We start from the raw sequence: 57,671 nt of genomic DNA, 5'->3' as shown, positions 1-57,671 counted from the left end.
ATAAATACACAAGTAAATCTTGTAAATGAGGCAATAGGAGTAATTGATAATATAGCATTTCAAACAAATATTCTTTCATTAAATGCAGCAGTAGAAGCGGCAACAGCAGGAGAGGCAGGGAAAGGGTTTGCAGTTGTTGCACAAGAGGTAAGAAATCTAGCAAGTAGAAGTGCAGAAGCCGCAAAAGAGATTAAAGATATTGTTGAACTTGCTACACAAAAAGCAAATGAAGGGAAAGAGATTGCAAATAGTATGATTGATGGGTATAAAGAGCTAAATTCAAATGTTTCTCAAACTATTAATCTAATTACAGATATTCAAAACTCTTCAAAAGAGCAACTATTAGGGATTGAACAGATTAATGATGTTGTAAATAATCTTGATAGACAAACTCAACAAAATGCCCAAATTGCATCTGAAACAAATGAGATTGCAAAGTTGACAGATAGTATTGCAAAAGTAATTGTGGATGATACAAATAGTAAAGAGTTTCATGGGAAAGATAGTGTACGAAGTGCAGAAATAGAAGCTTAATTAAGTGAAAGGTAAAAAGTTTAAGATATCTTTTTACTTTTTATTGACAAATAAAAAATAAATAGTTATAATTCACCAATTTTATAGATGATTAATTTAATCATCTATTTTTTTGTTTAATTTTAACATTCACAAATTTAGTGTATGTTATATGAAAGGGTTTAAATGAGATTAAATTTTGGAATATTAAAAAGATCAAATTCACCAATTCCTGGATTTGGTTTGACTATTGGATATACAGTGTTTTATTTAAGTATTATTGTACTAATACCTATAATTGCACTTTTTACTGAGGCATTTAGTATGGGATTTGATACTTTTATCAAAGCTACAACAGATTCAAGAGTAATAGCAAGTTATAAACTGACTTTTGCAACTTCATTTATAGCTGCAGTTATAAATACAATTTTTGGTTTAATTGTTGCTTGGTGCTTAGTAAGATATACATTCTTTGGTAAGAGAGTTTTTGATGCAATAGTTGATCTACCTTTTGCACTTCCAACTGCTGTTTCAGGTATTGCACTTACAACACTTTACTCATCACAAGGTTGGTTTGGACAATATTTAGAGCCTTTAGGGTTAAAAATAGTTTTTACACCAATAGGAATAACTGTAGCTTTGATATTTATAGGAGTTCCTTTTGTGGTAAGAACAGTACAACCTGCACTTGAAGAGATACAAATAGAGCAAGAAGAAGCAAGTGCAAGTTTGGGTGCAAGTAGATGGCAGACTTTTTATAAAGTAATCCTTCCTACAATCTTTCCAGCAGTTTTAACAGGATTCTCACTTTCATTTGCAAGAGCTTTAGGTGAGTATGGTTCAGTTGTTTTTATTGCTGGAAATATGCCATTCAAAACAGAGATTAGTACACTTCTGATTATTACAAAACTAGAACAATATGATTATGCAGGTGCTACAGCTATTGCTGTTATGATGCTTCTTATCTCTTTTATGATGTTACTACTTATTAATATACTTCAAAGATGGAGCTCAAAAAGAAAAGGAATGGAGGCGATATGAAAACTATAAGTAATACAAAGAAATTACAAAATGAGTCAAGATTAATAAAATATCTTTTGATATTTACTGCTATTGCTTTTTTAATGATAATACTTGTAGTTCCACTAATTACAATTTTTGCGGAAGCATTTAGAAAAGGTTATGAAGCATATTTTTTAAGTTTTAATGATGAATATGTATTAAGTGCATTAAAACTTACATTTATAACAGCAGCAATTGCAGTTCCACTAAATGTTATTTTTGGGATATGTGCATCTTGGGCAGTTGCAAAATACTCATTTTTTGGTAAAAGTTTTTTAATAACTTTAATTGATTTGCCATTTGCTGTAAGTCCTGTAATTTCAGGGTTTGTATATATCTTACTTTTTGGAGCTCAAGGTTGGTTTGGGCACTATTTAATGGAACATGATATTCAAATAATTTTTGCAGTTCCAGGAATTGTATTAGCAACTATATTTGTAACATTTCCATTTGTTGCAAGAGAATTGATACCTTTAATGCAAGAGATGGGAAATGATGAAGAACAAGCTGCCTTACTTTTAGGTGCTAGTGGTTTTCAAACATTTTGGAAAGTTACTTTGCCAAATATAAAATGGGGATTACTTTATGGGGTAATTTTATGTAATGCAAGAGCAATGGGAGAGTTTGGAGCTGTTTCAGTAGTTTCAGGTCACATTCAAGGATTGACAAACACTATGCCACTACAAGTTGAGATTTTATACAACGAATACAACTTTGTTGCAGCTTTTGCTGTTTCAACACTTTTGGCACTTTTGGCACTTTTTACTTTAGTTTTAAAATATATTTTAGAGTGGAAAGTTCAAAGAAAAATTAAAAAATTAGATAATAAGAGTAAAAAATGAAAATAGAAGTAAAAGAGTTAACAAAATATTTTGGAGAGTTTAAGGCATTGGAAAATGTAAATTTAGATATTGTTGAAGGGGAATTATTAGCACTTTTAGGACCTTCTGGAAGTGGTAAAACAACACTTTTAAGAATGATTGCTGGGCTTGAAACAGTTGATAATATTGATAAAGGAGAGATTCTTTTTAATAATATTGATGTTTCAAAGAAAGATATAAAAGATAGAGATATAGGGTTTGTTTTTCAGCACTATGCACTATTTAGGCATATGACAGTATTTGAAAATATTGCTTTTGGTCTTAGAATAAAACCAAAAAAAGAGAGACTTAGTAATAGAGAAATAGAGCAAAAAGTTATAAATCTATTAAAATTAATTCAACTTGATGGTTTTACTTCAAGATTTCCTTGGCAACTTTCAGGTGGACAAAGACAAAGAGTTGCATTAGCAAGAGCTTTAGCTGTTGAACCAAAAGTTTTACTTTTAGATGAACCTTTTGGTGCTCTTGATGCAAAGGTTAGAGCAGATTTAAGAAGATGGTTAAAAGAGCTTCAAGAAGAGCTAGGAATTACAACTATTCTAGTAACTCACGACCAAGAAGAAGCACTTGAAGTTGCAAATAGAGTTGTTGTAATAAATAGAGGAAAAATTGAGCAAATAGGAACTCCAGAAGAGGTTTTTCATAACCCTAAAAATGAGTTTGTAATAAACTTTTTAGGAAATGTAAATCTATTTCATGCAAGAGAGATAGAAAATAGTGCTAATTTAGAAGATACACAAGATAATAAATATCTTATTCGTCCTCACGAATTAGAGGTAGTTAATATAAATGATGATGAGGCAATAATTCATGCAAAAGTAAAATATATACAGTTGGCTGGTTCTTTTGTAAAAGTTGAATTAATATATTTAAATGATGAGAAAAGAGTTATTTTAGTTGAGATGTCTCACTATGAGTTTAGTGATAAGAATATTAAAAAAGGAGATATTGTAGGAGTTCGTACTAGAAAACTTAGAAGTTTTGAATATGGTGCAGGAATTTAATTGATTACAATCAATATAAAATTAACTATAAATAGATAATATCAAAAAAATTCTTTAGGATTTAAAATGTTAATAGATAAAAATAGTTTACCAAAAGTTGATATGGATTTTATGAATGAAACACATTTTGAGGATGTTGATTTTATAAATAAACTTTATGAAAATATTGAAGAGTTTGAAAAGGATAACTCTATTACAAATTTTGAGAGTATAAAACATTCTTATAAAAATTGGTTAGATCATACAGTACAACACTTTGCAACAGAAGAAGAAGAGATGGAAAAAAGAGGTTTTTTTGCTTATCCATTTCATAAAGCTGAGCATGATGCAAATATTGAAGACATGAGAGATGTTTGGAGTAGTTTTGAAGCCTCTAAAAATATATCAGAGCTTAAACACTATATAGAGTATGATGTGGTAAATTGGTTGATAAATCATATAAAATCTATGGATACTGTAACTGCTAGATTTTTTAAAACAGGAGTTATGGGTGGTTGTGGAATGATGTAAAAAGCAATTTTGCTTTTTTACACTTTAAGATTTAAAATGCTTATCTCACTACTAGCACCTAGTCTCATAGGTGGTCCCCAAAATCCCGTTCCTTTATTTACATAAACTTGTGTTGTTTCATTATGTTGGTGAAGTCCTTTTACATAAGGTTGTTCAAGTTTTACTAAGAAATTAAATGGAAAAATTTGACCACCATGAGTATGTCCACATAAAACTAAATCTATATTTTTTGTATCTACTAAATCTTTTAAATATTTTGGTTGATGAGCTAAAAGTACAATAGGACTGTTATCACAATTTTTTAAGGTTTCATCTATATCGGGAATGTATGAACCATATTTAAATCCAAATCTATCATAAACTCCTGCTAGATTAAAACCAAAATCTTTCTCTCCTATATAAACAGTCTCATTCTCTAAAGTTTTTATACCTAAAGAGTTTACATATGAGATTATTGGAGCAACTCCATGAAAATACTCATGATTTCCAACTATAAAATATGTTCCATAAAGAGTTTTTATATTTCTTAACTCATCTAAAGCTGGCTTTGCAAACTCTAGCTTGGTGTCCACTAGGTCACCAGTTATTACTACCACATCAGCATTTAAGATATTTATTTTTTTTACTAAATTTGCTATAAACTTTTTATCTATAAGTCCACCAATATGAACATCACTAATTTGTACTATTTTATATGGTTTTTTAAGATTATCTATCTTTATATCTACAGCCTCAAGCTCTAAATGTCTTGCATTATCCATAGCTTTTAGGTTTGTTGCTAAAATTAAAGATGTAGCACCTATATCAAATGATTTTTTAAAGAATTCTCTTCTTTTTACTGATATTTTTGATTTTTTGAAAAGTTTTTTAAATCCAATTGAGGTGATATCGTGAAAAATGGTGATTATAAATGTTAAAAAAATCACCCCAATTGGTAGGGAAAGGAGAAAATAGAGCCAATTTGGCACTAATGGGAAGTATCTAGCAAGTGGGTACAGTAAAGCACCAAAAAATGTTAGATATAATGCAAAGCCAAAATACTTCCTAGTTTTATGTTTAAAATCTAGCCTATTTACAAACCTTTGTTTTATTATATAGGTCTGAAAGGAGAAGGCTATAAAATAGACCAAAAAGAAAATCATAAAACTCATGAAGGAAGTATAGATATCTAGAGTTAATAGTTTTTTAATAGAGTATTAATAGTTTGTATCTTTTTAACATTAAATCACTAAACTCTTTTTTATCTCATCAACCAAAGCTTTTATCTCCTCTTTTGTATGAGTAAAATGTACACCAACTCTTAGCCACCCTGGACGATTCTTCATAGAAACTTTTTTTAGCCCCAATAAATCATGTCCATAAGGTCCAGCACAAGAGCATCCAGCCCTTGTCTGAAAGCCACTATTTGAGAGTTTTTCACATAATGCATAAGGATTAAAATCTTTTATATTAAAAGATACAATTCCAATATTTTGACTCTTTTTGTTCCCATAAATAAGTAGATTTTCTATACTTTTTAACTCTTCTAAAAGATATAAATATAGCTCTTTCTTTCTATTTTCTATATATTCAAAACCAACTTCATTTCTCAAACTATATGCCAAAGCAGCTCTTATAAATTGAGTTATTGCTGGAGTTCCAGCATCTTCTCTTAGTTCTATTTGCTCTTCATAGATTTGGCTATTTTTATTTACATATTTTACTGTCCCACCACCTGCAAAAGTAGGAGACAAAGAGGTATCCACAAGATATTTTTTTACTACTAAAACTCCGCAAGAACCAACTCCACCTAAAAGTTTATGGGGAGATAAAAATAGAGCATCATAGTATGAAGATGAAATATTCATATATGAACTACAAGTTGCCGCATCAAAACATACAGTTGCTTTATATTTTCGTAAAAGGTTTGAGATTTTTTTATAGCAAGTTATTATTCCACTCACATTTGAAGCAATTGTAAAAGAGCCTATTATTTCACGATTTTTGTTTTTTTCTAGTATCTCTTCTAGATGTTCAAGGTCTATTAAACCATCTTTTTTTAGTTTCACTCTTTTAACTTGTGCCAAACTCTCTCTAAAACTTACTTCGTTTGAGTGGTGTTCGTATGGTCCAACAATTACTAAAGGCATACTTTTATTATTTGTTTTTAGTTTTAATCTCTCTTTTGTTTTTGGTGGAATATAAAGCCCTAAAATCTCTTGAAGTTTTTTTATAGCTCCTGTTGCTCCAGAACCACAAGGTAAAATAGCGAAACTATCATCAAGTTCTAAACTTTTTTGTAAACTTTGTCTTGCATCTTCATAATATTTTGTAGTAATTTTTGCATTACCACTCTCTTTTGAGTGTGTATTTGCATAGGTTTCTAGTACATCAAAAATTCTATTTTCTATCTGTCTAAAACCTAAACCTGAAGCTGTAAAATCAAAATATTTATCTTTATTTTTACTAATTGTGTTATATCTTAGAAAATTTAACTTATCACTATTTTCATTTAAAAATGGTCTAAAAATATCTTTTATCATAATAAAACTCTTTAAATTATAATCTTTTATAAAAGTTATAATTTTATCTTATTTTGATTTAAATTGACTATAAATAGCTCTTTATTGGAATAAATTTAATCTAGGATATAATTTATATATAAAATTAAGAGTTTAGGAAATATTTTGAAAATAGCAGTTATTGGTGGTGGAGCAGCAGGGATTGTTGCTAGTATTATTGCAAAAAGATTAAACAAAAATTTGCAGATAGATATTTTTGATGCAAATAAAAGTTTAGGTAAAAAGATACTTGCAAGTGGAAATGGAAGATGTAATATTTCAAATAGAGAAGTTTCTAGTAAAAATTATTTAGGAGAGAATCCAGATTTTGTGGATTTTGCTCTAAAGGAGTTCTCTTTTAATACTTTTTCAAAGTTTTGTAAAACTTTGGGACTTATGCTTGATATTAAAGAGAATGGAAAAGTATATCCACTCTCAAATGAGGCAAAATCTGTAGTAAATCTTTTTGTTTTGGAGCTCGAAGCTTTGGGTGTGAATATCTTTTGTGAGCATTTTGTAGAGAGTTTAGAGAAGTGTGATGATAAATTTATAATAAAGACAGAGGTGAATAAAGAGCAAAAAATATATAAAGAGTATGATAAAGTTTTAATCTCTAGTGGCTTAGCTGCTGCTCCTCAACTAAATGCAAGTGAAATAGGTCTTAAAATAGCTTCAAACTTTGGGCACACTTATAATCCTACATATCCAAGTCTTGTTGGACTTCAAACACAAAATAGTTACAATGGAAAACTTCAAGGTGTAAAAAAAGAGTGCAGTGTTAGTCTATATATAAATGGAACTTTAGAAGAGGAGATTTTTGGAGATGTTTTGTTTACAAATTATGGAGTTTCAGGTTTTGCTATTTTAGATATTTCTCAAAGAGCAGTTTTGGCTCTTACTCAATTTTTGGATGTAGAACTTAGAATTAATTTTTTTCCAAAAGTTACAGTAAATGATTTATCAAATCAACTACAAAATATATTTAAAACTATAAAAAATCAAAAAGTATTAGACATTTTAACAGGTGTTGTATCAAATAAAATAGCTCCAGTATTATTAGAGGTTTGTAAAATTCCATTTGAGTTAAAAACGGATGATATAAATCAAAAGCAGATAAAAGCTTTATCCCATCAGTTGAGTTCATGGAGATTAAAAGTTGTAGATACACAAGGTTTTTCACATAGTGAAGCAAGTGGAGGAGGGATAAGAACTAGTGAAATAAATAATAAAACTTTTGAAAGTAAAATGGTAAAAAATCTATATTTTGCAGGAGAAGTTTTAGATATTGTTGGGAATAGAGGTGGTTATAATCTTCATTTTGCCTTTGCAAGTGGATACTTAGTTGGAAAAAACTTATTAAAATAGTAATAATAGATATTATCTCTAAAATTTTTAAGCAATATTTATTTAAATAATTTATTAGATATTAATTAGAAACTCTATAAAATAGCAAATCTCAAGTGACAAATAAGGGGCAAAAATGTTTAAAAATTTAAACACAAAGACAAAATTATTTCTATTTCCAATTATATTTATAGTTGCGATTTTAATAACGGCAACAATATATAGTTCATCTCTTAGTTATATAAAAGAGCGAATTTATGTATCATCAAAAACAACAGCGCTTATTGATGAGCTTCTCAAAGGTAGAATTGTAATTTATCAATTTATGTTAAATCCTACACAAAAAGGCAAAGAGGCTGTAGACATACAGTGGAATAAGCTACTAGAAGATACAAATGCTGTAAAAGAGATATTTAAATCTAAAGAAAATAAAGATTTAGCTCTTAAAACTATATCGGATATTAAAAATTATATGAAAGATATTGAAGTTTTAGCTAAACACTCTTTTTCAACAAATAAAGAGGAGACAAGAGAAGAGTTTGCTAAAACTATGCAAAGTATGATAAAACTTATTCAGAGTGTTGAAAAGAACTATGATGAGATGAATATAAGAAATGCAAATGCTAGAGATAATGCAATCACAAATTTAACTACTAATATGTCGCTTGTTGGGTTAATAGCTGCAATTATTTTTATAATTATCTCTATTTTTATAGCAAATAATATTGCTGGTTCGTTAAAAAACTTTAAAGAAGGGCTTCTTAGTTTCTTTAATTTTTTAAATAGAAAATCAGATGATGTTATAACTTTAGACCAAACTTCTACAGATGAATTTGGGGAGATGGCTAAACTTATAAATGAGAATATTGATATTGTCCAAGATAGTATTGAAAAAGATAATGAACTAATTGATGAAGCAAAAAAAGTTATGATAAGAGTTAGAAATGGTTGGTACTCTCAAACTATAGATAAATCAACACCAAATGCTTCTTTAGAAGAGTTTAAAAATGAACTAAATGAGATGATAAATCATACAAAAGAGAGATTTGAACATATAAATGAGATATTAGCATCTTATTCAAATTATGATTATAGACCTATCCTAGAACTTGGTAAAGATGATGAAGAGGGTGGAGTTTTAGAGAAGATGATTGTAGGAATAAAAGCTCTTCAAACAGCAATTACAAATATGTTAAAAGATAGTTTAGAAAGTGGAATGAGACTTGAAAACTCATCTAGAGTTTTAATTGAAAATGTAAATATTTTAAACCAGAGTTCAAATGAAGCTGCTGCAAGTCTTGAAGAGACAGCTGCTGCTCTTGAGGAGATAACAAGTACAGTTGTAAGTAACTCTAATAATGTTGTACAAATGACAAGCTACTCAAATGAGGTAAGTAACTCAGCTAAAAAAGGTCAAGCTATGGCAAAAAATACTGCAAATGCTATGGACGAGATAACTCTTCAAGTTTCACATATAAACGAAGCTATTAGCGTAATTGATCAAATTGCTTTCCAAACAAATATTTTATCTTTAAATGCAGCAGTTGAAGCTGCAACTGCTGGTGAAGCTGGAAAAGGATTTGCTGTTGTTGCTGGAGAGGTTAGAAATCTTGCAAATAGAAGTGCAGAAGCTGCAAGAGAAATTTCAAATATAGTTGAGATTGCAACAAATAAGGCTAAAGAGGGGAAAAATATCTCAGATTTAATGTATAAAGATTATGATGAGCTTTTAGGTAATATTGAAAAACAGGCAAATATGATAAGTGAGATTTCAAATGCGAGTAGAGAACAAGAAGCTGGTATTTCTCAAATTAATGATACAGTTACAATGCTTGACCAGAAAACTCAACAAAATGCGAATGTTGCTTCAAAAACTCAAGATATAGCAAATGATACAGATAGTATCTCTAAACATATAGTAGAAGATGTTTTGGCAAAAAGATTTTTAGGAAAAAATGAGATAACAAATAAGCTACAAACAAAAGATAGCAATAAAGAGATACAAGAGAATTTAAAAAAGATAGAGAAGATTGAAACTAAAAAAGAGTTTAAAGTTATAAAAGAGAATTCAAAAGATGATGAATGGGAGAGTTTTTAATAAATAATAAAACTCTTTTATTATTTTGTTGATAAATATCAAGAGCAAGATAGTTATAAAATAATAATATTTCTTTATTTTATAAGGAACTTGTTGTGTTTAAGAATCTTGATATTAAGAAAAAACTATATGTTTTTCCAACACTATTTTTTTTGATTATGATAGTTTCTGCTATTTTATATAATAATTCAATGAGTTATATAGAAAATAGAACAGCTATCTCTGAAAATGCCACAGAGATTAAGGCAAACTTGCTAAAAGCTAGAATTAGTGTATATCAGTTTATGCTAGATACAAGTAAGGAAAAAAGTAGTAGTGTTGTAGAGAATTTCTCAAAACTAAGTGAAGATATATCTCTATTTAAAACTACAATTTATATTCCCATAAATTTAAAAAGATGTGATGATAGTATAGCTTTAATAACAAAATATCTGGAAGTCTTTAATAAAATGTCAAAAGCAAAACTAGAAGATAATAATAAGCTTCTAATTGATTTTAATGGTGATATTTATATGATGGCAGAGATTGGAAAAGAGCTAGAATCAAAGATATTTGCTTTAAATGAGAATATTATAGGAATTAGAAATAGTGCTATAAAATCTCTTACAACACAACTAACAACTCTTGGAATAGTTACAATTTTAATCTTTCTTTTAGTCTCAACATATACTTCAAGAGATATAGTAAATACTCTAAATAACTTTAGAACAGGTCTTCAAACATTCTTTGATTTTCTAAATAGAAAATCAGATGATATTCAAACTTTGGATGATAAATATACGAATGAGTTTGGTCAAATGGCAAAGATGGTAAATGAGAATATCGCTATTTCTAAAGATAGAATTACACAAGATATTATTGTAATTGAAGAGGCAAAAGTTGTAATGGGAAGGGTTACAAATGGTTGGTATTCACAATTTATTGAATCAAATACGATAAATACCTCTTTAAATGAGTTTAAAAATAATGTTAATAGTATGATAAAAAATACTAGAGAGAGATTTGAAAAGATTGATGAGATACTTGAAGCCTATATAAAATACGATTATAGACCAACTTTAGAATTAAGTAAAACAGATGAGAAAGATGGCGTTTTACAGAGGCTTGTTTTAGGAATAAATGGTCTTCAACAAGCAATTATATCTATGTTAAGAAGTAGTTTAGAAACAGGCTTGACTCTTGAAAATACATCTCAAAAACTGATATCAAATGTTGATACACTAAATCAAAGTTCAAATAGTGCAGCTGCATCTTTGGAAGAGACAGCTGCTGCATTAGAAGAGATTACAAGCACAGTTATTAGTAATTCAAATAATGTAATACAAATGGAAAAGTATTCAAATGAAGTTAGTATTTCTGCTAAAAAAGGTCAAACCATGGCAAAAAGTACTGCAAACGCGATGGAGGATATTACAAATCAAGTTTTATATATAAATGAAGCTATTAGTATAATTGATCAAATAGCATTTCAAACAAATATTTTATCTTTAAATGCAGCAGTTGAAGCTGCAACTGCTGGTGAAGCAGGAAAAGGATTTGCTGTTGTTGCTGGTGAGGTTAGAAATTTGGCAAATAGAAGTGCAGAAGCTGCAAATGAGATAAAAAATTTAGTAGAAAAAGCTACAAGCAAAGCTAGCGAAGGAAAAGAGATATCAGATTTAATGATAAAAGATTATGATGTTCTATTAGGAAATATTGAGAAACAGGTAAATATGATAAATGAGATTTCAAATGCAAGTAAAGAGCAAGAAGCTGGTATTTCTCAAATTAATGATACTGTTACAATGCTTGACCAAAAAACTCAACAAAATGCAAATATTGCTTCAATTACACAAGAGATTGCAACTGTTACAGATAAAATTTCAAAGGAATTAGTAGAAGATGTTTTGGCAAAAAATTTTTTAGGTAAAAATGAGATAGCAAAGAGATTTTCTATAAAGGATATTGATGAGTTTAATAAGGATTAAGTAGAGCTTTTATCTCTTAAGCTTTACAACTTTTATATAGATATAAGAGTCATTTTATCTTTTCTTAAAATATATTATATCTTTAATAAGCAATAAAAGACTCACTGCTCCTAAAATATCTATAATTATATGTGTTGGGATATTTTTATAGTAACAAATCACTAGATAGATTAAAATAGGGTATTTGAAGAAATAGAAGAAAAAGATTAAACTACCAAATAGCTTATTCATAAACTCCACCTAAGCTTTTAAATATTTCAACTCTATTTTCCAACTCTTCAAGATATGTTTTAATCAAAGTTTTTTGTGAATTAATATAAGCTTTTTGAGCTATTAGCATATTTAAATAGCTTCCATAACCAATTTTATATGAGTTTAAAGCGATAGTATAAGCCTCTTCTACAGATAAACTTAGCTCTTTTTGGTTTTGTAGTTTTGAGTAGATATTTTTTCTTATAATTAAGCTGTCATTTACCTCTTTGAATGCTGTTTGAATACCCTTTTCATACTCTTTTAAAGCAATATCTTTTTGAGTTTCACTTAAATCTAGTTTTGCACTATTTTCACCAGCACTAAAAATTGGAATATTTATAGAAGGACTTATTTGCCAAAAACTATTTGAGCCTCTAAAAAGATTATCTAAACTAGAACTTGCAAATCCAGTATTTGCAGTAAGACTTATGCTAGGGAAAAATGCTGCTCTTGCTGCCCCAATATTTGCATTCTTTGATCTTAGTTTATACTCAAGCTCTTTAATATCTGGTCTGTTTAAAAGAATGTTTGAATTTATTTCACTATTTAAAAGTGCAATATAGTTATTATCTTTTTTTAACTCTTTTGGAATTAGATCTTCAGGTAAAGTTTCACCTAATAAAACTTCAAGAGAGTTAATATCTATTTGTACCAAATTTTCATAGTTTAATAGCTCATTTTGGCTCTCTTTTAAAACAGCAAAGCTAGATAAAACATCCTCTTTACTAATTACTCCAGCACTATATTTTTTATTAGTAAGTTCATATACACTATTTAGATTTTCGTTTAAACTTTTTTGTAGATTTAGATTCTCAATATTTGAAGCAAGGCTTAAGTATGAGTTAACAGTTTGCGAAATTAGAGTAAGTTTTGTACTATTTAATGCATATTGAGTGGCAAAAAAACTATTTCTTGCAGCATCATTTAAACTTCTATTTTTACCAAATAAATCAAGTTCAAAAACTGTTCCAACACCTGCTTTATAGTTGTTTTTTATTGTTTCATCTTTCTTTTCTCTATTAAAAGTACCACTTGCATCAATCTTTGGATATAGGTTTGACTCTTCAATTCTATATAAAGATTTTGACTCTTCAACTCTTAAAAGTGCTATTTGTAAATCTTTGTTATTTTCTAAAGCCCTATTTAGTATCTTTTTTAACTCTTCATTTATTACAAATTCAAAATTACTACTATTTTTATCTTTTGCTACTTCATAGTTCTTAAAGTTTTCAGGAATTACACTATTTTTATTTAAATCTAAATTTGGAGCCATTGATACACAAGAGCTAAAAAATAGTGATAAAAAGGCTAAACTCAAAGACTTTTTAAACATTTTTAGCTCCTTTATCAAATAGTTTTTTAATAATTATAAAAAATAGAGGAACAAAAAATATTGCTAAAACTGTAGCACTTATTGTTCCTCCTAAAATTGCTGTTCCTATTGCAATTCTACTATTTGCACCAGCTCCACTTGAAACAGCAAGTGGAATGATTCCAGCCATAAATGCTAATGAGGTCATAATTATTGGTCTTAGCCTTAGTTTAGCACCTTTAATTGCTGCTTCAAAAAGATTAGTTCCATCTTTATATGAACTATTTATAAACTCAACTATTAAAATTGCATTTTTACTAGCTAGTCCCATAACTGCTAAAAGTGCTACTTGAAAATATACATCATTACTTAAATCTCTAAAGAAGATTGCAAGAACTGTTCCAAAAACTCCTAAAGGAACAACTAATAAAACAGAAAAAGGTACACTCCAACTCTCATAAAGTGCTGCTAAACATAAAAATATAACCAAAATTGAGATAGAGTATAAAATTAATGTTTGGTTACTTGCGATTTTTTCTTGATATGATGCTCCACTATATTCATACATAAGCCCATTTCCTAAATTGTTTGCCATATTTTCCATCTCTTTCATAGCATCTCCAGAGCTTATATTATGTGCAGCACCTCCTTGAATTTCATATGAGATAAATCCATTAAATCTTGTAAGTTCTTCAGGTGCATAAACCCAAGAAAAAGAGCTAAATTCACTAAATGGAGTCATATTACCACTATTATTTATTACTTTCCATTTATATAAATCCTCAGGAGCAGCTCTAAAAGGAGCATCTCCTTGAATATAAACTCTTTTTATTCTAGTTTTATCGATATAATCATTTACATAAATTCCACCCCAAGCTGCACTTAAAGTAGTATCTATATCTTTGATATTTACTCCTAAAGATAGAGCTTTTTGTGTATCATAAGAGATTTTTAATTGAGGAGACTCTTCTGTTCCATCTGCTCTAATTGAGTTAATTTTTGTATTACTTCTAGCCTCATCTAATAGTTTATCTTTTGCAACTCTTAGCTCTTCTCTACTAATATTTGAATTTGCTAGAAGTTGAAATTCAAAGCCATCGCTACTTCCTAATCCTTGAATAACACTAGGATTTATGATAAATACTCTTGCATCTCTTATAAAATATTTGCTATTTGGGTCATTAAAGGCTTTTGTAGATCTTTTACTTATCTCATCTACATGATTATTTTTATCTCTTAAATCCCAATTTTTAAGTGATACATAAGCAGTTCCTACATTTTGACCACTACTTCGTGAGCTAAATCCTGAGATTGTAAATATTGTGTTTAATGCCTCTTTCTCTTCTTGCATAAAATAGTCTCTTATAATATTTGCAACATCAACTGTTCTTTGTGCAACTGCACCAACAGGAAGTGTATATTGTACCATCAAGCTTCCTTGATCCTCTTTTGGCAAAAAACTAGTTGGAAGTTTTATAAAAATATAAGAGGTTGCTAGAATGATTACTAAATAAAAAGCCATCCATCTTTTTGGTTTAAATAGCAGTTTTTCAACCCAAAGTTTATATCTATTTGTAAAGCTTTCAAATTTTGTATCAAACCAAAAGAAAAATCCACTATTTTTCTCTTCTTTATTATCTTTGTGAGCTTTCAAAATAGTTGAACATAGAGCTGGAGTTAGTGTAAGTGCTACAATTACAGATAAAACCATAGAAGAGATAATTGTAATAGAAAATTGTCTATATATTATTCCAGTACTTCCACTAAAAAATGCCATAGGTAAAAATACTACAGATAAAACAGTTGTTATTCCTATTAAAGCACCAGTTACCTCTTGCATAGATAAAATAGTTGCCTCTTTAGGATTTAATCCTTTCTCCTTCATATTCCTTTCAACATTTTCAACAACAACAATAGCATCATCAACTAAAAGACCAATTGCTAAAACTAAAGCAAACATAGTTAGAGTATTTATTGTATATCCAAAAATATTTAAAATGGCAAAAGTTCCTAAAAGTACAACAGGAACGGCAATAGCAGGAATAAGTGTAGCTCTAAAACTCTTTAAAAATAAAAACATAACCAAAACAACTAAAATAATTGCTTCAACTAAAGTCTTTACAACTTCATTTATTGAAGCTTTTATAAAGTGTGTAGTATCTCTAGGATAGGCGATTTTATATCCTTCTGGTAAAATATTTTCATTTTGTTCTAAAAAATCTTTTACTCTATTTGAAGTTGCGACTGCATTTGCACCACTTGCAAGTTGAATAGAAATCCCTGAAGCTGGAAAACCGTTTAGTGCTGTAACATTACTATAATTTTGGGCTCCAATTTCAACTCTTGCAACATCTTTTATCTTTACCGAACTACCATCTAAATTTGATTTTAAAACAATATTTTCAAACTCTGGAACAGTTTTAAACATACTTCTAGCAGTCACTACAACTGAAAGTTGTTGTTTATCAACTGTTGGCATAGCACCTAGTCTTCCTGCACTTGCTTGTGAGTTTTGAGCTAAAATTGCATTCTCAACATCTTTTGGAATAAGCTTATATTTCTCTAGTTTATAAGGATCTAACCAAATCCTCATAGCATATTGACCACCAAAGACTTGTACATCTCCAACACCTTCAATTCTTGAAATACTATCTTGAAGATTACTTACTAAAAAATCACTAATATCTGTTTTATCAGCTAAACCATTTGAGTCATAAATACTAGCCATCATTAAAAAATCACTTTGTGATTTAAAAACTCTAACTCCTTGTCTTTGCACATCTTCTGGAAGTCTTGAGAGAATCTGATTTACTTTATTTTGAACTTGAACTTGTGCAATATCAGCATTTACTTCTTGAGAAAAAGTGATTTTAATTTTTGAACTTCCAGCTGAACTTGAACTTGAAGAAAAATATATCATTCCATCAAGACCAGTTAGTTGTTGCTCTATTATTTGAGTTACACTATTTTCAACAGTTTGGGCATCTGCACCACTATATGTTGCATTTATATTTATTTGTGGAGGAACAATATCAGGATACTGTTCAACTGGTAAAATGTATAGACTAATAATCCCACTTATCATAATAATAAGTGAAATTACCCATGCAAAAATAGGACGAAATATAAAAAATTTAGCAATCATATTTTAATCTTTATACTTATTTGTTAAATCTTTAGCAATAACAGTAGTTCTATTATTTATCTTATTTAAACCTTCAATTATAATCTTATCACTCTCCTCTATCCCATCTAAGATTATCCAACTGTTCTCAAATGATCTTTGTATCTGAATAATTCTTGTAGTAGTTTTATTTTCAGGAGTGATTAGAGTAATAATTGGGTTTGCTTTTTGGTCTCTTAAAACAGCTTGTTGGGGAAGTAAAAAACCATTAACTTCTTTTTGGCTTTTTAGTGTAGCTTTTGTCATCATTCCAGGGAGTAAAAGATTATTTGGGTTTGAGAAAATAGCTCTTAGTGTTACAGTTTGGCTATTTTCATCTACGCTTAGCTCTTTTGCTTCAAGTTTTCCTTCCAAATTATAGGGTGTGTTGTCATCAAATTTTAGATTTACACTAATACCATCTTCGAAATTTATTATATTTCTAAGAGCTAAAATCTCATTATATGATTGTGTTAAATCTACAAAAACTGTTTTTGTATCTTTGATAGTTGCTAACTCTTCTGATTGATTTGCATTTACTAAAGCACCAACTGTTACATTTGAAATTCCAATATAACCACTAATTGGAGCTTTTATATCACATCTAGCTAAATCTATTTTTGTATTCTCAAGTTCAGCAATTCTTTGCTCTACTAAAGCTTTTGCTTGAAGAAAAGAGGCTTTTATATCATCAACTTCTTGTTGTGAAATTCCATCAAACTTTAGAAGTTCATCTGCTCTTCTTTGTTTTGATTCAAGGCTTTTAAGATTTGCCCTTGCACTATTTAATAAAGCTTGTGCTTGGTTAACACTTGCTTTATAACTTGAATTATCAATTTTATATAAAATATCCCCTTGTTTTACAAAACTCCCCTCTTTAAATAGTTGTTTTTCTATAATTCCACCTATTTGTGGACGAATAAGAGCCTCTTCTTTTGCTTTTACTTTTCCTAAAAGCTCCAATTCAACGCTTATAGGCTCTTTTTTAACATTTATATAACCAACTTCAATTGATGCTTGAGTATTTGTTGTTTGTTCTTTTTGTTCACAAGAAGTGAAAATAAGAGTTATGAGTAGTAGTGAGAAAATATTTTTATGGTATTTCAAGATGGGCCTTTTTAAATTTTTTAAAGATTTTATAATAGCTATATTAACCAAAATTTAATATATTAACAAGCTTCCTAATTAATATTTTTACTTAATTTTAGGTATTATAGAAATTCATTTTTTAAAGGATATTTATGGGTAAAAGTATGGTAGATTTAACACAAAGTGACTACAACTGTAATGTTGCTTTTTATATTCATCTAAAAGAGTTCAATCAAAATGTAAGAGATGATTTAGAAAAAAGAGTTAGTGAGGTTTTCTTCTTTTCCAAAGGTGTAGATTGGAAGTTTGATAGTTTTGGTATTGAAAAAGCTGGAGAGAGAAAAACTGAGATTTTAGGCTTTTTTATATTTAGAAGTACAGAAGTTGAAAAATTAAAAAAACTATTTTTAGAAGAGTTTAAAGATTATTCAAATGCAATAAAAATCTCATGCTCTGTTGCAAAATATCAAAAAACTTGTGAAGAGTTTTTTGAGTTAGAACTTTAAATAGTTTAATTACAATTTTATTTAACATAATTGGTAATTTTTTAGTTTTTATATATATTTAGGTAAAATCAAAGAATTTTTTTAAATATAGAAGGAGAAAATATGCCAAAGAATGGTTTAAATATAAAGTTCTACAAAGAGGATAATATTCCACTTGAACTTCACAAAGTAAGAGTTGTACAAAAGTTACATTTAGTACCTATTGAAAGAAGACTTGAAGCTTTAAAAGAGGGTGGTTTTAATACTTTTAGATTAAATACAAAAGATGTTTTCCTAGATATGTTAACAGATAGTGGAACAAATGCTATGAGTGATCAACAACTAGGTGCTATGATGATAGCAGATGATGCATATGCAGGAAGTCAAAGCTTTGTTAAATTCCAAAAAGCAGTTGAAGATGTTTTAGGAAAAAAATATCTTCTTCCTGCTCACCAAGGAAGAGCAGCTGAAAATATTATCTCTAGAACTTTTATAAAAAAGGGTGATACTGTTCCTATGAACTATCACTTTACAACATCTATGGCACATATCACTGAAAATGGCGGAAAAATTGAAGAGCTTTTATATGATGAAGCTTTTGTAATTAACTCGAAGCATCCATTTAAAGGAAATATGAATATCGAACTTCTTGAAGAGTCAATTAAAAAAAATGGGAAAGAGAATATTCCATTTATTAGAATGGAAGCTTCAACAAATCTAATAGGCGGGCAGCCTTTTTCTATTGCAAACTTAAGAGATGTTAGAAAAGTAGCAGATAAATATGGAATTATGCTTGTACTTGATGCTAGTTTAATTGGAGAAAATGCATATTTAGTTATGCAAAGAGAAGAAGAGTTTGAAGATAAAACTATGAAAGAGATTATTCATGAAATGACTTCTTTGGCAGATATTATCTATTTCTCAGCTAGAAAGTTAAGCTCTTCAAGAGGTGGGGGAATTTGTACAAATGATGAAAAAATCTATAAAAAACTTGAACCTCTTGTACCACTATATGAAGGATTCCTAACTTATGGTGGTATTTCTGTAAGAGAGATAGAGGCTATTGCTGTTGGTTTATATGAAACTTTAGATGAGACTATGATTTCACAAAGTCCAAAATTTATTGAGTATTTGGTAAATGCTTTAGATAAAAAAGGAATTCCAGTTGTTACACCAGCTGGTGTTTTAGGATGCCATGTTGATGCTATGCAAATTTGTAAACATATTCCACAAACACAATATCCAGCAGGCGCATTTGCTGCTGCATTTTTCCTAATTTCAGGAGTTAGAGGGATGGAGAGAGGAAGTGTTTCAAACCAAAGAGATGAAGATGGAAATGAAACTTATGCTGATATGGAGCTTTTAAGACTTGCAATTCCTAGAAGAGTATTTACACTTTCACAAATTAAATATGTAGAAGATAGATTAACTTGGCTTTATGACAATAGAGAATTAATAGGTGGTTTAAGATTTACATACGAACCACCAGTTTTAAGATTTTTTATGGGTGGACTAGAACCAGTTTCAGATTGGCCAGAAAAACTAATAGCTAAATTCAAAAAAGATTTTGGAGATAGTTTATAATTCTTAAAAGAAGAGAGTTTTTGCTCTCTTTTTTATAAATTAGAAAATTTGAAAGATAATATGTAGTTTAAAACTAAAAATAGCTTTATAAAATATAGCTAATAAAAAACTGCAAACCAAATAGTTGGTTCATCTTGGCTTGTAAATTTTACTCTATGTTTTTGAAAAGCATCTATATTTATGCAATCACCTTTTTTAAGTTCAACTTCACAATCTTCAAATTGTAAAATTGCACATCCACTTAAAAGTAAAATATACTCACTTTTATCTTGCTCATACCAAAAGTTTTCAGGTGATTTCTGACCATTTGAGACAATTTTCTCTATTTTTATTTTATCATCTCTGAAAATTTCAAAAAATTGTTCATCTTTTTTATCTACTATTGTTTTTTCAAATATATTATATTTTTCTACCATTTACTCTTCTTATATCGATTTTTAGGTATCTTACTATATTTTTTATAAAAACCAAATATATACTTGATTATTTTACTATGCTTTGTAGAGAAGCCCATACATTCCATAATTATATAAATTTGATTAAAAGACTTGACATTTAAAAAGAAATTCTCTATAATTCCACATAGATTTAAACCATATTAAAAAACAAAGGATTTAAAATGCAAAAAGATACAATTGCAATCCATACTGGATATGATAAAAAAAATGGAAATGGAGAGATGGCAGTTCCAATTTCTCAAACAACAGCTTATGCTTTTAGAGATAGTGAACATGCAGCAAATCTGTTTGCATTAAAAGAGTTAGGACCAATTTATACAAGACTAAATAATCCTACAAATGATATTTTAGAACAAAGATATGCTCAACTAGAAAATGGTGCAGCAGCTCTTGTAACTGCAAGCGGTGCTAGTGCAGTATTCTATTCAATAGCTAACATTGCTGAATCTGGAGATAATATTTTAATCTCTGATAAGCTTTATGGTGGAAGTGTAACTCTATTTCATTTTACTTTAAAAAGATTTGGAATTAGTGTAAAAACTTTCAAAAGTGATGATGCATCTGATTTAGAGAGTTTAATAGATGATAAAACAAAAGGTATCTTTTTTGAATCATTATCAAATCCTCAAATTGCAATTCCAGCAATGGATAAAATTGTAGAGATTGCAAAAAAACATGGAATAATCACTATTTGTGATAATACTGTTGCAACAGCAACACTATTTAACCCAATTAAAATTGGTGTTGATATTGTTGTTCACTCTACAAGTAAATATACAAGTGGAAATGGTACAGCTCTTGGTGGAGTTATAGTTGAAAGAGATAACTTAGCAGAATTTTTTAAACAAAATAGTACAAAATATCCACAATTTACAACTCCTGATGCTTCATATCATGGGCTTGTATATACAGATGTTCCGCTTCCTGTATTTTGTTTAAGAGCTAGATTATCTTTATTAAGAGATATTGGAGCAACTCCTGCACCATTTAACTCATGGCTTTTAATTCAAGGATTAGAGACTTTAAGTCTTAGAGTCGAGAAGCATTCAAATAATGCTTTGAAAGTTGCAGAGTTCTTAAAATCTCATAAAAAGGTACAAAATGTATCTTACCCAGGATTAAAAGGTGATAAGTATTATGATAAAGCACAAAAATATTTCAAAAATGGATTAGCAAGTGGTCTTATCTCTTTTGAAGTAGAGAGTTTTGAAGAGGCAAAAAGAGTAATTGATAGCGCAAAATTGTTTAGTGTAGTTGTAAATATTGGAGATAGTAAATCTTTAATAGTTCATCCAGCTTCAACAACTCACTCTCAATTAAATGAAGAAGAGCTAAGAAAAGCTGGAGTAAATCCAACGACTATTAGGTTATCAATTGGTTTAGAAGATACAGCTGATTTAATTGAAGATTTAAATCAAGCATTAAATAAGTAGTTTGATATGCCATTGATTTCAACAAAGGGGGTGTATGGTTTGGCTGCTATTTATGAGTTAAGCAAACATAGTGATGATACTCCCATGCAAATAAAGGATATTTCAGCAAATGCCTCTATTCCTCAAAACTACTTAGAACAACTTTTAAGTAAGTTAAGACGAGCGGATTTGCTTATAAGTACAAGAGGGGCTAGAGGTGGTTACCTTTTGGCAAAAAGTCCAAAAGAGATAAAGATAGTAGATATCTTAATAGCTCTTGAAGATGATATAAAAATAGTAGATGCAAAAATTGATAATCCAATCTTAAATCTACTTTTTGAAGAGTCAAAAGAGAAAACAAAAAAGATATTTGATTTAACTTTGGCTGATTTAGATAAATATGAAGGTAGATATAACAATTTTCTACATTATAATATTTAATAAAATTGTGGTTTTTCTTATATAGAATTGAATGTATAGGTTCCTTTCAAATGGGAATCAATTGAGTAAGGCTTTTTTCTAAAGTACTTTAGGTTTTTGCTACTTTTTTTAGCTTCACTGCGTTTGATACAAGACTACGCGATGGATACGAGACTATAAACTCTGCTATAAAAAGTAATAATTTAACATATAGGTTTCCTAAAACAGGAACCATTTGAAAGGATAATATATGAAATTCGCAAACAATATAACAGAATTAGTAGGAAATACACCACTTGTAAAATTACAGGATGCAAGTAATATTAGTGGAGCAATAGTATTAGGAAAATGTGAGTTTATGAACCCTAGTTCTAGTGTAAAAGATAGAATAGGTGTAAATATGATAAAAGAAGCACTAAAAAATGGAGAAATTAATACAAATTCAACAATAATTGAACCAACAAGTGGAAACACTGGAATTGCACTTGCAAGTGTTAGTGCAGCATTAGGATTAAAACTTATTCTTGTAATGCCATCATCAATGAGTGTTGAAAGAAGAAGACTTCTTCAAGCTTTGGGAGCTAAATTAGTTCTTACACCTGCTGAAAAAGGGATGAAAGGTGCTATTGAAAAAGCAAATGAGATAAGAAATGAGACTCCTAACTCAATTATTTTACAACAGTTCCAAAATGCATCAAATCCAGCAATACATAGAGAGACAACAGCTCAAGAGATTTTAAAAGATACTGATGGAAAAGTTGATATTTTTATAGCTGGTGTTGGAACAGGTGGAACATTAACTGGTGTTGGTGAAATATTAAAAGCACATAACCCAAATATTAAGATAATTGCAGTTGAGCCAGAAGCATCTCCTGTTTTAAGTGGTGGAAATCCTGGACCTCATAAGATTCAAGGAATTGGAGCTGGATTTGTACCTGATGTTTTAAATACAAAGGTATATGATGAAGTTATTAAAATTGGAAATGATGATGCAATAGAAAGTTCAAGAGAGTTAGCAAAAACAGAAGGACTTTTAGTAGGAGTATCTTCAGGTTCAAATGCATTAGCAGCAAAAATTGTTGCTTCAAGACCTGAAAATAAAGGTAAAACAATTGTAACAATTTTATGCGATACTGGTGAGCGATATTTAAGCTCAGGTTTATATGACTATACAGAAGAATAAAACTTCTGTTTAGCTTTAAAATAGGAAGAGTATGCACGAAAAACCATATAGATCGGTCGCAAAAGCAATATCCTGGCGAACGGTTGGAACACTTGATACGATTATAGTATCTTATTTTATAACGGGTAATTTAGTTATGGCAGCTTCAATTGGAACTATTGAAGTTATTACAAAAATGGTTTTATACTACTTTCATGAAAGAGCTTGGAATAGAATAAAGTTTGGTACAGTAAAACCAACAGAAAACGATTATCAAATTTAAGGCAAATTATGAGTTTAGAAATAGTAGAGAGTATAAAAGAAAAAATCTCCTCTTTAAATACGAGTGATTTAATCAAATATATAATAAATAATTATAAAAATGTAGCTTTAAGTTCAAGTTTAGGGGCAGAAGACCAAGTCTTAACAGACATGATATTTAAAGTAGATAAAAACAGTAGAGTATTTACGCTTGATACTGGAAGACTACATAGTGAAACTTATAAAGTTATGGATGCAACAAATTTAAAATATGATGTGAAGATAGAAGTCTTTTTCCCAAAATCTGAAGATGTAGAGAAACTATATCTTACTCAAGGGGTAAATGGTCACTTTGAAAGTATTGGAAATAGAAAAAACTGTTGTAATATTAGAAAAATCGAGCCTTTAAAAAGAGCTTTAGAAAATGTGGATATTTGGATAACTGGTTTAAGAGCTAGTCAAGGTATAACAAGAGAAACTATGCCACTTATTGAGTGGGATGAGAATTTTAAGGTTATAAAACTAAACCCACTTATAAATTGGAGTGAGAAAGAAGTTTGGGAGTATATAAAAGCAAATAGTGTTCCATATAATAAACTTCACGATAGTGGTTATCCTAGTATTGGTTGTGAACCATGTACAAGAGCTATAAAAGAAGGTGAAGATATAAGAGCAGGAAGATGGTGGTGGGAAAATCCTGAACATAAAGAGTGTGGGTTACATAAAAAATAAAAAGGAAAAATATTAAATGTTAGATACAAAACAATTAACACATTTAAAACAACTTGAAGCTGAATCAATTCATATTATTAGAGAAGTTGTTGCAGAGTTTGATAATCCTGTTATGATGTATAGTGTTGGAAAAGATTCAGCTGTTATGTTGCATTTAGCTCTAAAAGCTTTTGCACCTGCAAAATTACCATTTCCACTTTTACATGTGGATACTTTATGGAAATTTAAAGAGATGATAGCTTTTAGAGATAAAAGAGCAAAAGAGGAGGGGTTTGAACTATTAGTTCATACAAATCCTGAAGGAATTGCTATGGATATTAACCCTTTTACTCATGGATCAGCTGTACATACAGATATTATGAAAACTCAAGGCTTAAAACAAGCATTAAATAAATATAAGTTTGATGCTGTTTTTGGTGGTGCTAGAAGAGATGAAGAGAAAAGTAGGGCAAAAGAGAGAATATACTCTTTTAGAGATAAAAACCATAGATGGGATCCAAAAAATCAAAGACCTGAACTTTGGAATATTTATAACTCAAGAGTTCATAAAGATGAGAGTATTAGAGTTTTTCCACTTTCAAACTGGACAGAACTTGATATTTGGCAATATATCTATCTTGAGCAAATTCCAATAGTGCCACTTTATTTTGCAGCAAAAAGACCAGTTGTTGAAAAAGATGGTGTAAAAATTATGGTTGATGATGAAAGAATGCCAATAGGAAAAGATGATGAAATAAAAGAAGAGATGGTTAGATTTAGAACTCTTGGATGTTATCCATTAACAGGAGCAGTAAATTCAACTGCCTCAACACTTGAAGAGATTATAAAAGAGATGCTTTTAAGTAAAACAAGTGAGAGACAAGGAAGAGTAATAGATAGTGATAGTGCTGGGTCTATGGAGAAGAAAAAAATTGAAGGATATTTTTAAGATGGCAAATATAGAAAAAATCGATGATATAAAAGCTTATTTAAAAGAGCATGAAGATAAACAACTTCTTAGATTTATCACTTGCGGAAATGTTGATGATGGAAAATCTACTCTAATTGGAAGATTATTACATGATAGCAAAGGGATTTTTGAAGACCAACTTGCAACGATAAAAAAAGATAGTAAAAAAAACAATACAACAGATGGTGAATTTGATCTCTCTTTATTGGTTGATGGTCTTCAAAGCGAGAGAGAACAAGGTATTACAATAGATGTTGCATATAGATATTTTACAACTCCAAAAAGAAAGTTTATTATTGCTGATACTCCTGGACATGAACAATATACTAGAAATATGGCAACTGGTGCTAGTACAGCAAACCTAGCAATTATCCTAATAGATGCAAGATATGGAGTACAAACTCAGACAAAAAGGCACTCTTTTATTAACAAACTTTTAGGAATAAATCATATTGTTGTAGCAGTTAATAAAATGGACTTAATGGATTTTAGAGAAGATATTTTTAATAAGATAAAAGAGGATTATCTGAAATTTGCAAAAGAGTTAGGTCTTACACAAAATATTACACTTATTCCACTATCTGCTTTAAATGGTGATAATGTAGTTGAAAGAAGTTCTAAATCTTCTTGGTATAAAGGTAAAACTTTGATAGAACATTTAGAAGATGTAGAGATTGATAGCGATAGAGATTTAACTCATTTTAGATTCCCAGTACAATATGTAAATAGACCAAATCTTGATTTTAGAGGTTTTTGTGGAACAGTTGCAAGTGGGATAATAAAAGTTGGAGATGAGATTACTGTACTTCCTTCTAAAAAAAGTTCAAAAGTAAAAGAGATTGTGACTTATGATGGGAATTTAGAGTATGCTTATGCACAACAAGCTATTACTTTAACACTTGAAGATGAGATAGATATTAGTCGTGGAGATGTAATTGTTAAAAGTGACGAACAAGCTGATGAAGCAAGTAATTTTGATGTTGATTTAGTTTGGCTTAGTGAAGATCCACTTATTAAAGGAAAACAATATTTTATAAAAAGGGCAACAAGTACAACAGTTGGAACAATTGCTCAGATATATTATAAAACAGATGTAAATACACTTCTTCAAAGTTCTGCAAATTCGCTTAACTTAAATGAAATAGCAAGAGCAAAACTTGATTTAGAACAAATAATTGCATATGACTCTTATGATAAGATAAAGGCCATGGGAAGCTTTATTATTATAGATAGAGTTACAAATAATACTGTTGGTGCTGGAATGATAAGAGCAAAATCTAGTGATCAAAGCAAAAAAGATAGCTCTTATAGTGCTTTTGAGATAGAGTTTAATGCTCTTGTTAGAAAACATTTTCCACATTGGGAGTGTAAAGAGATTTTTTAGTAGGAGTTTAAATGTCCGCAATTATAAATATAGAGAAACTAAAAAAAGATATAAACAGTGAAGATATTTTATCTTCACTGTTTTATTATGCAGTTTTTGGAGAAAAAATATCCCAAAATGATTTGGAGAGATTTAAGTGGCATGGGATTTATGCACAAGATGAAGAGCAAAACTTTTTTTCCCTTAAAATACCTCTAAATTTAGGAGAGTTGAATTTGGCTCAATTAGAGTCTATTTTAAATATTTTAGATATCTTTTCTCTACAAAAGTTCTCTTTCAAAGATGGTCAGAAATTAGAGATTGATAGTTTAAAATTAAGTGATATTCCAGAAGTTTTCAATATCCTAAATAGTGTTGGTTTAAAAAGCTTTTATGAGTCTAGCCATAGTATAAAAAAGGTATTAACTTGTCCTGTAAATGGGCTTGATACTACACAGATTTTTGATGTAGAAGAGTTAGCTAAGAAATTAAATGATAGTTTTGTTGAGAATAAAAACTTTTTTAATTTACCTAACTCTTTACAGTTTGCAATAAGTGGTTACCGTGAGGGTTGTGATGCTGGATTTACTCCTGATATTAGTTTTAATGCTTTTAAAAATAGCAGAGAAAAGATAGTTTTTGATTTGAAAATTTTAGATAATGTTGTAGCACAATTAACTAGTTCACAAATAATAAAAACAGCAAGAATAATAGCTAGTGTATATAGAGATTTTGGAAATAGAGAAAAAAATAGTAATTTTAGAGAGTTTTTAGATGAGTTTACACTTGAGAGTTTTTGTGATATTTTAAGTTCAAATCTAGATATAAAACTAGAAAATAATAAGAAATTAGAAATATTAAATAGCCCTAAAAAACCTAGAATGGGAATAAATAAAAGCACAAATGATGGTTACTCTTTTATAGGGTTAAGGAGTTTAAAAAAAGAGCTAAGTAAAGAAGAGTTAGTAAATCTAATAAAAGAGATGAAAAATAGTAGTGCAACAAAACTAAAAATTACACATAAATCAAATATTATAATATTAGATGTTCCTACAAAAAATAGTGAGAATTTAGTAAAATCTCTAAAAAAGAGTGGATTAACTTTAGAATAAATAGTTGAAAAACAACTATTTATAACTTCTTATAATCAAAAATCCTATAAGTGATAAAAAGGTTATACTAAAAGCTATCACAAAAAATCCATTATCACCAAAATTTAGAGCAATAGAAGATATTATTGCTCCTAAACCAAATTGTAAAACACCAATAACTCCACTAGCAACTCCAGCATTTTTTGAAAAGTGTTCAATAGCCAAAGACATACAATTTCCAAAAATAAATGCCATCATACTCATATATGAAGCTATTATGATAATAGTATAAATTAGAGTCATATCTTTATGAATTAATAAAAATATTAAACCAATAAAAAATTGAACTAAAATAGCAGTTTTGGTAATATCAATAGCTTTGTGATTTTTAAGAAGATTTACATTTACTTTTATCATAGCTATTAAAATAATAAAATTTATACCAAAAAAGAGTGGAAAATAGTCTGTTCTTATGCCAAAGTATTCAATATAAATATAAGATGTTTTTGCAATAATAATAAAAAAAGCTCCAAAACTAATAGCAAGAACCAACATAGCTTTCATAGCTTTTTTATGAGTTAAAACAAGTTTGTATGATTGAATAATGTTTTGTTTTGTATATGTAAAGCTCTCTGGCAAATCTTTATGTATAAAGAATGCTACTACTAAAGCATATATTGTGAGAAATACAAAAACTCCTTCCCAAGGGAAAAAGTGAATAATAGCCGCTCCAAATACAGGAGCTAAAAGAGGAGCCAAACTTCTAACCATTCCAATAAGAGAGAAAACTTTTGCAGCTTCTTGTCCACTAAATCTATCTCTTACAGCAGCAGTTGCATTTACAACAGTGATTCCTCCAAAAAATGCCTCTATAAATCTATAAAACCAAAGTTCATAGATATTTGAGCTAAAAATGATTAAAAAGCTAAAAAGAGCGAAGCCAGAAAGTCCTAAAATAGAGCCAAATCTTCTACCATATCTATCAGAAATTGGACCTCCAAATATTTGTCCAACAGCAAATCCTATTAAAAAAATAGATAAAGATAGCTCAATTTTATGAATATCTACATTAAAAAACTTTGCAATCTCTGGAATAGATGGTAAATATGTATCAACCCCCATAGGAGCAACTGAAGATAAAATAGATAATAGAATAATTAAATATATATGATTGATTGATTTTCGCATAAAAACTCTTTTGTAAATAAAAAATATAAGAAAGATAAAATATTAGTAAAAAATATAGAAGTAAAAAAAGAGGAAATTTCCTCTTTTTTTTATTTTAGCATACTATTTAACATCCATAGATTTTTTTCTAATTTTGCAACATGGTCATCTGCAAAAGCTTCTGTTCCTCTGTCATCACATTCAGATGCAAGTTTACTTAGTTTTTTAAACTCAGCTAAAAGATAAGTAAAATCAGAAGTTATTTTTTCAACTATCTCTTTTGATTTAAAGCTAGAAGCAGTTTCTGTTTTAATCTTTGTAGTTTTTACTAAATCATCAATTGTTAAAAGTGCAACTCCACCTAAAATAATTGCTCTTTCAGCAGTATCATCATATAAAACTCCCATTTCATTGTAAACACCTTCTGTGTATGTATGAACTGGATGAAAATCCATCCCTTTTACATTCCAATGGTAGTTGTGGAGTTTTATATAAAGGGCATGAGCATCGGCTTGGATTTGATTTAACTGTTTAATTACATTTGACATTTTTAATCCTTCTCTAATAAAATAAGAGACTATTATATAGGCATAAAATTAATTTGTCAATAATAGTTGACAATTTTTAATTATTTTAGATTTAAAGAAAGTATTACTATTTTATAAATTAATATTAAAACAATCTTAAAAAATATAGTTATTTATGTAAAGATTATTTATATTGAGATACAATCATAATTGAGAGTTTCAAATAGTTATTTCTTAAATTAATAAAGAACCCTTGAAATTTCAGAAATATAAAAAGGGGTATATTATGAGAAAAATATGTTTATTTTTAGCACTTCTATTATCAAATAGCTTATTAGCAAATGATGTTTGGTATGCAAGTAGTGTTAAGAATCTTTTTGAAAATTCAAAAAGTACAACAATAAAGGGAAGGTTATTACCAACTTCGAAGATTGAAGTTTTAGGAGAAGTTGATGGTAGATATAAAATCAAAATAAGTGGTTTTGTAAAAGAGGGTACGGAGCATGCTATTTATTTTGCACAAAAAAATAGAATATTAGTTGCAGGGTTATCAAAAGGTAGTAATTTTGAGGTTCTAAGTTCAACAAATATAGATAAAAGTGATTTTAAAGAGATATCAGTTGTTGCCTTTGTTGAAAAGGATAGTTTAACAAAAGATTTAAACTCTTTATATGTACAAGCTGATGAGTTATATAAAAATAATTGCGGAATTTGTCATAGTGCACATAATATAAAAGAGTTTACAGCAAATCTTTGGCCAAGTGTAATGAAGTCAATGCTTAGTAGAACAGCTTTAACAAAAGAGGATAACTACCTAGTAGTTCAATATTTACAAAAACATGCAAAAGATATGGAATAAGGAGCAGAAATGAGAAAGATAGATCAAAAAAGAAGAGGGGTTTTAAAACTTGCAGTATTATTTGCAGCAGTTCCTTTTGTTGATGTGGTATCAAATAGAACAAACTTATTAGCTGCCACTGTATCAAGATTTTCTACAACTTTAGTAACAAATGGTGAAGTATTAACAGCAGCTCACTGGGGAATGTTGAAACTTACAATAAAAGATGTAAAGATTGTAAAATCTGAACCTTATCAAAAAACTTCTGATATTTTTAACTCTTTACAATATTATACACAAGATTTAGTATATGCGAAAGATAGAATAAAATATCCAATGGTTAGGAAGTCTTATTTAGAAAACCCAAATAGTTCAAAACCTGAGTTAAGAGGTAAAGATGAGTGGGTTAGAGTTTCATATGAAGAAGCTATTAAATTAATAGCGGGAGAGCTTAAAAAAACTAGAGAAGACAGAGGTGCAGAAGGTATTTTTGCAGGAAGCTATGGATGGAAAAGTAGTGGAAATATGCATAACTCAAGAGTATTGTTACATAGATTTATGAATACAATAGGTGGGTTTACAGGTTCTTTAGGAGATTATTCAACAGGAGCTGCACAAGTTATTATGCCTCATGTACTAGGGACTATTGAGGTGTATGAGCAACAAACATCTTGGCCAGTTGTACTTGAAAGTTCAAAAGTTGTTGTAATTTGGGGTGCAAATTTGATGAGAACATTAAAAATCTCTTGGACATCAACAGATGAGCAAGGATTTAAATATTTACAAGAGCTAAAAAAATCAAATAAGCAGATAATCTGTATAGATCCAGAAAAAAATGAGACTTGTACATATTTAGATGCGAAATGGGTTCCAATTACTCCAGGAACAGATGTTGCACTTATGATGGGAATGGCATATCATCTACTAAAAACAGATAATTATGATAAAGTTTTTTTAGACGAATATACAGAAGGCTTTGATGAATTTAAAGAGTATCTACTTGGAAAAAAAGATAAAGTTGCAAAAGATACGAAATGGGCATCAAAGATTTGTGGAATAGATGAAGCAACTATCAAAGAGCTAGCATTATTGATGTATAATAATAGAACAATGATAATGGCAGGATGGGGAATTCAAAGAGCTCAATATGGCGAGCAGACTCATTGGATGATTGTAACTTTAGCTTCAATGCTAGGTCAAATAGGACTTGCTGGTGGTGGATTTGGATTTTCGTATCATTACTCAAATGGTGGAGTTCCTACAGCAAAAGGTGGGAAAATTGGAGGTATAACTTCTACAATAACTTCTACACAAAATACAGGGGGATCTTCTTGGCTTGAAAAAACTGCAAAGTTCTCTTTCCCAGTTGCAAGAATCGCAGATGCACTTTTAAATCCTGGAAAAGTAATAGAACATAATGGTTCAAAGATTACATATCCAGATATAGATTTTGTATATTGGGTTGGTGGAAATCCTATGGTTCATCATCAAGATACAAATACATTAGTAAAAGCTCTTAGAAAACCAAAAACTATTGTTGTAAATGAGATTTTCTGGACTCCAACTGCTAGAATGGCAGATATTGTTATGCCAGTTACAACAAGTTATGAAAGAGATGATATTACTATGAGTGGAGATTACTCAAATTTAAATATCATTCCAATGAAACAAGCAGTAGAGAGACAAAATGAAGCAAAAGATGATTACGATATCTTTTGTGATTTAGCAAAAGAGTTTGGTGTATTAAAAGATTATTCTCAAAACAAAACAGCCTTAGAGTGGATTGAGGAGTTTTATTTAAGTGCTTATAATCAAGTAGAAAATATTGGTTTAAATATACCTAAGTTTAAAGAGTTTTGGGAAGCAAATAAGCCTGTAACTTTTGAAGTTCCACAAGAGAATGCAGAGTTTGTAAGATATGCAGATTATAGGGAAGATCCAATTTTAGAACCACTAGGTACTCCTTCTGGAAAAATAGAGATATTTTCAAAAGTAATTGAAAATATGAATTATGATGATTGTAAAGGACATCCAACTTGGTTTGAGCCAGATGAGTGGTTAGGAATGAAAAATAAAGATGCAGAGTTTGCTCTAATTACATCTCATCCAGATCATAGACTTCACTCACAATTAAATAATACATCTTTAAGAGAAAAATATGCAGTTGCAAATAGAGAACCAATTTTTATAAATAAAAAAGATGCAAAATCTAAAGGGATAAAAGATGGTGATCTTGTAAGAGTTTATAATAAAAGAGGTGAGATTTTAGCAGGAGCAGTACTTACAGATAAGCTAAAAAGAGGTGTTGTAAGAGTAGATGAAGGTGCTTGGTATGATCCACTTGAAAGGGGTAAAATAGGTACAATTTGTCTAAATGGAAATGTTAATGTTCTTACAAAAGATATTCCAACTTCAAAATTAGCAAATGGAAATAGCTCAAATACAGCATTAGTAAATATTGAGAAATATACAAAAAAAGCAAAAGATATATCTATCTTTAAACAGCCTTAATAGTTACAATAAAGCCAAAAGGCTTTATTGTCTATTTTAAAATATTTAAAATATCTAAAGGTGATTTTACTATAAAATCAGCTCCAAACTCTTTTAGTTCTTTTTCATCCCTAAATCCCCATAAAACACCAATTGCTTTCATATTGGCACTTTTAGCAGTTTGCATATCAACTTTTGTATCACCAACAAAAAATATATCACTACAAGGAGTATTTAAAGCTTCTGCAATTTTAATTGCTGCTATTGGACTTGGCTTTTTTGGAGTATCAGTTTTTTGTCCATGAACTTCTATAAAAGGGTAATCTTTGAATATAGTTTTTACATACTCTTTGGTCATTAAATCAGGTTTATTAGATAATACTGCAAGATTATAATCTCTTTTTACAAGCTCATCTAGGAGTTCGAAAATACCATCATAAGGTTTTGTATTCTTATGAAGATTTCCATCATAAATGTCTTTAAACTCCTTTATAAGAGTATCTTTTAAATCTAAATTATCTCTTAGAACATTTAAAACAAGTTCATCAACTCCATAACCAACAAAATACTTATACTCATCAACACTATATGTTTTTAAATTTAATTTTTTTAAAGCTTCATTCATACAAATAGCAATATCATAAATGGAGTCTAAAAGTGTGCCATCTAAATCAAAAATAACTGTTTTTTTCACTCTTTTTCCTTTTTAAAATTTTTAGATTTTATCAAAAAAATATAAAAATGAGATTTTAGGTAACAAAATAAAAATTTTCTATAAAAGTATAGATGCTTGTGAAATAGGGCTTTAAAATAAAAGTGTAACTTTTTGTTAAAAAAGTAGCATAGATTGGATAAAAATTATTGATATTAGTCAAACTAAACTATTTTGTGGTTATAATAGCAAGGTTTATCAAATATATTTTTTTTATATATTGGATTAGTTTTTAATTTAAAAAGTGTTAATTATATTTTTGTATAATTAATTTATTATAAAAATTTGGAGTAAAAGATGAATGCATCGGATTTATTTGTAAAAGCGTTAGAAAACGAAGGTGTTGAGTATATTTTTGGTGTTCCAGGTGAAGAGAATTTAGACTTCTTAGAAGCTATGAGAAAGTCAAATATCAAATTAATCTTAACAAGACATGAACAAGGTGCTGGATTTATGGCAGCAACTTATGGAAGATTAACAGGAAAAGTTGGAGTTTGTTTAGCAACTTTAGGCCCTGGAGCTACAAACTTTGCTACTTGTGCAGCATATGCACAATTAGGTGGAATGCCTATGATGATGATTACAGGTCAAAAACCTATTAAAAAATCAAAACAAGGTAGATTCCAAATCATTGATATTGTAAGAATGATGAGACCTATGACAAAATATGCAAAACAGATTGTAAATGTTCATAATATCCCATCTGTTGTAAGAGATGCATTTAAAATTGCTACAACTGAAAGACCAGGTGCTGTTCATATTGAGTTACCAGAAGATATTGCACACGAACCAGTAGATTCAGATACAACAATCTATCCTGTACACAATGTAAAATATCCAGCAGCAGTTGATGATGTTATTGCTGAGGCTGTTTCTATGATTGAAAAAGCAAAAAGACCATTACTTTTAATAGGTGCGGGTGCAAATAGAACAAGAATTGGAAATACATTAACAGATTTAGTAAATAAAACTGGAATGGCATTTTTCTCTACACAAATGGGGAAAGGTGTTGTTGATGAAAACCATCCAATGTGTTTAAGTGCGGCAGCATTAAGTAAAGATGATTTTGTTCACTGTGCAATTGATAGAGCAGATTTGATTATCAATGTAGGACATGATGTTATTGAAAAACCACCATTTTTTATGTCAAATAAAGAGGGTGCAACAAAAGTTATGCATGTAAACTTCTTTGCAAGTGAAGTAGATGATACATATTTCCCTCAAATGGATGTTGTAGGTGATATTGCATCTAATATTGCAAAAATTACAGAAAAAATTAAAGTTCAATCTCACTGGGATTTTGACTATTATACAAGAATGGCTGAAGAGATAAGAACAAGATTATCAAAATATTTTGGTGATAATAGATTCCCAATTTTACCTCAAAGAGCTGTAAGAGCTATTAGAAAAACTTTAGCTGATGAAGATATTGTAACTCTTGATAATGGTGTTTATAAATTATGGTTTGCAAGAAACTATAGATGTGCAAAACCAAATACTCTTTTACTTGATAATGCATTAGCAACTATGGGAGCTGGATTACCTTCAGGAATGATGGCAAAAATGATAAACCCAGAGAAAAAAGTAGTAAGTGTTTGTGGAGATGGTGGGTTTATGATGAACTCTCAAGAGATGGAAACTGCTGTTAGATTAGGAATTGATATGACAGTAATTATTCTAAATGATAATGCATATGGAATGATTAAGTGGAAACAAACAGGAATGGGATTTGAGTCATATGGACTTGACCTTGGAAACCCTGATTTTGTTAAGTATGCAGAATCTTATGGAGCTCATGGTTATAGACCAAAATCTGTTGAAGAGTTTGAAGCTACATTAGAAAAATGTGTAAATAGTAAAGGACTTCATTTGATTGATCTTGCAGTTGATTACTCTTTAAATCACTCAATCTTAAATGAGCTTTTACCACAAAAAACTTGTTTGGTATAATTAATACCGTTTCAAAGGGGCTTTAAAAAAAGCCCCTTTTTTTATTCTTAAAACTTTAAAAAAAGGAGAAAATATGAGCAAAATAGATGTTACATCACCATTTGATGGAAAAGTTGTAGGAAGTGTAAAATTTAACACTTTTGAAGAGGTTGAAGCTGCTATTGATCTAGCACATAAAACTTTTACAAATAAAGATGGGTGGTTACCAAAATACAAAAGAGTTGAAATTTTAGAAAATGTTATGAAAATTATGAGTTCTCAAGTTGAAGAGCTTACAATTCTTTGTGCAAGTGAGGGTGGAAAACCTTATATTGACTCAAAAGTTGAAATTTTAAGAGCAATAAATGGAATTAAAATAGCTATTGAATATTTAAGTGTATTTGAAGGAAAAGAAGTAGCTATGGGACACACAAATACAAGTGCAAATAGAATGGCTTATACATTTAAAGAACCAATAGGTGTTGTTGCTGCAATTTCTGCATTTAATCACCCTTTTAATCTTGCAGTTCACCAAGTAATTCCTGCAATTGCAGCTGGATGTCCAGTTATCATTAGACCAGCAACTCAAACTCCTATGAGTGCAGTTAGATTAGTAGAAATTCTTGAAGAGGCAGGTCTTCCAAAAGGATGGGCACAAGCTGTTGTTTGTGATAGAAAAGGTGGAGAGTTATTATCTACATCACCAAAAACTGCATTCTTGACATTTATTGGTTCAGGATCTGTTGGTTGGTATTTAAATTCAAAAGCTAGTGATGGAACAAGAGTTGTTTTAGAACATGGTGGAGTTGCACCAGTTATTGTTGAAGCTGATGCTGATATTGAAGATATGATTCCAGCACTTGCAAAGGGTGGGTTTTATCATGCTGGACAAGTTTGTGTATCTGTTCAAAGAGTATTTGTTCAAGAATCAATTTGTGAAGAAGTTGCTAGTAAATTAGCAACAGCAGCTTCAAAATTAATTGTTGGAAATCAGCTTGACCCTAAAACAGAAGTGGGACCACTAATTAATAATGCTGAGGTAGATAGAGTTGAAGAGTGGGTTAATGAAGCTGTTTCAAAAGGTGGAAAAATTTTAACTGGTGGAAAAAGAATAGGAGCTTCTTGTTTTGAGCCAACAGTTATTTTAAATCCAGCTGAAGATGCTTTAGTATCTACAAAAGAGGTGTTTGGACCTGTTGTTTGTATATATTCTTATAAAACTCTAGATGAAGCAATTGCTAGAGCAAATCAACTTGATGTATCTTTCCAAGCAGCTGTATTTACAAAAAATATTGATAATGCATTAAAAACTGTGAAAAGATTAAATGCAACTGCTGTAATGGTAAATGATCATACAGCATTTAGAGTTGATTGGATGCCATTTGGTGGAGCAAAAGTATCAGGACTTGGAATGGGTGGAATTCCACACTCAATGAATGATATGAGTGTTGAAAAAATGATGGTTATAAAATCTTCTGTTTTATAATTTGCGATTTTTTTAATACTTTAAAAGCTAAGGTTTTTACCTTAGCTTTTTTTATTTAAGAAATCTATTTAAAAGGATATAAAAGTGAATAGTTGGGAAGAGGTAATAAATTTAGAAAAACAAAAAGATTATTATAAAATATTAAAACAAGAGATTGATAGAAGGTATGAAACTTCAAGAGTTTTTCCAGAACAAAATGATATTTTTAGAGCTTTTTCTCTTACAAAACTTGATAACTTAAAAGTTGTAATTCTAGGACAGGACCCATACCATGGCTTCGGACAAGCACAAGGTTTAGCATTTTCAACTCCAGCAAATATTAAAAATCCACCTTCAATGCAAAATATTTTAAAAGAGATTTATGAAGATCTAGGAAAACCTTCAGTTTGTGTAAATGGAGATTTGTCACCTTGGGCAAGGCAAGGGGTTTTACTTTTAAATACAGTTTTAACTGTTGAAGAGGCAAAAGCAGGTAGCCATCAAAAATTAGGTTGGGAAGTATTTACAGATAATATTATTAAATATATTAGCCAAAATTGTAGTGATATGATTTTTTTACTTTGGGGAACTCCTGCTATAAGAAAAAAAGAATTAATAGATGAGACAAAACATTATATTTTGACTTCAGTTCATCCAAGTCCACTTAGTGCATATAGGGGTTTTTTTGGTTGTAAACACTTTTCAAGAGCAAATGATATTTTAGTATCACTAAAAAAAGAGGCTATTCTTTGGTAGAATTATTAAATATACCCATAACTCTTGATTTAATTTTTCCTAAAGATAGTTTTATAGCTGAATATTTCATAACTCTAGCAACCTCTTTCCATTTTTGTTTTTCATAACATGGAGATTTACAAGTTCTACACCTTGGTTTTATCTCATGTGGACAACCTTGAAGTCTATCAAAAGAGTAGTTTATCGCTGTAAAACACTCTTTACATAAGAGAAGCTCTAATTCAAACTCAGTTCCTCTATAAGTCTCTTTATGAAGTTTAAAAGTTTGATTTTCATGTTTATCTTTACAGTATAGTTCATAAAATTTTTTTAATGTATTTATCTCAATTTCAAATTTTTCGTGTGTCATTTTGCTAACTTTAACTTAAATTTTAGTATTTTTTCATACAATTGTGAATATAAAATTGACGGGGGTCAATAAGGAGAGTGAAGTGGATAATATTTCAAGAAAATATGATGATTATAAATATTTTAATTTTTTAGAAGAGAAAGATTTAGATAAGTTAAAAAGTATATCTTCAAAAAAAATGTATAAAAAAGATGAAATACTATTTTATAAAGGTGATGAGTCAAAATATCTTCATCTTCTAGTGCGAGGTATTGCAAAACTTTACACACATGATTTTAAGGATAATGAAGTGATAATTCATAATCTTACAGGCCCTGCATTAATAGCTGAAATAATGAATTATGAAGATATAAATTTTTTAGCAAATTGTTCTTTTGAGACAGATGCTGAAGTTATTTTAATTGATTATAACAAATTTAGAGAAGAGTTTTTACTAAAACCTGATATTGCAATGTTTTTTATAAAATCTCTTACAAAAAAGATAAAATTTTTGCAAAATTTTATAGATTATAATGTAAGTTTAAATAGTATGGAAAAGATTGCAAAATTTTTATATGAAAATGAAGAGCTTCTTCAAACTCTAAAACAGGTAAAAATAGCCCAAATTTTAAATATTACTCCAGAGACTTTTTCAAGACAATTGTCAAAACTAAAAAAAGAGCAAATTATAGAGAATGAAAAAGGACATATCAAAATATTAAATCATAATAAGTTACATAGCTTTATTGGTAATTTTTAGTGATAGCATTATTCAATAGTGTCTCTTTGGGACTTATTATCTTACTTCCTTTGGCAAATCCAATAACTACAGTTGCTCTATTTATTGCACTTAGCCATAATATGACAAAGCAAGAAAAAAATAGAGAAGCTTTTCTTGCTTCAGTTTATGTATTTTTTATTATAGTTATTTCATTCTATTTTGGACAGTTTATAATGAAAACCTTTGGGATATCTATTCCAGGTCTTAGAATAGCAGGTGGATTAATAGTTGCATATATTGGTTTTAGAATGCTTTTTCCTGCAAAAAAAGATGAAAATACTCAAGATAAGAAAGAGGAGAGTATAGCTTTTGTTCCACTTGCAATGCCAAGTACTGCAGGACCTGGAACAATTGCAATGGTTATTAGTATAGCCTCTAGTGTAAGTAGTGGACAAGCAAATTCTCCTATGTGGGTTATTTATACAGCCTCAATTTTGGTTCCTTTAATTCTTAGTATTATTTTGTGGTTTAGCTTGAGAAGTGCCGATGTAATTATGAAAATAGTTGGACAAAATGGAGTAGATGCAATTTCAAGAATTATGGGGTTTTTACTTGTTTGTATGGGAACACAATTTATGATAAATGGTGTAAAAGAGATAGTAATAAATTTTCCAAATTAAAATTAGGAATAAATATGAAGATATTATTTTCTCCTAGCGAGACAAAAAATAGTGGTGGGGATAAAAAGAATTTTGATAAAAATAGTGTTATATTTCCCGAACTTTTTAATAAAAGGTTAGAGATATTAAATTCTTATAATAATTTTTTAAAGACTGCTACCGTATCTGAGTTAGAAAAACTTTTTGGTACAAAAAAATATGATGTAATAGAAAAATATAAAATGAATATTTTTAAAAATCCACTTTTAAAAGCAATACAAAGATATGAAGGTGTTGCTTACGATTATTTGGATTATGAAAATTTAGATGAGAGCTCTAAAAAATATATAGATGAAAATGTTTTGATATTTTCAAACCTTTTTGGAGTAATAAAAGCGAGTGACCAGATTCCTGATTATAAACTGAAACAGGGTGAAACTTTTGAAAATCTAAAAATAGAGAAGTTTTACAATGAGAGTTTTAGTGATATTTTGGATAAATATTTAGAAGATGAAGATATTTTAGACTTAAGAGCAGGATTTTATGAAAAATTTTATACCATAAAAAAACCATACTATACTATGAAATTTATAAAAGATGGAAAAGTTGTAAGTCACTTTGCAAAGGCTTATAGAGGGGAGATTCTAAAAATAATTGCACAAAAAAAGATAAATTTTTTTGGTGAACTCCTACAAATAAATATCCCAAATCTAAATCTTATTGAGATAAAAGAGCAAGGTTTTAAAAAGGAGATAGTTTTTATTATAAATTAGTTTTTATATATTTGTTAATTAATGTAACAGTTTAGAAAAAACTTATAAAATTCTACACATAAATAGTTTTGGAACAAAATAATCTTTATAAGTACCAATAAATCGTAAATTATTTTTATCATTATTTTCAATCAAGACAAGTTCAATCCTTTTTTGGATATTTCTTTATTAAAATATAAGTTTTATTGGAATACATTCTTAAAAGATTGTCTATATTTTAAGTAGGAGGATATATGAACGATAATATGGAGAGAGTGAGGGAAGTTTTTACTCAAAAATCAACTAGAGTTGATACAAATAAAGGTGAAGAGTTTTATAACTCTTTGTTTGAGAAATCAAAAGCAAGACTTCAATCTTTAAGAGAACAAGAACCTCTAAAAGATATTGATATGATGGATATTATTGATAGTGAGGGAATAAATAGAAGAGATTTTATGAAGTGGGTTAGTGCAACAACTGCTACATTGATGCTTCCACCTATGTTTGCTCCGCTTGTTGCTGAAGCAACAGAGCTTATGAATAGAGTTCCCGTTGTTTGGATAGAGCTACAAGATTGTGCTGGAAATTCTGAAGCTCTTTTAAGAAGCTCAGCTCCAACAGTTGATGATTTACTATTTGATGTATTAAGCCTAGAATTTCATGAAACTTTACAAGCATGTGCAGGTCATGATGCTGATAAGCAACTAGAAGAGGCAGTACATCTTTATAAAGGAAAATATCTTCTATTTGTTGAAGGAGCAATTCCTATGGCAAATAATGGTCAATATGGTACGATTGGTGCTAGTGGTGAGACCTTTTATGAGCACTTAATGAGAATGTCAAAAGATGCAGCAGCAGTTGTTGCAGTTGGTACTTGTGCTACATTTGGTGGAGTTCCAGCAGCTTCTCCAAATCCAACAGGTGCTGTAGGAGTTATGGATTTAGTAAAAGGGAAAGCTATTGTAAATATTCCAGCATGTCCTGCAAATCCAGCAAATATGGTTGGTGTTATATTACATTATGTTTTAACAGGGCAAGTTCCTGAACTAGATTCACTTCTAAGACCAAAATTTGCCTTTGGTTATAGAATTCATGATAATTGTGAAAGAAGAGCTCACTTTGATGCAGGTGAGTTTGTTGAAGAGTGGGGAGATGAAGGTGCTAAAAATAATTGGTGTTTATATAAAGTTGGATGTAAAGGCCCAATGACTTTTAATAACTGTTCAATTGTAAGATACAATGATGGAGTAAATTGGCCAGTTGGGGTAGGAAGAGGTTGTATAGGATGTAGTGAACCAGATTTTTGGGATAAATATGCTTATGAACGACCAATGGCAACAGCAAGAATAAAAGCACCAACAGGTGGAGTTGAGAAAACTGTTGATCAGTTTGGTTTGGGACTTTTAACTGCAACAGCAGTTGGTATTGGAGTTCATGCAATTGCTAGTGTAGTTGCTGGAAAAAAAGCAGATGAAAACAAGGAGATATAATGGTAAAGAAACACTTAGTAGTAGATCCAATCACAAGGATTGAGGGGCATCTTAGAATTGAGGCAATTATTGATGAAAACAATATTATAACAGATGCTTTTTCATCTTCAACAATGTTTAGAGGTATAGAAGAGATTTTAAAAGGAAGAGACCCTAGAGATTGTGGCTTATTAGCTATGAGAATTTGTGGAGTTTGTACAGGAACTCATTATCAAAGAAGTATAGAAGCAGTTGAAGATGCCTTTAATATAACTATTCCAAAAAATGCAAGATTAGTAAGAAATCTTATTCAAGGTGCTTTATATCTTCATGACCATGTTGTACATTTTTATCATCTTCATGCTCTCGATTGGGTTGATATTACAAAAGCACTTGATGCAGACCCAAAAGCAACAGTAGCTGAAGCTCAAAAATGGGCAGCTCTTTCAAACCAAAGAGCTTGGAATGCTAGTGAAGATGTATATATCCAAGTAAAAGAGAGAGTTCAAAAATATATAAAACAAGGAAGATTAGGTATTTTTGGAAATGCTTATTGGGGAAGTGATGGTTTCAAATTAACTCCTGAACAGAATTTAATAGGGCTTTCTCACTATCTTGACGCTCTTGAACTTCAAAGAGAGTTGGCAAAAATGATGGCTATCTTCGGGGGTAAAAACCCTCATCCACAATCTTTTGTTGTAGGTGGAGTTACTTGTGTTCAAGATATTAAAAATCCTGCAAGAATTGCCGAATTCAAACAGTTACTTAAAAAAGGAAGAAAGTTTATAAAAGAGGCATATTTACCTGATGTTTATATGGCTGGAACTATGTATGGGGAAGAGGCCTTAAATGGAACTGGTGGAGGATTAGGAAACTATATGACTTATGGTGGATTTAATCTTGATGATTTACCATTTTATAAATCACAAAAACTTTTTCCTACTGGAATTGTAAAGAATAAAGATTTAAGCAAAGTTTATAAAGTAGATGAAGCAAAAATTACTGAAGATGTGACTCATGCTTGGTATAAAGGAAATACAAATCTTCATCCATTTGATGGTGTAACAGAGCCAAACTACACAGGTTTTGGTAAAAAAGAGGATAATATCGCATATTTGGATACACAAAATAAATACTCATGGATTAAATCTCCACTTTATGATGATGAGAGAATGGAAGTAGGTCCACTTGCTAGAATGATTGTAGGGTATGCTTCAAATGATGAAAGAATTAAAAAATATGTGACAAATTTTTTAACAAATGCAAATCTTCCTGCAACAGTATTATTTTCAACAGTCGGGAGAACAGCTGCTCGTGCAATAGAGAGTGAGTTAATGTCTGATATTATGATGGAATGGATAGATGAGTTAGCTTTAAATACAGCAAATGGAGATTTATCAACATGGACAGAGTTCGATTTTAATACAGTTGCAAAAGATGCAAAAGGAATTGGTCTTGAAGAGGCTCCTCGAGGAGCTTTGGGACACTGGGTTAAGATAAAAGATGGAAAAGTTGCAAATTATCAAACTGTTGTTCCATCAACATGGAATGCGGCTCCAAGAGATTATAAAGGAAGAATGGGAGCTTATGAAGCTGCTTTAATTGGTACGAAAGTTGCAAATGTTGAGCAACCTTTGGAAATTTTAAGAACTATTCATAGTTTTGATCCTTGTATTGCTTGTGCAGTTCATATTATTGATACAAATGGTAAAGAGCTTGGTGTTTATAAAGTAAATCCAATTTAAGGGGCAATTTATGGCAAAAAATATAGAGATAAAAAGAATGACAGGAACTATGAGAATAGTTCACTGGGTTACATTTTTTAGTATGATAGCTGCGGTTATCACTGGTTTATATATTGGTCATCCATATTATCAAACATTTATAGCAGACCCTGCTGTTGATAAATATGTTATGGCATGGAATAGATGGGCCCATTTTATTGTTGCTATCATATTTGATGTAACCGCCGTTTTAGTTGGTTATTTATACTTTTTTTCAAGATTTGAAAAGCCTTATAAAAAACTAATACCAAATAAACAAAATATTGTTGAGTTTTTTGAGGTATTTTTAAATCTAATTACACTTAATAGAAGAAAAAAGTTTGATTCAAGCCATAGTGATAGTTTTAATATTGTATTTTTTACAATTTTTCATCTATTGTTAGTATTTATGCTATTTTCTGGACTTCAGCTATATGTTCATGGACTTGCATCTGGACATAGCTCTATTGGAACTTGGTGGCCAACAATGCTTCATTTGGTTACTGATTGGACACTGTATGTTTTTGGTGGAAATATTGGGGTTAGAATAGCACATCATTATACTATGTATTTTATACTTGTTTGGGTAATGATACATATTTACTACCAAGTTTGGAGAACAATTTTCTGGAAAGAGGGTGATATTGCTATAGTATTTGGTGGAAGTAAGTTTGTAAAAGAAGAGGAGAAGTAAGGTTTAAGCTTATGCTTAAGCCTTTTAAATATTTATATGAAAGATACAATTATAATTGGTGTTGGAAATATGCTCTTTAAAGATGAGGGTATAGGAATTTATGCAAGTGAATATATAAAGCAGAATTATCAATTTGGTGAAGGTTTAGAAATTATTGATGGTGGAACATTGGGATTTAAACTAATGGCATATTTTCAAGAGTATAAAAATGTCATTATTTTAGATACTGTCTCTATTGATGATGAAGTTGGAAGTATATTTAGGCTTCCTAGTGATGTTTTATTAGGACTTGGGAAATATAGAAAAACTGCTCATGAAGTAGAAATTGTGGAGATGCTAGAGATTGTCTCCGTTTTAGATTCTTATGCAAATGTTACAATTATAGGAGTAGTTCCACAAGATATACAAAGTGTTGAAATAGGGCTTACAAAACTTATGGAAGAAAAATTCCCACTTTTTATAGAAACTTCTTTAAAAGAGATAGAAAGTTTAGGTTTTAAACTTACAAAAAGGTCAGATATAAGTGTTGAAGATATTGTAAAAAGTTTAATTGGAAGTTATAATGGTTCTCATCTAACTAGAATTCCTAATGAAGAGGATTTCACTCATGAAGTTAATCTATAAAATAGAATATAACTCAACTTCTTTTTATTTTAAAAGATTAATAGATGAGGTTATAAATTACTCAAATATAAATGCAAATACAAAACAATATTTTGGGTTTATTCTAATATTTATTGATGATGAGCTTAAAAATATTGAAAAGCTTTTCTCAAATTTAGAGACAAATCTTCCTTATTCTATGTTTTTAAAGAAATCTTACTTGATTGAAGATTTCGATGAAAATGACAAAGAATTAGAAGATAAAAATATAAAAGAGAATTTTGAGATTTTAACAAATATAAAAGTTAAAAGAATTTTAGAAAATTCTAATTTTGATTATTTAAGCCAAATTGTAGAGTTAAACAAAAATAAGCTTATTGAGTTTGAAGAGTTAAAATTATTTTTACCAAATAAAGAGATAATAAAAGAGTTTTTAAAGAGTGATCTAGAGATAAAATTGTTACTTATAAATAGTAGAGTTTTAAATGATTTATTTATTATAGAAAATGATGAACTAAATCTTTTATGTTCAATTGAAAGACCTTTAGTTAAATTAAAACTAAAAAATATAGATGAAAATATTTCAAAGAGTGGTTATATTTTTACAAGAGTTGTAAACTCTTTTAAAGAAGTTGAGCTGTCAAAAGCATTAAAAGAACAAAATATTGATTATATTTTATATACAACTAAAAAAGATGAGTTAAAAGCCTCTAGTTTTGAAGGAGTAAATCTCATTATTTGTGATGATGAAACTTTGTATCCAAAATATGATTATAAAAAAGATATAGTTTTTAATTCAAGTAGTGAATATTTAAACTCTTTTTCAAATATTTATAATGCAGTTTTACATGAGCATAATCTTTTAGATAAAAACTCTATTGGAGCTTATTTTTCATTGAATTCTAAAAATAGTTTTGTAGATATAAGAGTTGTAAATGAAGAAGAAAAAAGAGTAATATATATTCCAGATATTGAATCTAATATGAACCAAATTTTGGAAGATATATCTTGTATGGATGAAAATTGTAGAAGGTTGGTTGATAACTTTTTAAAGAAATTTCCTTATACGAAAGATATAAAACTTTCACAAAACAGTGGTTTTTATACTATCCTAGAAACTATAACTAAACTTTTAAACTTAGAAGAAGTAAAAGATTTTGAAGATTTAGCTCTAAATAGTGGCTATGTTGATGCTTTACAAATTGATATGAAATTAATTAAAATTGATAATAAAAACTATTTAGATTATAGAAGAGTTATTCAATCAGTTATGTCGTATAAAATGGCGGATGTTTCAAATGAGATACTTAGTTTCTCTTTTTATGAATTTTTAGGTGAATTTTTAATAGATTACTTAAGAGAAATAGCAAGAAAAACAAAAGCAAAAGATATAGTTTTATGTGGGAATATTTTTTCAAATAGACAAATTTTCCATAAGGTTTATAAAGAACTTAGTAAAAAATATAATATAATCTTACCAAAAGAGTATGCAATGGATTACATATAAGTAAGAAAATAAGAGTTTATGGAACTGTTCAAGGGGTTGGATTTCGTCCTTTTGTATATAATTTAGCAATAAAACACAATCTTTATGGTTATGTAAATAATGATAATATTGGCGTAAATATAGAAGTCTTTGGAGAGACTAATGATATTTTTAGTTTTTTAGAAGAGTTAAAAAATAATCCTCCACCTCTTGCTGTTATTGATGATATTAAAATAGAAGATTCGAATAAACAATTTTCTGAGTTTAAAATAGAAAATAGTAATAGTTCTGATAATAAAACAACTACAATTCCTAGTGATATAGCTATTTGTGAAGATTGTATAGATGATATTTTTGATAAAAATAATTTTAGATATTTATACCCTTTGACAAACTGTACAAATTGTGGTCCTAGATACTCCATAACCAAAACTATTCCTTATGATAGAGAAAACAGTGCTTTAAAGGATTTTTATCTTTGTAAAAAGTGTCAAAATGAGTTTGAAAATCCAATAAATAGGAGATACCATGCACAAGCAATTTCATGTGATGAGTGTGGACCAACAACTTTTTTATATAACAATAATAAAACTTTAATTGCATCAAAAATAGATGCTATAAATTTAGCTTCAAAATATATAAATGATGGAAAAATTTTAGCAATAAAAAGTATGGGAGGATTTCATATAGTTTGTGATGCCTCAAATAATAAAACTATAATAAAGCTAAGAGAGTTTAAGAAAAGGGCTACAAAACCTTTTGCTGTTATGTTTAAAGATATAAATTTCTTAAAAGAGTATGCTATATGTTCACAAATAGAGGAAAATATTTTAAGTTCAAAACAAAGACCAATAGTTTTATTAGAAAAAAAAGATAATAGAGATTTATTAAATCTTGTAGCCCCAAATATAAAAAGAATTGGTTGTTTCTTACCAAATAGTGCTTTACACTATATTTTATTTGAAAACCTATTTAAGCCAATTATTGCAACTAGTGCAAATTTAAAAGGTGAACCAATAATCACAGCAAAAGAGGATATTTTTTTAAAACTGAATAATTTAGTTGATTTTGTACTTGATTATAATAGAGAGATATTAAATAGTTGTGATGATTCAATAGTGCAAGTTACTACTGATGAAAAAATAATAAAACTTAGAAATAGTAGAGGCTATGCTCCAAATAGTTTAAAAGTCAATAGTAGATTTAGTAAGAAAATATTAAGTTTAGGTGCAAATCAAAAATCAACTTTTAGTATAGCTTTTGATAATAAAATTATTACAACTCCATATTTGGGGGATTTAGATTCTATTGCTTCAATAGAAAACTATAAAAAAACCGTAGAAAATTTCCTCTGTTTCTATGATTTTACACCTGAAATTATTGTCTGTGATAAACATCCAAAATATGAGAGTACAAAATTTGCTTTTGAGTTAAAGCATAAAAATCCAAATTTAAAATTAGTTCAAGTACAACATCACTATGCACATGTTTTGGCAGTTTTAGCAGAAAACTCTATAAAAGAAGATGTTTTAGCCTTTGTTTTTGATGGGACAGGATATGGGGATGATAAAAATATTTGGGGAGGCGAAGTATTTATTGCAAATTCAAAAGAGTATAAAAGAGCTTATCATCTAAAATATTTTAAACTTTTAGGGGGAGAACTAGCTATAAAAGAGCCAAAAAGAGTTGCATTATCACTGCTTTTTGATAGTTTTACATTAGAAGAAGTTTTAAATTTAAATCTATCTTGCTTGAATTTATTTGAAAAAGAAGAGATAAAAACATTATATACACTTTGGCAGAAAAGTTTAAACTCACCACTTACAAGCTCTCTTGGGAGATTGTTTGATGCAGTTTGTTCACTTGCTAATATTTTACATATACAAGAGTATGAAGGAGAAACTGGTCTTTGTATAGAAAATTTATATAATGAGAATATAAAAGAGTTTTTCTCTTATGAGATTGTCGATAATATTATTGATTTTTCAAAAATGATAAAAGAGATTGTAAAAGAAGAGAGTAAAAAAGATAAAAAAGCTATTGCTTCAAAATTTATAAATACAGTTGTAAATATGGTTATTGATATTTCCAATAGTTATAAAGGGATGCCAATAATTTTATGTGGTGGAGTATTTCAAAACAGAACTTTAGTGGAGATTTTATTAAAAGAGCTTAATAAAATGAATAGAGATGTTTATTTAGGAGAGAAATATAGCCCAAATGATGAAGCTATAAGTTTGGGTCAAGTATATTTCCAATTATAAAATTAAATAAAAGAGTATTATAATGAAATGTCCTATTTGCAAAGATATAGAATTAGTAATGAGTGAAAGACAAGGTGTTGAAATTGATTATTGTCCATCATGTAGAGGAGTTTGGCTTGATAGAGGAGAATTAGATAAAATTATAGAAAAGAGTTCAAGTTATCAGACAAATCAACAATCAAATTTTGCGAAAAATGAAGATAGAGATTCATATGATAAATACAATAATAATCAACAATATAACTCTTATAATAATAGACAACAAGCACCGTATAAAAAGAAGAAAGAGGGATTTTTATCTGAAATCTTTGATTTTGATTTTTAGTTTTATGAGAAACTAAGAGATTTTAAAATCTCTAGCTGTTCAGATTTTTTATAATTAAACTTAAATTCATACTCTTTTAAATAGTAGAAAAATCTATCTTCATCTACCCCTTTATGTTTTTTCAGATTTTTTTCTAAAAACTTCCAAAACTTATTTAGTTTTGTTTGATGCGCATTTTGGGAGTGAATTTTATACCAACTTAAATATTGAATAAATCCATCTTCTACATCAAATGCTCTATTACCTATTTTTGGCATTAAAAGAGTATATACTTTTTGGTTAGAATAAAACCCAATAATATTTATAGCTTCACTAAGACTCTTTCTTTTCTTTAATTTTTCTCTCTCTTTTAGATAATAAAACTCTTCATATTCAGTACTATCTTTTATTGATGAATTATAAATAACTTCAGAAAAAATTGCAATTTTTTCTCTTAAAATATCAAATCTATCCTTTATAGTTTTATAATTTAGTTTTAATTCACTTGATACTTCAAAAGCACTCTTGTTTTCACAGAATTTTTGTATAACTAAAATATCTTTTTCAATCTTCTTTAAAGAGAGCTTTTTAGAACATTTCTTACATTTTATATAATTATTTGCAAGAGTATAAAACTCTTTGTTTTTACAGTTTGGGCATATCATAAATAGATTGTAACAAATTGGTTCTAAATTTACATATGTGTTTAATTTTTATCAAATAGTTTTAAAATAAATTGGGTTAGACTTTTATAAAAATAATTGGAGAAAAATATGTGTAAAGATTGCGGATGTACAATAGCTGGAATGGAGCATAATCATTCACATCATCACCATGAACATAATCATAGTCACCATAATCATGGAAATAGAACTATATTTAAACCTATAAATGATAATTTAAAATCTAATCCTTTATTAAATGATGTAAAAACTATTTCTATAATTCAAAAAATATTAGATAAGAATGATCATGAAGCCTCTCATAATAGAGTACATTTTGATAATCATAAAGTTTTAGGAATAAACCTTATGTCAAGTCCTGGAAGTGGAAAAACAACATTTTTAGAAAAATTATCAGAAATTTGTAATTTTAAATTTGCAGTTGTTGAAGGAGATTTAGAGACATCAAAAGATGCTGATAGATTAAAAGCAAAAGGGATAAATGCTATTCAAATACAAACAGGAAGTGCTTGCCATTTGGATGCATTTATGGTTCATAAAGCTTTACATGATATTGATTTAGACGAAATTGATGTTTGTTTTATAGAGAATGTTGGAAATTTAGTTTGCCCAGCATCTTATGATGTAGGAACTCACTTAAATATTGTACTTGTTTCAATACCTGAGGGGGAAGATAAAATTATAAAATATCCAGTTATGTTTAGAAGTGCTGATTTAATTTTGTTTACAAAAACTGATTTGTTGCCTTATTTTGAATATGATATAGAAAAAGAGAAACAAGAAGCTAGAAAATTAAAACCAAATGTAGATATTTTAGAGGTAAATATCAAAGATAAAGAGTCACTCCAAAATGTAATTGATTGGATAAATTTTAAAAGAAAGATGCGTTAATCCTAATAAGTTATGCTCTTTAGAGTTTGCCTCTTTAGTAATTTTTTAAGTAGTTAGATATGAATTTAGTCCCTGAAAGATGGGATATTTTTAGGAGAAAATTATGTGTTTATCAATACCATCAAAAATAAAAAGCATAGATAAAGATACAAATAGTTGTGTAGTTGATACCATGGGAGTTGAAAGAACAGCTTGTTTAGATTTAATAGACCAAGAGGTAAAAGTAGGTGATTATGTTTTAATTCATATTGGTTTTGCCATGAATAAAATAGATGAAGTAGATGCTCTAGAGTCTTTGAAAGTTTACCAAGAAATTATAGAAAAACTAGAAGAGAAAGAGAAGCAAGAGGCCTTAAATGGTTAAAAAGTTACAACTAAAAGATTTATATGATGGTTTTAGAGATCCAAAAACAATAAAAGCCTACAAAAAACTAATAGATATAGAGCTTGAAAATTATGATAAAACTATAAATATTATGGAGGTTTGTGGTGGGCATACTCATACTATTATGAAATATGGACTTCCTCAAATCTTAAATAAAAAAATCAATTTTGTTCATGGACCTGGATGTCCTGTTTGTGTAATGCCAAAAGAGAGAGTTGATAGTGCTTATGAGTTGAGTTTACAAAAAGATGTGATACTTGTAACTTTAGGAGATATGATAAAAGTACCTGGAAGCCGTGGAAGTTTGCAAGATGCAAGAGCAAAAGGTGCTGATGTAAGATTTGTTTATTCTCCTATGGATTGTCTAAAGATTGCTACTGAAAACAAAGATAAAAAAGTAGTCTTTTTTGCAATAGGATTTGAAACAACAACTCCTATGACTTGTGCTTTACTTGAACAGGTTATAAAAAATGATATAAAAAATATTCTTTTCCATATAAATCATATTACAGTTCCCGAAGTTATGAGAGCTTTAGTGGATAAAAAAGATAATAAAATAGATGCTTTTTTAGGACCAGCTCATGTTAGTGTGATTAGTGGAAGTAAAATCTATGAAGAGTTCCCTTTAAGATATAATAAACCAGTTGTTGTAAGTGGTTTTGAGCCTGTTGATGTTATAGAGTCAATTTACATGTTGGTTTGTCAATTTGTACAAAATAGAGTAGAGTTGGAAGTTGAGTATAAAAGAGTAGTTAGCTTTGAAGGAAATATAAAAGCTCAAGAGCTTGTAGATAAATATTTAATTAAAACCTCTTTTGAGTTTAGAGGTGTTGGAACTATTCTTGAAAGTGGATATGAGTTAAGAGAAGAGTATAAAAAATATAATGCAAAACTAGTGTATGATGAAATTCTTCCAAAGAATAGAGCAAAAGAGAATAAAGCTTGTAGATGTCCTGATATTTTAAGTGGAGTTGCAAAACCTCTTGATTGTAAGCTTTTTGGAACAGTTTGCACTCCTACAAATCCAATTGGTTCTTGTATGGTAAGTAGTGAAGGTGCTTGTAGTGCTTACTATAAATATGGGAATTTACTTAAATAGGATATATATGAAAACAGTTACTTTAGCACATGGGAATGGTGGACAAGAGAATAATGAACTAATAAAAGAGGTATTTTATAATGCTTTTAAAAATGAGATTTTAGAGAGAAATGAAGATGCTGCAGTTATAGAAGGTGGAAAACTTGCTCTAAGTACAGATAGTTTTACAGTTAGCCCTCTTTTTTTTGCTGGAGCAGATATTGGAAAATTAGCAATTTGTGGAACTTGCAATGATTTAGCGATGATGGGGGCAAAGCCAAAATATCTTACTTGTAGTTTTATTATAGAAGAAGGGTTTGAAGTTTCTCAATTACAAAGTATAGTAAATTCTATGAAAGAAGAGTTGGCAAAAAATGATGCAATAATAGTAAGTGGTGATACAAAAGTTGTTCCAAAAGGTTCTGTTGATAAACTTTTTATAAATACTTCAGGTATAGGAGAGGTTTTATATAGTGGAATTAGCTCAAATAATATCTCAACAAATGATTTAATTTTAGTAAGTAGAGATATCGGAGCACATGGAGCAACTATTTATATCTCAAGAGAGGGAATAGAGTTAAGTTCAAATTTAAAAAGTGATTGCTCCTCTTTATTTCCTTTGGTAAAGGCTTTGATTGATGAAAAGATTAAAATAACAGCTCTTAGAGATGCTACAAGAGGCGGTTTAAGTGCAGTTTTGAATGAGTGGGTAAAACAGTCAAATGTCTGTATAGAAATAGATGAGAGAAGTATTCCAGTTAGTGATGAGGTAAAGGGAGTTTGTGAAATGTTAGGTTTTGAAGCAACTTCTTTGGCAAATGAAGGAACATTTGTATTGGCTATAGCAAAAGAGGATGCAAATAGAACTTTAGAGATTTTACAAAGATTTGAAAATGCAAAAAATGCTTCAATTATAGGAAAAGTTACACAACAATATCCACAAAAAGTGGTTTTAAATAGCTCATTTGGTACAAAAAGGTTTTTGGATATGCCTTGTGGAGAGCTTCTTCCTAGAATTTGTTGATGAATTAAGTGCAATAAGTTGCACTCTTTAGAGTTTTTGCTTCTTTTTAACAGAATTTATTTCTGTACTAAAAAAGAAAACTTAATATTAAAAGGAAACTATTATGCATGAATATAGTATAGTTCAATCTCTACTGGAAAGTTGTGAAGAATATGCACGACAAAATAATGCAAAAAGAGTTACAAAAGTAGTTGTGAAAATTGGAGTTTTAAGTGGGGTAGAACCTGATTTACTTCAAACCGCCTTTGATACATTTAAAGAGCAAACTATTTGCCATGATTCTAAATTTATAATAAATATTCAGAAAATTGAGATCTTATGCAATGATTGTAATAGTAGATCTATTTTAGAAAAACATGAGTTTTCATGCCCAAAATGCCAAAGTGTAAATTTAAAAGTAATAGATGGTGAAGAGATGTATCTTATGAGTTTAGAATTTGAGTAATTTGTTCCAAAAATAATTAAGAAAAAGTAAATTTTATTTTACATAAACTAAAGATAATTATAATTCAACAAGATAAAAAAGGAATTTTATGAAAAAAATTATTTCAACTTTGTTACTTACTATTTTATATGGAAATGCACATTTTCTAACTCTTCTTCCATCAAGCGATAATATAGAAGATAAGAAAGATTCAAATATTAAAATAGATTCTATGTTTATTCATCCATTTGAACAAAGTGGAATGAATATGGAAAAACCAAAAGGTATCTATGTAAATAGTACAAAAAATGAGATTGTTCCCACACAAATAACTAAGTTTGAAAATAAAGCTTGGCAAAGCTCTTATACAGTTACAAAGCCAGGAGTTTATAAATTTTTTGTACAACCAGAGCCATATTTCGAAGAGAGCGAAGGACTTTTTATAAGCCATGTTCCAAAGGTAATTGTTAGCGCTTTTGGTGTTGAAGATGGATGGGATGAACCAATTGGTTTAAAATATGAGATAGTTCCTCTTACAAAACCTTTTGGGATTTATGCTGGAAATATCTTTCAAGGAGTTGTTTTAAAAGATGGAAAAACTCAAACAAATATAGAAGTTGAAGTTGAGCTTTACAATGAATTTGGATTAAAAGCTCCAACTTCTTCACATATAACACAAAGCATAAAAACTGATAAAAATGGAGTTTTCTCTTTTGTGATGAACCATAAAGGATGGTGGGGCTTCGCAGCTTTAATAGAAGAGGGTGAAAAAGAGTATAAAGGTAAAAAATATCCAATAGAAAATGGTGCTTTGTTTTGGTTAAAAGCATACTAAAATGCATATAAGTGATGGTGTTTTAAGTCTAGAAGTTGCAACAGTATCTACTGTTGTAGCTTTTGGTTTTTTATACTACTCTTTTAAAAATCTTACAAATGATAAGATAGCATTAGCTTCAGCTATGAGTGCTTTATTTTTCGTAGCTTCATTTATTCATATACCTTTTGGACCAACTCAAATTCATCTAATGCTCATAGGATTTATTGGACTTTTTTTGGGAAGTACTGCAATATTTTCTATCTCTTTGGCACTTATTTTACAAGCTTTTTTGCTAGGTTTTGGTGGAATTAGCTCTATTGGAGCAAATATAGTAATTATGGGAGTAGCTTCATATTTTGTTTTTCTACTTTTTAAATTAGATTTTTTGAAAAGATTAAATGATAAGATTAAGTTCTTTTTAGTTGGATTTTTTGGAATTTTAATATCATCTTTGACTCTTTTTATATTATTATTTTTTTCAAGACAAGAGTATGAAACTATCGCATACTCTATACTTTTTATAAATATTCCAACAATGATTTTAGAAGGCTTAGTTACACTTTTTTTATTTTTATATATTAAAAAAACTATGCCAAATTTACTAAAGAATTAAGCATATGAGATTTATAATAATCTTGTTTTTACCAATATTTTTATCTGCTCACAAAGTAAATCTATTTTTAGATTTAAAAGATGAGAATTTATATATTAACTCATATTTTGCAAATGCAAAACCTTGTATAAATTGTAAGTTTAAAATAGAAGTAGAAAAAGAGCCTGATTTTGAAGATATTTTGGACAAAAATGGTGAATATAATTATAAAATTTCTAAAAATGATTTAAAGGTTACTATTGATGCAGGAAGCGGTCATTTAGTTAGTAAAGAGATAAAAACTTCAACTTTAATCGAAAAAGATCAAGAAAATAGTAGAGTAAAAAACAGTAAAGAGTTAGAACAATTAATAGAAGAAAATAGTATTTTAAAACATAGAATAGAGGTTTTAGAAGAGCAATTAAACTACTTTGAATTTTTAAAAATAGCTTTTGGATTATTTTTGATTTTTCTAATTTTTATTTTAATAAAAAGATTTAAAACTTGAAATTAAATCCAGCAATTTCTCTTATTTGTTCCATATTGTTTAGCTTAATTGTAAGTTTTTCAAGAGTTGAGTTACTTTTCTTTGTTCCTGCGGTTTTTTTGATATTTTTAAACTATAAAATATTTTTAAAAATTGTAAGAAAACTGCTCCTTTTGAATTTCTTTATAGTGGTTTTATCCATTTTTTTATATTTTGAGACAAATATATATGAAGCGATAAATCTATTTCTTAAAGTTAATCTAATAATTTTATTTAACCTTTTACTATTTTTCTCTTCAAATGGATTTGATATTGTTAAAGGGTTTAAAATCTTGAGATTTCCAAAAAAATTTGTTTCAACTCTATATTTTACTGTAAGGTTGATTTTTGAGTTAAATATTGAGTTAAAAAATATTAAGAACTCTTTAAAAGCTAGGAACTTTAAGCCCAAAATAGATATTTTTACATATAAAACTTATGGAAATATATTTGGAGTTTTGTTTATAAAAACAGTATCAAAAACAAATAGTTTAAAAGAGAGTTTTCTTTTAAGAGGCTTTAAAGATGAGATATTTCTAAATTGTGAGGCTAGTTTAAAAGTTACAGATTTACTTTTATTATCTCTTTTTATAGTTCTATTTTTTATAAAGGTTAGTTCATGAGTTGTTCGTTAAATTTAAGATCCATATCATATAAAAAAGGTGATAAGTATATATTAGAGGATATAAATTTTGATTTGGACCATAAAGAGAAGATCGCTATTGTTGGACAAAATGGTGTTGGAAAATCAACACTTCTTAAAATAATTGCTGGCTTAAAAATTGCTACAAATGGTGAGATAGAAATTTTCCATAATAAAATAAAATATCAAAACGATTTTGAAAAATATAGGGATGAAATAGGTTATTTACCACAAGATGTAAGTAGTTTTTTTCTATGTATTACTGTTATTGAAGATATTATGTTCTCTTTACTAACTTTGGGTATAAAAAAAGAGGAAGCATATAAAAAAAGTATTGAGATGTTAAAAAGATTAGATATTTTGTATCTTGAGAATAGAGTGATTTATGATTTAAGTGGAGGTGAGCAAAAGATTGTAGCACTTGCGGCAATTTTGATAAAAGAGCCAAAAATACTACTTTTAGATGAACCTACAAATGCTTTAGATAAGAAGAGTGAAAATTTAATTTTAGATATTTTAAACAAAATAGATAAATCAATGGTAATAGTCTCTCATGATAAAATCTTTATAGAAAAATTAGCTTCAAAGGTTTATAATTTGGAAAATAAGAGCTTAACAGAGATAAGATTAAGTTAAAAAAGGTAAAAGATGAGACCATTTCAAGGTTTTTTAATAGAAAAAGATGGAACTGCCAAAGAGTTTAAGTATGAAAATTTATCTAAGCTACAAAAAAATAATGAAATCTTGTGGTTGCATTTTGATTATACTACTAAAGAGGCAAAAGAGTGGATTAGAAAATATAGTAACATTGACTCTGTTGCCGTTGAAGCACTTTTAACAGATGAAACAAGACCACGAACTATTGTTTTAAATGATGCTTTACTGATTGCTTTACGAGGTGTGAATTTAGAACCAAATTCAAAACCAGAGAAGATGATCTCTATTCGTATCTTTATCTCCTCTTCTTTAATAATCTCTACAAGTAGAAAGGATATTTTATCTGTAACAGAGATAAGTGAAAACTTAAGAAGAGGAAATGGTATAAAAAGTTCTTCTGAATTTTTAGTTGAATTAACTTATAGAATGATTGATAGAATGGATAGTGTAATAGATAAAATCGAAGAAAGGGCAGATTTTTTAGAAGAGAATATTTTAGAAGATGAACATAAAGGTGGTTTTAGAGCAGAAATACTAAAGATTAGAAGAGAGAGTATTATTTTAAAAAGATATTTGGCTCCACAAAAAGAGGCTTTAATTAAACTTTATAATGAAAAGTTAACTTGGATAGATGAGTATCAAAAAATTGAATTAAGAGAGACAACAGACCAATTAATACGTCATATAGAGGAGCTTGATACAATAAGAGATAAAGTTATACTTTTTCAAGAAGAGCTAGTCAATAGTCTAACTGAGCAGATGAATAAGAAAATGTATATTTTGGCTATTTTATCTGCAATATTTTTGCCACTTACTTTTTTAACAGGGCTTTTAGGGATAAATGTTGGAGGAATTCCAGGGGCGAATCATGAGAATGCCTTTTTTATATTTTTAGGAATACTAGGGCTTGTAGTTATCTCTCAATTTATATTTTTCAAGAGAAAAAACTGGATTTAATATTTGGCTAAAATAGCCTAAATATTAAATTACAAGACAATTTCTAAAAATCTTTATCAAGCTCATCTTCACCTACTACAATATTTTTACCAATATTCTTTGCTTTATATAAAGCATTATCTACTCTTTTAAATAAACTCTCTTTACTATCCATATCATTTAATGTTGCAACTCCAAAACTGCAAGTAGTTTTACTTGGAGTTAAAGAGAAGTCATGATCATTTATAATTTGTTTAATATTATTTGCAACAAGAATAGCTTTTTCAAGATAAGTTCCAGGGAGTAAAATTGCAAATTCTTCTCCACCCCATCTTGAAATAGTATCAGTAGCTCTTATGTTTAAAGATATAAGTTTTGTTATAGATTTTAATATTTCATCTCCAATATCATGCCCAAAATTATCATTTATATTTTT

Annotated in this window: 56 protein-coding genes (2 of these 56 running past the window's edge); 44 read left to right on the top strand and 12 right to left on the bottom strand. The window is 28.9% G+C overall.

The annotated features are described in order from the left end of the window. From ATR_RS09745 to ATR_RS09725, 5 genes are all read left to right on the top strand, one after another. Positions 1–534, top strand: partial view of a methyl-accepting chemotaxis protein gene (locus ATR_RS09745; RefSeq protein WP_115429341.1) — the 3' portion only. 1,728 nt of this gene lie to the left of the window's left edge; the window shows 534 of its 2,262 coding nt (coding positions 1,729–2,262); its start codon lies off the left edge, out of view; its stop codon occupies positions 532–534. A gap of 165 nt (positions 535–699) precedes the next feature. Then, positions 700–1,554, top strand: coding sequence for a sulfate ABC transporter permease subunit CysT (gene cysT, locus ATR_RS09740; protein WP_115429339.1), 855 nt, complete (start codon positions 700–702; stop codon positions 1,552–1,554). Then, the gene (gene cysW / locus ATR_RS09735) at positions 1,551–2,417 is read left to right on the top strand and encodes a sulfate ABC transporter permease subunit CysW (protein ID WP_115429337.1); all 867 of its coding nucleotides are present in this window, start codon (positions 1,551–1,553) and stop codon (positions 2,415–2,417) included. Before cysT ends, cysW begins: the two co-directional genes overlap by 4 nt. Beyond that, positions 2,414–3,460 (top strand): sulfate/molybdate ABC transporter ATP-binding protein, encoded by a 1,047-nt coding sequence (locus ATR_RS09730; protein WP_115429335.1) that lies wholly within the window; start codon positions 2,414–2,416, stop codon positions 3,458–3,460. Before cysW ends, ATR_RS09730 begins: the two co-directional genes overlap by 4 nt. 66 nt (positions 3,461–3,526) lie before the next feature. Continuing rightward, complete coding sequence (locus ATR_RS09725) at positions 3,527–3,970, top strand: bacteriohemerythrin (protein ID WP_115429333.1); 444 nt, start codon at positions 3,527–3,529, stop codon at positions 3,968–3,970. A 17-nt stretch (positions 3,971–3,987) separates the two neighbouring features. On the opposite strand, the gene ATR_RS09720 is transcribed toward ATR_RS09725, so the two are convergent. Both ATR_RS09720 and ATR_RS09715 read right to left on the bottom strand, forming a co-directional pair. Next, positions 3,988–4,896 carry a metallophosphoesterase gene (locus tag ATR_RS09720; protein WP_228254234.1) on the bottom strand — a complete coding sequence of 303 codons (909 nt, stop codon included), beginning with the start codon at positions 4,894–4,896 and terminating at the stop codon, positions 3,988–3,990. Between the two features lie 294 nt (positions 4,897–5,190). Further along, positions 5,191–6,492, bottom strand: a complete 1,302-nt coding sequence (locus ATR_RS09715; RefSeq protein WP_115429329.1) for an aminotransferase class V-fold PLP-dependent enzyme — start codon at positions 6,490–6,492, stop codon at positions 5,191–5,193. A 144-nt stretch (positions 6,493–6,636) separates the two neighbouring features. On the opposite strand from ATR_RS09715, the gene ATR_RS09710 reads away from it, so the two are divergent. From ATR_RS09710 to ATR_RS09700, 3 genes are all read left to right on the top strand, one after another. After that, complete coding sequence (locus ATR_RS09710; RefSeq protein WP_115429327.1) at positions 6,637–7,875, top strand: BaiN/RdsA family NAD(P)/FAD-dependent oxidoreductase; 1,239 nt, start codon at positions 6,637–6,639, stop codon at positions 7,873–7,875. A 115-nt stretch (positions 7,876–7,990) separates the two neighbouring features. After that, on the top strand, positions 7,991–9,952 hold the full coding sequence (locus ATR_RS09705) for a methyl-accepting chemotaxis protein (RefSeq protein ID WP_115429325.1): 1,962 nt from the start codon (positions 7,991–7,993) through the stop codon (positions 9,950–9,952). 95 nt (positions 9,953–10,047) lie between these two features. Continuing rightward, a complete protein-coding gene (locus ATR_RS09700) occupies positions 10,048–11,919 on the top strand; it encodes a methyl-accepting chemotaxis protein (RefSeq protein ID WP_115429323.1) in 1,872 nt (623 codons plus the stop codon). A 223-nt stretch (positions 11,920–12,142) separates the two neighbouring features. Here the strand turns inward: ATR_RS09700 and ATR_RS09695 are convergent, their stop codons facing one another. The 3 genes from ATR_RS09695 to ATR_RS09685 are packed head-to-tail and all read right to left on the bottom strand — an operon-like array spanning position 12,143 to position 17,753. After that, on the bottom strand, positions 12,143–13,504 hold the full coding sequence (locus ATR_RS09695) for an efflux transporter outer membrane subunit (RefSeq protein ID WP_115429321.1): 1,362 nt from the start codon (positions 13,502–13,504) through the stop codon (positions 12,143–12,145). Then, complete coding sequence (locus ATR_RS09690; RefSeq protein WP_115429319.1) at positions 13,497–16,628, bottom strand: efflux RND transporter permease subunit; 3,132 nt, start codon at positions 16,626–16,628, stop codon at positions 13,497–13,499. Before ATR_RS09690 ends, ATR_RS09695 begins: the two co-directional genes overlap by 8 nt. A 3-nt stretch (positions 16,629–16,631) precedes the next feature. Further along, positions 16,632–17,753, bottom strand: coding sequence for an efflux RND transporter periplasmic adaptor subunit (locus tag ATR_RS09685; RefSeq protein ID WP_228254233.1), 1,122 nt, complete (start codon positions 17,751–17,753; stop codon positions 16,632–16,634). Positions 17,754–17,887: 134 nt separating this feature from the next. Here ATR_RS09685 and ATR_RS09680 point away from each other — a divergent pair, with 134 nt between their 5' ends. Together ATR_RS09680 and ATR_RS09675 are read left to right on the top strand one after the other, a co-directional pair. Then, the gene (locus tag ATR_RS09680) at positions 17,888–18,241 is read left to right on the top strand and encodes a hypothetical protein (RefSeq protein WP_115429317.1); all 354 of its coding nucleotides are present in this window, start codon (positions 17,888–17,890) and stop codon (positions 18,239–18,241) included. A gap of 102 nt (positions 18,242–18,343) precedes the next feature. Then, complete coding sequence (locus tag ATR_RS09675) at positions 18,344–19,804, top strand: tryptophanase (RefSeq protein WP_115429315.1); 1,461 nt, start codon at positions 18,344–18,346, stop codon at positions 19,802–19,804. A 98-nt stretch (positions 19,805–19,902) separates the two neighbouring features. Here the strand turns inward: ATR_RS09675 and ATR_RS09670 are convergent, their stop codons facing one another. After that, positions 19,903–20,220 carry a cupin domain-containing protein gene (locus tag ATR_RS09670; RefSeq protein ID WP_115429313.1) on the bottom strand — a complete coding sequence of 106 codons (318 nt, stop codon included), beginning with the start codon at positions 20,218–20,220 and terminating at the stop codon, positions 19,903–19,905. 203 nt (positions 20,221–20,423) lie between these two features. Between ATR_RS09670 and ATR_RS09665 the strand changes: the two genes are divergently transcribed. The 8 genes from ATR_RS09665 (at position 20,424) to ATR_RS09630 (ending at position 27,673) form a co-directional block, all read left to right on the top strand. Next, positions 20,424–21,695, top strand: a complete 1,272-nt coding sequence (locus ATR_RS09665) for an O-acetylhomoserine aminocarboxypropyltransferase/cysteine synthase family protein (RefSeq protein WP_115429311.1) — start codon at positions 20,424–20,426, stop codon at positions 21,693–21,695. Between the two features lie 6 nt (positions 21,696–21,701). Then, a complete protein-coding gene (locus ATR_RS09660; RefSeq protein WP_115429309.1) occupies positions 21,702–22,115 on the top strand; it encodes an RrF2 family transcriptional regulator in 414 nt (137 codons plus the stop codon). Between the two features lie 229 nt (positions 22,116–22,344). Continuing rightward, on the top strand, positions 22,345–23,277 hold the full coding sequence (gene cysK, locus ATR_RS09655) for a cysteine synthase A (RefSeq protein WP_115429307.1): 933 nt from the start codon (positions 22,345–22,347) through the stop codon (positions 23,275–23,277). A gap of 31 nt (positions 23,278–23,308) precedes the next feature. Beyond that, positions 23,309–23,539: a DUF2061 domain-containing protein gene (locus ATR_RS09650; protein WP_115429305.1), complete on the top strand. Its 231-nt coding sequence runs from the start codon at positions 23,309–23,311 to the stop codon at positions 23,537–23,539. Between the two features lie 8 nt (positions 23,540–23,547). Next, the gene (locus ATR_RS09645; protein WP_306457758.1) at positions 23,548–24,249 is read left to right on the top strand and encodes a phosphoadenylyl-sulfate reductase; all 702 of its coding nucleotides are present in this window, start codon (positions 23,548–23,550) and stop codon (positions 24,247–24,249) included. Between the two features lie 16 nt (positions 24,250–24,265). Then, positions 24,266–25,177 carry a sulfate adenylyltransferase subunit CysD gene (gene cysD, locus ATR_RS09640; RefSeq protein ID WP_115429301.1) on the top strand — a complete coding sequence of 304 codons (912 nt, stop codon included), beginning with the start codon at positions 24,266–24,268 and terminating at the stop codon, positions 25,175–25,177. A 1-nt stretch (position 25,178) separates the two neighbouring features. Next, positions 25,179–26,582 carry a sulfate adenylyltransferase subunit CysN gene (gene cysN / locus ATR_RS09635; RefSeq protein ID WP_115429299.1) on the top strand — a complete coding sequence of 468 codons (1,404 nt, stop codon included), beginning with the start codon at positions 25,179–25,181 and terminating at the stop codon, positions 26,580–26,582. A gap of 11 nt (positions 26,583–26,593) precedes the next feature. Then, positions 26,594–27,673, top strand: coding sequence for a sulfite reductase (locus tag ATR_RS09630; protein ID WP_115429297.1), 1,080 nt, complete (start codon positions 26,594–26,596; stop codon positions 27,671–27,673). 15 nt (positions 27,674–27,688) lie between these two features. On the opposite strand, the gene ATR_RS09625 is transcribed toward ATR_RS09630, so the two are convergent. Continuing rightward, the gene (locus ATR_RS09625; RefSeq protein ID WP_115429295.1) at positions 27,689–28,840 is read right to left on the bottom strand and encodes a multidrug effflux MFS transporter; all 1,152 of its coding nucleotides are present in this window, start codon (positions 28,838–28,840) and stop codon (positions 27,689–27,691) included. Between the two features lie 89 nt (positions 28,841–28,929). Beyond that, positions 28,930–29,367, bottom strand: coding sequence for a Dps family protein (locus ATR_RS09620; RefSeq protein ID WP_115429293.1), 438 nt, complete (start codon positions 29,365–29,367; stop codon positions 28,930–28,932). A gap of 265 nt (positions 29,368–29,632) precedes the next feature. Between ATR_RS09620 and ATR_RS09615 the strand changes: the two genes are divergently transcribed. Further along, a complete protein-coding gene (locus ATR_RS09615; RefSeq protein WP_115429292.1) occupies positions 29,633–30,205 on the top strand; it encodes a cytochrome C in 573 nt (190 codons plus the stop codon). Between the two features lie 9 nt (positions 30,206–30,214). Next, positions 30,215–32,695: a molybdopterin guanine dinucleotide-containing S/N-oxide reductase gene (locus ATR_RS09610; RefSeq protein WP_115429291.1), complete on the top strand. Its 2,481-nt coding sequence runs from the start codon at positions 30,215–30,217 to the stop codon at positions 32,693–32,695. 31 nt (positions 32,696–32,726) lie between these two features. Here the strand turns inward: ATR_RS09610 and ATR_RS09605 are convergent, their stop codons facing one another. Then, positions 32,727–33,368 (bottom strand): HAD family hydrolase, encoded by a 642-nt coding sequence (locus ATR_RS09605; protein WP_115429290.1) that lies wholly within the window; start codon positions 33,366–33,368, stop codon positions 32,727–32,729. A gap of 315 nt (positions 33,369–33,683) precedes the next feature. Between ATR_RS09605 and ATR_RS09600 the strand changes: the two genes are divergently transcribed. The 3 genes from ATR_RS09600 (at position 33,684) to ung (ending at position 37,536) form a co-directional block, all read left to right on the top strand. Beyond that, on the top strand, positions 33,684–35,336 hold the full coding sequence (locus tag ATR_RS09600; protein WP_115429289.1) for an acetolactate synthase large subunit: 1,653 nt from the start codon (positions 33,684–33,686) through the stop codon (positions 35,334–35,336). Positions 35,337–35,409: 73 nt separating this feature from the next. Continuing rightward, a complete protein-coding gene (locus tag ATR_RS09595) occupies positions 35,410–36,801 on the top strand; it encodes an aldehyde dehydrogenase family protein (protein ID WP_115429287.1) in 1,392 nt (463 codons plus the stop codon). Positions 36,802–36,885: 84 nt separating this feature from the next. Further along, the gene (gene ung / locus ATR_RS09590; protein ID WP_115429286.1) at positions 36,886–37,536 is read left to right on the top strand and encodes a uracil-DNA glycosylase; all 651 of its coding nucleotides are present in this window, start codon (positions 36,886–36,888) and stop codon (positions 37,534–37,536) included. Here ung and ATR_RS09585 read toward each other — a convergent pair. After that, complete coding sequence (locus ATR_RS09585; protein ID WP_115429284.1) at positions 37,523–37,885, bottom strand: nitrous oxide-stimulated promoter family protein; 363 nt, start codon at positions 37,883–37,885, stop codon at positions 37,523–37,525. The two genes, ung and ATR_RS09585, sit on opposite strands and share 14 nt — an antisense overlap. Before the next feature lie 82 nt (positions 37,886–37,967). Here ATR_RS09585 and ATR_RS09580 point away from each other — a divergent pair, with 82 nt between their 5' ends. The 10 genes from ATR_RS09580 to ATR_RS09535 all read left to right on the top strand — a co-directional run bounded on the left by ATR_RS09580 (position 37,968) and on the right by ATR_RS09535 (position 48,600). After that, entirely contained in the window at positions 37,968–38,624 is a 657-nt protein-coding gene (locus ATR_RS09580) for a Crp/Fnr family transcriptional regulator (protein ID WP_228254232.1), read from the top strand. After that, complete coding sequence (locus ATR_RS09575; protein ID WP_115429282.1) at positions 38,624–39,265, top strand: MarC family NAAT transporter; 642 nt, start codon at positions 38,624–38,626, stop codon at positions 39,263–39,265. The genes ATR_RS09580 and ATR_RS09575 overlap by 1 nt, the downstream gene beginning before the upstream one ends. 14 nt (positions 39,266–39,279) lie before the next feature. Further along, positions 39,280–40,017, top strand: coding sequence for a YaaA family protein (locus ATR_RS09570; RefSeq protein ID WP_115429280.1), 738 nt, complete (start codon positions 39,280–39,282; stop codon positions 40,015–40,017). Between the two features lie 233 nt (positions 40,018–40,250). Beyond that, positions 40,251–41,486, top strand: coding sequence for a hydrogenase small subunit (locus ATR_RS09565; protein ID WP_115429278.1), 1,236 nt, complete (start codon positions 40,251–40,253; stop codon positions 41,484–41,486). After that, a complete protein-coding gene (locus tag ATR_RS09560) occupies positions 41,486–43,210 on the top strand; it encodes a nickel-dependent hydrogenase large subunit (protein ID WP_115429276.1) in 1,725 nt (574 codons plus the stop codon). The genes ATR_RS09565 and ATR_RS09560 overlap by 1 nt, the downstream gene beginning before the upstream one ends. Before the next feature lie 10 nt (positions 43,211–43,220). Continuing rightward, a complete protein-coding gene (locus ATR_RS09555; RefSeq protein WP_115429274.1) occupies positions 43,221–43,922 on the top strand; it encodes a cytochrome b/b6 domain-containing protein in 702 nt (233 codons plus the stop codon). A gap of 36 nt (positions 43,923–43,958) precedes the next feature. Beyond that, positions 43,959–44,546, top strand: a complete 588-nt coding sequence (locus ATR_RS09550) for a HyaD/HybD family hydrogenase maturation endopeptidase (protein ID WP_115429272.1) — start codon at positions 43,959–43,961, stop codon at positions 44,544–44,546. Further along, complete coding sequence (locus ATR_RS09545) at positions 44,530–46,032, top strand: Kae1-like domain-containing protein (protein ID WP_115429270.1); 1,503 nt, start codon at positions 44,530–44,532, stop codon at positions 46,030–46,032. The genes ATR_RS09550 and ATR_RS09545 overlap by 17 nt, the downstream gene beginning before the upstream one ends. Then, complete coding sequence (hypF, locus tag ATR_RS09540; RefSeq protein WP_115429268.1) at positions 46,029–48,275, top strand: carbamoyltransferase HypF; 2,247 nt, start codon at positions 46,029–46,031, stop codon at positions 48,273–48,275. Before ATR_RS09545 ends, hypF begins: the two co-directional genes overlap by 4 nt. A gap of 22 nt (positions 48,276–48,297) precedes the next feature. Beyond that, a complete protein-coding gene (locus ATR_RS09535) occupies positions 48,298–48,600 on the top strand; it encodes a TFIIB-type zinc ribbon-containing protein (RefSeq protein ID WP_115429266.1) in 303 nt (100 codons plus the stop codon). A 2-nt stretch (positions 48,601–48,602) separates the two neighbouring features. Here ATR_RS09535 and ATR_RS09530 read toward each other — a convergent pair whose 3' ends face one another. After that, positions 48,603–49,244 carry a hypothetical protein gene (locus ATR_RS09530; RefSeq protein ID WP_115429264.1) on the bottom strand — a complete coding sequence of 214 codons (642 nt, stop codon included), beginning with the start codon at positions 49,242–49,244 and terminating at the stop codon, positions 48,603–48,605. A gap of 108 nt (positions 49,245–49,352) precedes the next feature. Between ATR_RS09530 and hypB the strand changes: the two genes are divergently transcribed. The 11 genes from hypB to ATR_RS09475 all read left to right on the top strand — a co-directional run bounded on the left by hypB (position 49,353) and on the right by ATR_RS09475 (position 57,256). Continuing rightward, the gene (hypB, locus tag ATR_RS09525; protein ID WP_115429262.1) at positions 49,353–50,153 is read left to right on the top strand and encodes a hydrogenase nickel incorporation protein HypB; all 801 of its coding nucleotides are present in this window, start codon (positions 49,353–49,355) and stop codon (positions 50,151–50,153) included. Positions 50,154–50,256: 103 nt separating this feature from the next. Beyond that, complete coding sequence (locus tag ATR_RS09520) at positions 50,257–50,517, top strand: HypC/HybG/HupF family hydrogenase formation chaperone (RefSeq protein ID WP_115429260.1); 261 nt, start codon at positions 50,257–50,259, stop codon at positions 50,515–50,517. Beyond that, complete coding sequence (hypD, locus tag ATR_RS09515) at positions 50,510–51,637, top strand: hydrogenase formation protein HypD (RefSeq protein ID WP_115429258.1); 1,128 nt, start codon at positions 50,510–50,512, stop codon at positions 51,635–51,637. Before ATR_RS09520 ends, hypD begins: the two co-directional genes overlap by 8 nt. 7 nt (positions 51,638–51,644) lie before the next feature. Continuing rightward, the gene (hypE, locus tag ATR_RS09510; protein ID WP_115429508.1) at positions 51,645–52,640 is read left to right on the top strand and encodes a hydrogenase expression/formation protein HypE; all 996 of its coding nucleotides are present in this window, start codon (positions 51,645–51,647) and stop codon (positions 52,638–52,640) included. 103 nt (positions 52,641–52,743) lie between these two features. Continuing rightward, the gene (hypA, locus tag ATR_RS09505; protein WP_115429256.1) at positions 52,744–53,085 is read left to right on the top strand and encodes a hydrogenase/urease nickel incorporation protein HypA; all 342 of its coding nucleotides are present in this window, start codon (positions 52,744–52,746) and stop codon (positions 53,083–53,085) included. An 88-nt stretch (positions 53,086–53,173) separates the two neighbouring features. Further along, the gene (locus ATR_RS09500) at positions 53,174–53,899 is read left to right on the top strand and encodes a DUF4198 domain-containing protein (RefSeq protein WP_115429254.1); all 726 of its coding nucleotides are present in this window, start codon (positions 53,174–53,176) and stop codon (positions 53,897–53,899) included. A gap of 1 nt (position 53,900) precedes the next feature. After that, a complete protein-coding gene (locus ATR_RS09495; RefSeq protein WP_115429252.1) occupies positions 53,901–54,494 on the top strand; it encodes a CbiM family transporter in 594 nt (197 codons plus the stop codon). Between the two features lie 4 nt (positions 54,495–54,498). Further along, a complete protein-coding gene (locus tag ATR_RS09490) occupies positions 54,499–54,981 on the top strand; it encodes a hypothetical protein (protein ID WP_115429250.1) in 483 nt (160 codons plus the stop codon). Further along, entirely contained in the window at positions 54,978–55,622 is a 645-nt protein-coding gene (locus ATR_RS09485; protein WP_115429248.1) for an energy-coupling factor transporter transmembrane component T family protein, read from the top strand. Before ATR_RS09490 ends, ATR_RS09485 begins: the two co-directional genes overlap by 4 nt. Next, positions 55,619–56,278, top strand: coding sequence for an ABC transporter ATP-binding protein (locus ATR_RS09480; RefSeq protein WP_115429246.1), 660 nt, complete (start codon positions 55,619–55,621; stop codon positions 56,276–56,278). The genes ATR_RS09485 and ATR_RS09480 overlap by 4 nt, the downstream gene beginning before the upstream one ends. 12 nt (positions 56,279–56,290) lie before the next feature. Further along, positions 56,291–57,256, top strand: a complete 966-nt coding sequence (locus tag ATR_RS09475; protein WP_115429244.1) for a zinc transporter ZntB — start codon at positions 56,291–56,293, stop codon at positions 57,254–57,256. Positions 57,257–57,299: 43 nt separating this feature from the next. On the opposite strand, the gene ATR_RS09470 is transcribed toward ATR_RS09475, so the two are convergent. Continuing rightward, a protein-coding gene (locus tag ATR_RS09470) for a sensor domain-containing diguanylate cyclase (protein ID WP_115429242.1) crosses the window boundary here: on the bottom strand, positions 57,300–57,671 show its 3' end. 1,020 nt of this gene lie beyond the right edge of the window; 372 of the gene's 1,392 nt are visible here — the last part of the coding sequence; the start codon falls outside the window, past its right edge; its stop codon occupies positions 57,300–57,302.

The organism is Aliarcobacter trophiarum LMG 25534 (genome assembly GCF_003355515.1).
Taxonomy (GTDB): domain Bacteria; phylum Campylobacterota; class Campylobacteria; order Campylobacterales; family Arcobacteraceae; genus Aliarcobacter; species Aliarcobacter trophiarum.
The sequence above is the reverse complement of the archived record's forward strand: the minus strand, read 5'-3'. Positions and strand labels throughout refer to the sequence as shown.

What these genes read in the sequence shown, in the direction of transcription:
- ATR_RS09695 (WP_115429321.1), bottom strand. Translation starts at nt 13,504, where the DNA reads ATGTTTAAAAAGTCTTTGAGTTTAGCCTTTTTATCACTATTTTTTAGC.
- hypA (WP_115429256.1), top strand. Translation starts at nt 52,744, where the DNA reads ATGCATGAATATAGTATAGTTCAATCTCTACTGGAAAGTTGTGAAGAA.
- cysT (WP_115429339.1), top strand. Translation starts at nt 700, where the DNA reads ATGAGATTAAATTTTGGAATATTAAAAAGATCAAATTCACCAATTCCT.
- ATR_RS09570 (WP_115429280.1), top strand. Translation starts at nt 39,280, where the DNA reads ATGAAGATATTATTTTCTCCTAGCGAGACAAAAAATAGTGGTGGGGAT.
- ATR_RS09585 (WP_115429284.1), bottom strand. Translation starts at nt 37,885, where the DNA reads ATGACACACGAAAAATTTGAAATTGAGATAAATACATTAAAAAAATTT.
- ATR_RS09595 (WP_115429287.1), top strand. Translation starts at nt 35,410, where the DNA reads ATGAGCAAAATAGATGTTACATCACCATTTGATGGAAAAGTTGTAGGA.
- ATR_RS09730 (WP_115429335.1), top strand. Translation starts at nt 2,414, where the DNA reads ATGAAAATAGAAGTAAAAGAGTTAACAAAATATTTTGGAGAGTTTAAG.
- ATR_RS09535 (WP_115429266.1), top strand. Translation starts at nt 48,298, where the DNA reads ATGAAATGTCCTATTTGCAAAGATATAGAATTAGTAATGAGTGAAAGA.
- hypB (WP_115429262.1), top strand. Translation starts at nt 49,353, where the DNA reads ATGTGTAAAGATTGCGGATGTACAATAGCTGGAATGGAGCATAATCAT.
- ATR_RS09490 (WP_115429250.1), top strand. Translation starts at nt 54,499, where the DNA reads ATGAGATTTATAATAATCTTGTTTTTACCAATATTTTTATCTGCTCAC.
- ATR_RS09665 (WP_115429311.1), top strand. Translation starts at nt 20,424, where the DNA reads ATGCAAAAAGATACAATTGCAATCCATACTGGATATGATAAAAAAAAT.
- ATR_RS09705 (WP_115429325.1), top strand. Translation starts at nt 7,991, where the DNA reads ATGTTTAAAAATTTAAACACAAAGACAAAATTATTTCTATTTCCAATT.
- ATR_RS09565 (WP_115429278.1), top strand. Translation starts at nt 40,251, where the DNA reads ATGAACGATAATATGGAGAGAGTGAGGGAAGTTTTTACTCAAAAATCA.
- ATR_RS09545 (WP_115429270.1), top strand. Translation starts at nt 44,530, where the DNA reads ATGAAGTTAATCTATAAAATAGAATATAACTCAACTTCTTTTTATTTT.
- ATR_RS09625 (WP_115429295.1), bottom strand. Translation starts at nt 28,840, where the DNA reads ATGCGAAAATCAATCAATCATATATATTTAATTATTCTATTATCTATT.
- ATR_RS09650 (WP_115429305.1), top strand. Translation starts at nt 23,309, where the DNA reads ATGCACGAAAAACCATATAGATCGGTCGCAAAAGCAATATCCTGGCGA.
- ATR_RS09715 (WP_115429329.1), bottom strand. Translation starts at nt 6,492, where the DNA reads ATGATAAAAGATATTTTTAGACCATTTTTAAATGAAAATAGTGATAAG.
- ATR_RS09690 (WP_115429319.1), bottom strand. Translation starts at nt 16,628, where the DNA reads ATGATTGCTAAATTTTTTATATTTCGTCCTATTTTTGCATGGGTAATT.
- cysN (WP_115429299.1), top strand. Translation starts at nt 25,179, where the DNA reads ATGGCAAATATAGAAAAAATCGATGATATAAAAGCTTATTTAAAAGAG.
- hypD (WP_115429258.1), top strand. Translation starts at nt 50,510, where the DNA reads ATGGTTAAAAAGTTACAACTAAAAGATTTATATGATGGTTTTAGAGAT.
- ATR_RS09495 (WP_115429252.1), top strand. Translation starts at nt 53,901, where the DNA reads ATGCATATAAGTGATGGTGTTTTAAGTCTAGAAGTTGCAACAGTATCT.
- ATR_RS09675 (WP_115429315.1), top strand. Translation starts at nt 18,344, where the DNA reads ATGCCAAAGAATGGTTTAAATATAAAGTTCTACAAAGAGGATAATATT.
- ATR_RS09725 (WP_115429333.1), top strand. Translation starts at nt 3,527, where the DNA reads ATGTTAATAGATAAAAATAGTTTACCAAAAGTTGATATGGATTTTATG.
- ATR_RS09670 (WP_115429313.1), bottom strand. Translation starts at nt 20,220, where the DNA reads ATGGTAGAAAAATATAATATATTTGAAAAAACAATAGTAGATAAAAAA.
- cysK (WP_115429307.1), top strand. Translation starts at nt 22,345, where the DNA reads ATGAAATTCGCAAACAATATAACAGAATTAGTAGGAAATACACCACTT.
- ATR_RS09610 (WP_115429291.1), top strand. Translation starts at nt 30,215, where the DNA reads ATGAGAAAGATAGATCAAAAAAGAAGAGGGGTTTTAAAACTTGCAGTA.
- ATR_RS09520 (WP_115429260.1), top strand. Translation starts at nt 50,257, where the DNA reads ATGTGTTTATCAATACCATCAAAAATAAAAAGCATAGATAAAGATACA.
- ATR_RS09500 (WP_115429254.1), top strand. Translation starts at nt 53,174, where the DNA reads ATGAAAAAAATTATTTCAACTTTGTTACTTACTATTTTATATGGAAAT.
- cysW (WP_115429337.1), top strand. Translation starts at nt 1,551, where the DNA reads ATGAAAACTATAAGTAATACAAAGAAATTACAAAATGAGTCAAGATTA.
- ATR_RS09480 (WP_115429246.1), top strand. Translation starts at nt 55,619, where the DNA reads ATGAGTTGTTCGTTAAATTTAAGATCCATATCATATAAAAAAGGTGAT.
- cysD (WP_115429301.1), top strand. Translation starts at nt 24,266, where the DNA reads ATGTTAGATACAAAACAATTAACACATTTAAAACAACTTGAAGCTGAA.
- hypE (WP_115429508.1), top strand. Translation starts at nt 51,645, where the DNA reads ATGAAAACAGTTACTTTAGCACATGGGAATGGTGGACAAGAGAATAAT.
- ATR_RS09560 (WP_115429276.1), top strand. Translation starts at nt 41,486, where the DNA reads ATGGTAAAGAAACACTTAGTAGTAGATCCAATCACAAGGATTGAGGGG.
- ATR_RS09615 (WP_115429292.1), top strand. Translation starts at nt 29,633, where the DNA reads ATGAGAAAAATATGTTTATTTTTAGCACTTCTATTATCAAATAGCTTA.
- ATR_RS09645 (WP_306457758.1), top strand. Translation starts at nt 23,548, where the DNA reads ATGAGTTTAGAAATAGTAGAGAGTATAAAAGAAAAAATCTCCTCTTTA.
- ATR_RS09630 (WP_115429297.1), top strand. Translation starts at nt 26,594, where the DNA reads ATGTCCGCAATTATAAATATAGAGAAACTAAAAAAAGATATAAACAGT.
- ATR_RS09530 (WP_115429264.1), bottom strand. Translation starts at nt 49,244, where the DNA reads ATGATATGCCCAAACTGTAAAAACAAAGAGTTTTATACTCTTGCAAAT.
- ATR_RS09550 (WP_115429272.1), top strand. Translation starts at nt 43,959, where the DNA reads ATGAAAGATACAATTATAATTGGTGTTGGAAATATGCTCTTTAAAGAT.
- ATR_RS09475 (WP_115429244.1), top strand. Translation starts at nt 56,291, where the DNA reads ATGAGACCATTTCAAGGTTTTTTAATAGAAAAAGATGGAACTGCCAAA.
- ATR_RS09680 (WP_115429317.1), top strand. Translation starts at nt 17,888, where the DNA reads ATGGGTAAAAGTATGGTAGATTTAACACAAAGTGACTACAACTGTAAT.
- ATR_RS09660 (WP_115429309.1), top strand. Translation starts at nt 21,702, where the DNA reads ATGCCATTGATTTCAACAAAGGGGGTGTATGGTTTGGCTGCTATTTAT.
- ATR_RS09555 (WP_115429274.1), top strand. Translation starts at nt 43,221, where the DNA reads ATGGCAAAAAATATAGAGATAAAAAGAATGACAGGAACTATGAGAATA.
- ATR_RS09620 (WP_115429293.1), bottom strand. Translation starts at nt 29,367, where the DNA reads ATGTCAAATGTAATTAAACAGTTAAATCAAATCCAAGCCGATGCTCAT.
- ATR_RS09600 (WP_115429289.1), top strand. Translation starts at nt 33,684, where the DNA reads ATGAATGCATCGGATTTATTTGTAAAAGCGTTAGAAAACGAAGGTGTT.